Annotated in this window: 49 protein-coding genes and 14 pseudogenes (3 of these 63 running past the window's edge); 7 read left to right on the top strand and 56 right to left on the bottom strand. The window is 40.3% G+C overall.

Annotated features, from left to right (window positions below; translation table 11 throughout):
- Positions 1 to 24, bottom strand: the start of a protein-coding gene (locus tag JCM21531_RS19710) for a carbohydrate binding domain-containing protein (RefSeq protein WP_243466975.1). Its footprint begins 1,008 nt before the window's first position; 24 of the gene's 1,032 nt are visible here — the first part of the coding sequence; the start codon lies at positions 22 to 24; its stop codon lies beyond the left edge, outside the window.
- On the bottom strand, positions 1 to 1,178 hold the 5' portion of the coding sequence (locus JCM21531_RS19705; protein WP_243466966.1) for a carbohydrate binding domain-containing protein. Its footprint begins 19 nt before the window's first position; 1,178 of the gene's 1,197 nt are visible here — the first part of the coding sequence; it begins with the start codon at positions 1,176 to 1,178; the stop codon falls past the left edge of the window. Before JCM21531_RS19705 ends, JCM21531_RS19710 begins: the two co-directional genes overlap by 43 nt.
- Positions 1,139 to 2,719 carry an S-layer homology domain-containing protein gene (locus JCM21531_RS19700; RefSeq protein ID WP_243466965.1) on the bottom strand — a complete coding sequence of 527 codons (1,581 nt, stop codon included), beginning with the start codon at positions 2,717 to 2,719 and terminating at the stop codon, positions 1,139 to 1,141. Before JCM21531_RS19700 ends, JCM21531_RS19705 begins: the two co-directional genes overlap by 40 nt.
- A gap of 116 nt (positions 2,720 to 2,835) precedes the next feature.
- Complete coding sequence (locus JCM21531_RS00465) at positions 2,836 to 3,873, bottom strand: LacI family DNA-binding transcriptional regulator (RefSeq protein WP_038286560.1); 1,038 nt, start codon at positions 3,871 to 3,873, stop codon at positions 2,836 to 2,838.
- Between the two features lie 233 nt (positions 3,874 to 4,106).
- Entirely contained in the window at positions 4,107 to 5,138 is a 1,032-nt protein-coding gene (locus tag JCM21531_RS00460) for a glycoside hydrolase family 5 protein (RefSeq protein WP_038286559.1), read from the bottom strand.
- A gap of 354 nt (positions 5,139 to 5,492) precedes the next feature.
- On the opposite strand from JCM21531_RS00460, the gene JCM21531_RS19695 reads away from it, so the two are divergent.
- On the top strand, positions 5,493 to 6,212 hold the full coding sequence (locus JCM21531_RS19695) for a hypothetical protein (protein ID WP_243466964.1): 720 nt from the start codon (positions 5,493 to 5,495) through the stop codon (positions 6,210 to 6,212).
- Positions 6,213 to 6,370: 158 nt separating this feature from the next.
- Positions 6,371 to 7,657 carry a carbohydrate binding domain-containing protein gene (locus JCM21531_RS19690; RefSeq protein ID WP_243466963.1) on the top strand — a complete coding sequence of 429 codons (1,287 nt, stop codon included), beginning with the start codon at positions 6,371 to 6,373 and terminating at the stop codon, positions 7,655 to 7,657.
- 85 nt (positions 7,658 to 7,742) lie between these two features.
- On the opposite strand, the gene JCM21531_RS00450 is transcribed toward JCM21531_RS19690, so the two are convergent.
- From JCM21531_RS00450 to JCM21531_RS00260, 45 genes and pseudogenes are all read right to left on the bottom strand, one after another.
- The gene (locus JCM21531_RS00450) at positions 7,743 to 8,513 is read right to left on the bottom strand and encodes an ABC transporter ATP-binding protein (protein WP_038286557.1); all 771 of its coding nucleotides are present in this window, start codon (positions 8,511 to 8,513) and stop codon (positions 7,743 to 7,745) included.
- A 1-nt stretch (position 8,514) separates the two neighbouring features.
- Positions 8,515 to 9,294 (bottom strand): ABC transporter permease, encoded by a 780-nt coding sequence (locus JCM21531_RS00445; protein ID WP_094184691.1) that lies wholly within the window; start codon positions 9,292 to 9,294, stop codon positions 8,515 to 8,517.
- Positions 9,294 to 10,276 (bottom strand): annotated as a pseudogene (locus JCM21531_RS00440) (ABC transporter substrate-binding protein). Before JCM21531_RS00440 ends, JCM21531_RS00445 begins: the two are co-directional and overlap by 1 nt.
- 42 nt (positions 10,277 to 10,318) lie before the next feature.
- A pseudogene (cooS, locus tag JCM21531_RS00435) lies at positions 10,319 to 12,327 on the bottom strand (anaerobic carbon-monoxide dehydrogenase catalytic subunit).
- A 150-nt stretch (positions 12,328 to 12,477) separates the two neighbouring features.
- Positions 12,478 to 13,654, bottom strand: a pseudogene (locus JCM21531_RS00430) (MalY/PatB family protein).
- Between the two features lie 10 nt (positions 13,655 to 13,664).
- Positions 13,665 to 14,824, bottom strand: a pseudogene (locus tag JCM21531_RS00425) (trans-sulfuration enzyme family protein).
- A 7-nt stretch (positions 14,825 to 14,831) separates the two neighbouring features.
- Positions 14,832 to 15,212 (bottom strand): RidA family protein, encoded by a 381-nt coding sequence (locus JCM21531_RS00420; protein WP_038286552.1) that lies wholly within the window; start codon positions 15,210 to 15,212, stop codon positions 14,832 to 14,834.
- A gap of 126 nt (positions 15,213 to 15,338) precedes the next feature.
- Positions 15,339 to 15,554: a hypothetical protein gene (locus JCM21531_RS00415; RefSeq protein WP_038286550.1), complete on the bottom strand. Its 216-nt coding sequence runs from the start codon at positions 15,552 to 15,554 to the stop codon at positions 15,339 to 15,341.
- Positions 15,555 to 15,593: 39 nt separating this feature from the next.
- Positions 15,594 to 16,497 (bottom strand): annotated as a pseudogene (locus JCM21531_RS00410) (thiamine pyrophosphate-dependent enzyme).
- Positions 16,490 to 17,674 (bottom strand): annotated as a pseudogene (locus JCM21531_RS00405) (transketolase C-terminal domain-containing protein). The pseudogenes JCM21531_RS00410 and JCM21531_RS00405 overlap by 8 nt, the downstream one beginning before the upstream one ends.
- Entirely contained in the window at positions 17,664 to 17,975 is a 312-nt protein-coding gene (locus tag JCM21531_RS00400) for a 4Fe-4S dicluster domain-containing protein (RefSeq protein ID WP_038286548.1), read from the bottom strand. Before JCM21531_RS00400 ends, JCM21531_RS00405 begins: the two are co-directional and overlap by 11 nt.
- Positions 17,972 to 18,517, bottom strand: coding sequence for a 2-oxoacid:acceptor oxidoreductase family protein (locus JCM21531_RS00395; protein ID WP_038286545.1), 546 nt, complete (start codon positions 18,515 to 18,517; stop codon positions 17,972 to 17,974). Before JCM21531_RS00395 ends, JCM21531_RS00400 begins: the two co-directional genes overlap by 4 nt.
- Positions 18,514 to 19,684: pseudogene (locus JCM21531_RS00390) on the bottom strand (pyridoxal phosphate-dependent aminotransferase). Before JCM21531_RS00390 ends, JCM21531_RS00395 begins: the two are co-directional and overlap by 4 nt.
- Positions 19,677 to 21,005, bottom strand: coding sequence for a phenylacetate--CoA ligase family protein (locus JCM21531_RS00385; RefSeq protein ID WP_038286543.1), 1,329 nt, complete (start codon positions 21,003 to 21,005; stop codon positions 19,677 to 19,679). The pseudogene JCM21531_RS00390 and the gene JCM21531_RS00385 overlap by 8 nt, the downstream one beginning before the upstream one ends.
- A gap of 47 nt (positions 21,006 to 21,052) precedes the next feature.
- Positions 21,053 to 21,877: an ABC transporter permease gene (locus JCM21531_RS00380; RefSeq protein WP_243466961.1), complete on the bottom strand. Its 825-nt coding sequence runs from the start codon at positions 21,875 to 21,877 to the stop codon at positions 21,053 to 21,055.
- A 78-nt stretch (positions 21,878 to 21,955) separates the two neighbouring features.
- The gene (locus JCM21531_RS19680) at positions 21,956 to 22,246 is read right to left on the bottom strand and encodes a hypothetical protein (protein WP_243466960.1); all 291 of its coding nucleotides are present in this window, start codon (positions 22,244 to 22,246) and stop codon (positions 21,956 to 21,958) included.
- 14 nt (positions 22,247 to 22,260) lie between these two features.
- Positions 22,261 to 22,494, bottom strand: a complete 234-nt coding sequence (locus tag JCM21531_RS23345) for an ATP-binding cassette domain-containing protein (protein ID WP_279378937.1) — start codon at positions 22,492 to 22,494, stop codon at positions 22,261 to 22,263.
- Positions 22,470 to 22,736, bottom strand: coding sequence for an ATP-binding cassette domain-containing protein (locus JCM21531_RS23340; RefSeq protein ID WP_279378936.1), 267 nt, complete (start codon positions 22,734 to 22,736; stop codon positions 22,470 to 22,472). The genes JCM21531_RS23345 and JCM21531_RS23340 overlap by 25 nt, the downstream gene beginning before the upstream one ends.
- Before the next feature lie 38 nt (positions 22,737 to 22,774).
- Positions 22,775 to 23,629, bottom strand: a complete 855-nt coding sequence (locus tag JCM21531_RS00370) for an ABC transporter substrate-binding protein (RefSeq protein ID WP_243466959.1) — start codon at positions 23,627 to 23,629, stop codon at positions 22,775 to 22,777.
- Positions 23,584 to 23,838 (bottom strand): hypothetical protein, encoded by a 255-nt coding sequence (locus JCM21531_RS19670; RefSeq protein ID WP_243466958.1) that lies wholly within the window; start codon positions 23,836 to 23,838, stop codon positions 23,584 to 23,586. The genes JCM21531_RS00370 and JCM21531_RS19670 overlap by 46 nt, the downstream gene beginning before the upstream one ends.
- Before the next feature lie 29 nt (positions 23,839 to 23,867).
- On the bottom strand, positions 23,868 to 24,524 hold the full coding sequence (locus JCM21531_RS00365; RefSeq protein WP_038286541.1) for a DUF1847 domain-containing protein: 657 nt from the start codon (positions 24,522 to 24,524) through the stop codon (positions 23,868 to 23,870).
- Between the two features lie 12 nt (positions 24,525 to 24,536).
- Positions 24,537 to 26,211 (bottom strand): annotated as a pseudogene (locus JCM21531_RS00360) (ASKHA domain-containing protein).
- Positions 26,171 to 27,238, bottom strand: coding sequence for a methylcobamide:CoM methyltransferase MtbA (locus JCM21531_RS00355; RefSeq protein ID WP_038286539.1), 1,068 nt, complete (start codon positions 27,236 to 27,238; stop codon positions 26,171 to 26,173). Before JCM21531_RS00355 ends, JCM21531_RS00360 begins: the two are co-directional and overlap by 41 nt.
- Before the next feature lie 37 nt (positions 27,239 to 27,275).
- Positions 27,276 to 28,391, bottom strand: a pseudogene (locus JCM21531_RS00350) (uroporphyrinogen decarboxylase family protein).
- The gene (locus JCM21531_RS00345) at positions 28,381 to 29,046 is read right to left on the bottom strand and encodes a corrinoid protein (RefSeq protein WP_038286537.1); all 666 of its coding nucleotides are present in this window, start codon (positions 29,044 to 29,046) and stop codon (positions 28,381 to 28,383) included. The pseudogene JCM21531_RS00350 and the gene JCM21531_RS00345 overlap by 11 nt, the downstream one beginning before the upstream one ends.
- A gap of 180 nt (positions 29,047 to 29,226) precedes the next feature.
- Positions 29,227 to 30,161, bottom strand: a pseudogene (gene cysK, locus JCM21531_RS00340) (cysteine synthase A).
- Positions 30,162 to 30,385: 224 nt separating this feature from the next.
- Positions 30,386 to 31,264, bottom strand: a pseudogene (gene nifH / locus JCM21531_RS00335) (nitrogenase iron protein).
- Positions 31,265 to 31,282: 18 nt separating this feature from the next.
- Positions 31,283 to 31,618, bottom strand: coding sequence for a NifB/NifX family molybdenum-iron cluster-binding protein (locus JCM21531_RS00330; protein ID WP_038286536.1), 336 nt, complete (start codon positions 31,616 to 31,618; stop codon positions 31,283 to 31,285).
- A gap of 26 nt (positions 31,619 to 31,644) precedes the next feature.
- A complete protein-coding gene (locus JCM21531_RS00325) occupies positions 31,645 to 31,851 on the bottom strand; it encodes a hypothetical protein (RefSeq protein ID WP_038286534.1) in 207 nt (68 codons plus the stop codon).
- Positions 31,841 to 33,361, bottom strand: a complete 1,521-nt coding sequence (locus JCM21531_RS00320) for a nitrogenase component 1 (protein WP_038286532.1) — start codon at positions 33,359 to 33,361, stop codon at positions 31,841 to 31,843. Before JCM21531_RS00320 ends, JCM21531_RS00325 begins: the two co-directional genes overlap by 11 nt.
- A gap of 70 nt (positions 33,362 to 33,431) precedes the next feature.
- Positions 33,432 to 34,712 (bottom strand): nitrogenase component 1, encoded by a 1,281-nt coding sequence (locus tag JCM21531_RS00315; protein WP_243466954.1) that lies wholly within the window; start codon positions 34,710 to 34,712, stop codon positions 33,432 to 33,434.
- Between the two features lie 14 nt (positions 34,713 to 34,726).
- The gene (locus JCM21531_RS18150) at positions 34,727 to 34,888 is read right to left on the bottom strand and encodes a YezD family protein (RefSeq protein ID WP_094184690.1); all 162 of its coding nucleotides are present in this window, start codon (positions 34,886 to 34,888) and stop codon (positions 34,727 to 34,729) included.
- A gap of 63 nt (positions 34,889 to 34,951) precedes the next feature.
- Positions 34,952 to 35,749, bottom strand: a complete 798-nt coding sequence (locus JCM21531_RS00310; protein ID WP_038286530.1) for an ABC transporter ATP-binding protein — start codon at positions 35,747 to 35,749, stop codon at positions 34,952 to 34,954.
- A 55-nt stretch (positions 35,750 to 35,804) separates the two neighbouring features.
- Positions 35,805 to 36,203, bottom strand: coding sequence for an ABC transporter permease (locus JCM21531_RS18145; RefSeq protein ID WP_243466974.1), 399 nt, complete (start codon positions 36,201 to 36,203; stop codon positions 35,805 to 35,807).
- Between the two features lie 26 nt (positions 36,204 to 36,229).
- Entirely contained in the window at positions 36,230 to 36,616 is a 387-nt protein-coding gene (locus JCM21531_RS19655; protein ID WP_054846943.1) for an ABC transporter permease family protein, read from the bottom strand.
- A gap of 168 nt (positions 36,617 to 36,784) precedes the next feature.
- A complete protein-coding gene (locus tag JCM21531_RS00300) occupies positions 36,785 to 37,831 on the bottom strand; it encodes an ABC transporter substrate-binding protein (RefSeq protein ID WP_054846942.1) in 1,047 nt (348 codons plus the stop codon).
- Positions 37,832 to 38,013: 182 nt separating this feature from the next.
- Positions 38,014 to 39,305 (bottom strand): annotated as a pseudogene (locus JCM21531_RS00295) (O-acetylhomoserine aminocarboxypropyltransferase/cysteine synthase family protein).
- 266 nt (positions 39,306 to 39,571) lie between these two features.
- Positions 39,572 to 39,643 (bottom strand): annotated as a pseudogene (locus JCM21531_RS19650) (hypothetical protein); the annotation flags it as partial.
- Positions 39,644 to 39,748: 105 nt separating this feature from the next.
- On the bottom strand, positions 39,749 to 40,309 hold the full coding sequence (locus tag JCM21531_RS00290; RefSeq protein ID WP_243466953.1) for an N-acetylmuramoyl-L-alanine amidase: 561 nt from the start codon (positions 40,307 to 40,309) through the stop codon (positions 39,749 to 39,751).
- Between the two features lie 306 nt (positions 40,310 to 40,615).
- Positions 40,616 to 41,302, bottom strand: a complete 687-nt coding sequence (locus JCM21531_RS00285) for a hypothetical protein (protein ID WP_038286528.1) — start codon at positions 41,300 to 41,302, stop codon at positions 40,616 to 40,618.
- Between the two features lie 221 nt (positions 41,303 to 41,523).
- A complete protein-coding gene (gene nadR / locus JCM21531_RS00280; protein WP_038286526.1) occupies positions 41,524 to 42,540 on the bottom strand; it encodes a multifunctional transcriptional regulator/nicotinamide-nucleotide adenylyltransferase/ribosylnicotinamide kinase NadR in 1,017 nt (338 codons plus the stop codon).
- Complete coding sequence (gene pnuC, locus JCM21531_RS00275; protein WP_038286523.1) at positions 42,533 to 43,237, bottom strand: nicotinamide riboside transporter PnuC; 705 nt, start codon at positions 43,235 to 43,237, stop codon at positions 42,533 to 42,535. The genes nadR and pnuC overlap by 8 nt, the downstream gene beginning before the upstream one ends.
- A gap of 115 nt (positions 43,238 to 43,352) precedes the next feature.
- Positions 43,353 to 43,601, bottom strand: a complete 249-nt coding sequence (locus JCM21531_RS19645) for a hypothetical protein (protein WP_243466952.1) — start codon at positions 43,599 to 43,601, stop codon at positions 43,353 to 43,355.
- Positions 43,582 to 44,148: a hypothetical protein gene (locus JCM21531_RS00265; RefSeq protein WP_243466951.1), complete on the bottom strand. Its 567-nt coding sequence runs from the start codon at positions 44,146 to 44,148 to the stop codon at positions 43,582 to 43,584. The genes JCM21531_RS19645 and JCM21531_RS00265 overlap by 20 nt, the downstream gene beginning before the upstream one ends.
- Before the next feature lie 62 nt (positions 44,149 to 44,210).
- Complete coding sequence (locus tag JCM21531_RS00260; protein WP_054846941.1) at positions 44,211 to 44,534, bottom strand: NUDIX domain-containing protein; 324 nt, start codon at positions 44,532 to 44,534, stop codon at positions 44,211 to 44,213.
- A 466-nt stretch (positions 44,535 to 45,000) separates the two neighbouring features.
- Between JCM21531_RS00260 and JCM21531_RS00255 the strand changes: the two genes are divergently transcribed.
- The 5 genes and pseudogenes from JCM21531_RS00255 (at position 45,001) to ric (ending at position 49,856) form a co-directional block, all read left to right on the top strand.
- Positions 45,001 to 45,675: a Crp/Fnr family transcriptional regulator gene (locus tag JCM21531_RS00255; protein WP_243466950.1), complete on the top strand. Its 675-nt coding sequence runs from the start codon at positions 45,001 to 45,003 to the stop codon at positions 45,673 to 45,675.
- 263 nt (positions 45,676 to 45,938) lie between these two features.
- A complete protein-coding gene (locus JCM21531_RS00245; protein ID WP_054846940.1) occupies positions 45,939 to 46,481 on the top strand; it encodes an RNA polymerase sigma factor in 543 nt (180 codons plus the stop codon).
- Positions 46,482 to 46,489: 8 nt separating this feature from the next.
- The gene (locus JCM21531_RS00240; protein WP_038286519.1) at positions 46,490 to 47,614 is read left to right on the top strand and encodes a DUF5050 domain-containing protein; all 1,125 of its coding nucleotides are present in this window, start codon (positions 46,490 to 46,492) and stop codon (positions 47,612 to 47,614) included.
- A gap of 290 nt (positions 47,615 to 47,904) precedes the next feature.
- A pseudogene (locus tag JCM21531_RS00235) lies at positions 47,905 to 49,133 on the top strand (FprA family A-type flavoprotein).
- 21 nt (positions 49,134 to 49,154) lie between these two features.
- Positions 49,155 to 49,856, top strand: a complete 702-nt coding sequence (gene ric / locus JCM21531_RS00230; RefSeq protein WP_038286517.1) for an iron-sulfur cluster repair di-iron protein — start codon at positions 49,155 to 49,157, stop codon at positions 49,854 to 49,856.
- 211 nt (positions 49,857 to 50,067) lie between these two features.
- On the opposite strand, the gene JCM21531_RS00225 is transcribed toward ric, so the two are convergent.
- From JCM21531_RS00225 to JCM21531_RS00205, 6 genes are all read right to left on the bottom strand, one after another.
- On the bottom strand, positions 50,068 to 50,784 hold the full coding sequence (locus tag JCM21531_RS00225) for a hypothetical protein (RefSeq protein WP_038286516.1): 717 nt from the start codon (positions 50,782 to 50,784) through the stop codon (positions 50,068 to 50,070).
- Positions 50,747 to 53,365, bottom strand: a complete 2,619-nt coding sequence (locus JCM21531_RS00220) for a non-ribosomal peptide synthetase (RefSeq protein ID WP_054846939.1) — start codon at positions 53,363 to 53,365, stop codon at positions 50,747 to 50,749. Before JCM21531_RS00220 ends, JCM21531_RS00225 begins: the two co-directional genes overlap by 38 nt.
- Positions 53,353 to 53,811, bottom strand: a complete 459-nt coding sequence (locus JCM21531_RS17500; RefSeq protein WP_054846938.1) for a condensation domain-containing protein — start codon at positions 53,809 to 53,811, stop codon at positions 53,353 to 53,355. The genes JCM21531_RS00220 and JCM21531_RS17500 overlap by 13 nt, the downstream gene beginning before the upstream one ends.
- A gap of 112 nt (positions 53,812 to 53,923) precedes the next feature.
- Positions 53,924 to 54,715 carry a hypothetical protein gene (locus JCM21531_RS00215; protein ID WP_038286515.1) on the bottom strand — a complete coding sequence of 264 codons (792 nt, stop codon included), beginning with the start codon at positions 54,713 to 54,715 and terminating at the stop codon, positions 53,924 to 53,926.
- Positions 54,716 to 54,902: 187 nt separating this feature from the next.
- On the bottom strand, positions 54,903 to 56,585 hold the full coding sequence (locus JCM21531_RS00210; protein ID WP_131464339.1) for a hypothetical protein: 1,683 nt from the start codon (positions 56,583 to 56,585) through the stop codon (positions 54,903 to 54,905).
- 15 nt (positions 56,586 to 56,600) lie between these two features.
- Positions 56,601 to 57,671 carry the 3' portion of a macrolide family glycosyltransferase gene (locus tag JCM21531_RS00205; protein WP_038286511.1) on the bottom strand. It continues 135 nt past the right edge of the window, so 1,071 of the gene's 1,206 nt are visible here — the last part of the coding sequence; its start codon lies beyond the right edge, outside the window; its stop codon occupies positions 56,601 to 56,603.

Genomic DNA, 57,671 nt, shown 5'->3' with positions numbered 1-57,671 from the left:
GCGCTCATTAACATCGCTTCCAATATAGTATGTACCTTTGCAGTGCCATCCACAACAAAATTCCAGAATCCCATTCTGTTCGGACCTTGGTCAAAGGTACCGTTGTATATATAGTTGCCGGAAAGAAGCGGAGGTCTTGCTATTTCGGAAGGATCTATAACCGGCGCATTTTCTGTTTTAATCAGTTTAACATTGTCAATCCAGACATCATTATTGTTCAATCCCATATTAAACTCAAACCGTGCCTTAACATCGGTATCATCTTTCATGGTAAACTCAAACTCATAGTTGGTCATCTCTGTTGAGACATCAAACGGTGGAATAGCCGCGTAATCTTTCCATCCCCTGTCGCCGTCTCCGCCTATTTTCAGTTTTACCTGCCTTGGATTTTCAGCTTTCATGTCAAAAGATGCTTTGTATTTTGCGCCTTTTTCAAGATGAATCGGAGCTTGAAGCAATTGTACGCCGTAGTCGGTTGTCCCTCCGTTTTCTATCTGTACGTGCATAACACCTTCCTCTACATTGACTGTCGCAGCTCCACCGGATGCTGTTAAGAATGTCCAGTAAGACGTATATGGAACGCCTTCCACACCAACTGCTGCAGAATCATCCACATCAAAACCGCCGTTATAGATATAATTGCCGTCCCCAAGAGGCTCTCTTGGCTTCATTTCTTCCTTTGCCGGTTTTTCCCTGTGAGGATATTTGCTCTTTTGATATACTCTTACATAGTCCACAACCATTTGCTGCGGGAAAACTGTCGTTTCATCAGGATATCCCGGCCAGCCGCCACCAACGGATATATTGAGAATCAAGAAGAAATTCTGGTCAAAAGGTGCGGGATAAGTGTAATCATCAGCAAGGTACGGGTCTCTCGAATACCAGTCATTAGCGACATGATACAGCTTGCCGTCTATATACCAGCGTATTTCTCCCGGTTCCCATTCAATCGAATAAACATGGAAATCATCGGCAAAGGTCTGGCCTTCCGGCAAGGTATACGTTCCCTGGGACTCTTTATGAGGCTCTCCAAAATGGATCGTTCCATAAATTTTATCAGTCTCGTGGCCCAAAAGCTCCATAATATCTATTTCGCCACACTTTGGCCATGTTCCGTAGAAAGGTTCGTCTTCCGGCATCATCCAGATTGCAGGCCATATACCTTGTCCCTGTGGCATTTTTGCCTAATTTCAAATTTTCCGTACTTCCATGATTTTTTGCCTTTGGTAATCAGTTTTGACGACGAATAATGATAAGTCTCACCGCTTGGTTCCGTAATATCTTCTTTTCTGGCTTCAATAACCAACGCGCCGTCTTTGATATAGGCATTGTTTTGTGTGTAAGATTGTACTTCTCCGTTCCATCTTCCGTTGGTCGGGTCGTCATAGCTCCAATTAGCCATGTTTATTTCAGGACTGTCAAACTCATCGCTCCAAACCAGACGCCACTCTTCATTCGGATTCTTGGTTGGTGCAGGATTAGTCGATGAGCCCGGGCTACCTGTATTTTGATCGTTTTCCGCACCGGGTACGTCGGAAGGATCGGATTCTTCTTCAGTTGATATCAGTTCCCCGTCTACAATATAGTTCTTTGGCGATTTTTCTATTGTCTTTCCATTTATTTTAATCCTTTGGCCGGATATTCTCAGTTTCATTTTTGCCTCTTTGGTTTCCAGCAAGGCATCATCCGCCAAAACATCGACCTGTTCGAAATCGCCGACAAATATTATTTCATTGCGGGATGAAAGTTGGGAATCGACTGTAACCTTTTTAAAGCCGTCACCCGTCAATTCTTTTTCTTGAAGTTTTGCACCGGATTTAACAACAACACTTTCAACCGAGCTATTGCCGGAAGTTACAATTCTAACCCCTGTTTTATTGACAACAACCCTGTTTACTTTAGTATTTATTAAATGTATGCTGTCGCTTCCTCCGCCATTTACGAAAACCGTTCCTTTTACATCTACACCTTCAAGGACGACATCGCCGTTTTGAATTCCCTGAGCAAGATATAAATCACCATTTACTACGGTATCTTTTAAAGCAACTCCTTCGGTATTAATCAACGCGTTTCCGTTTATTTCTTCATCTTTATAGTCTCCTTTGCCATTATACAAAGAAGGAATAATTCGATTTAGAATTTTTATTGTTTCCGCACGGGTAATGTAGTTGTCCGGCCTGAAAGTGCCATCTTCATAACCTGCTATGTAGCCTTTTTCAATCAACGCACTAACTGAATCTTTTGCGTATTCCTTTACCAAACCCCCATCTTTAAACTTGCTTGTATAATTGCTACCGCTTTGTATTTCAAAAACTTTCGCGATTATTACAACGGCTTCTTGTCTTGTAATATAATTTTCAGGTTTGAAAACATTATTTCCATAGCCTGCAATATATCCCGCCGTCCTGGCCTTTAATATTTCGCCAGAATACCACTTTGAATTTTCGACATCCGAAAACTGTTCCTGGCTTAATTCATAAAATCCAAAAACCTTGTTAATTAATGTGACAAACTCGGCTCTTGTGATATTATTATCAGGTCTTATCGTTCCATCCTGGTAGCCCAGTAAAATACCTTTTTCCATCCATTTACTCAAGTCTTCTTCAGCCCAATGGCCTCTAATGTCATTAATTCCATCAGATGCTTGTATGGATATTGGCGACCAGGCTGATAATAACAGCATAATTATCAGTGCTGCCGACAATAATCTTTTATACATTTTTTACCCTCCTACAAATTTAATAAAATTATAATAAATACCCCCGGGGTAATTATTATTTATAAAAATGTACTCGCGTACATTTTTGGGTAATTATATGTGCTGAAAGCAATTAATTAAAATTCCAAAGCCCGCTTGGTTGAATCCCGGATTATCAAATTGGTCCTAACCCTGATTTCTTTTTGTTTAAAATGTTTGTGCTTGCAAAAGTATTTCAATGACTGAATACATTCTTCGGCGATATGTTCCAACGGCGCGTTCACAGTTGTCAATGTAGGAATGATATAGTTTCCGATTGCCGTATTATCAAACCCAATTACAGATATATCCTCAGGAACACTCAAGCCCGTTTCTTTTATGGCTTTAATTGCGCTAATGGCCATTACATCATTGGCACAGAAAATAGCCGTTACGTTCTCTTTTAATATATCATGCGCAAGTTTATAGCCGCTGTCATCAAGAAAGTTGCCTTCACGAACCAAATTTTTGTCAAAACCCAACCCTGCATCTTCCAATGCTTTCCTGTATCCTTCATAACGCTCTATGCCCGAAAGTTTTCTAAGGTCTCCGGATATATGCCCAATTCTGGTATGCCCCAATTTAATCAAAAACTGTGTCGCATTGTAAGCCCCCTCAAAGTTGTCCAGGTTTACAACCAACCGGTTTGGCCTTTTCACCACCCTTTCTGATTGACGGTCAATAATAATTGTAGGATATTGCAGTATAATATCATCATCAAGTTGGATCTCGTCATTGAATGCGCCGATAAAAATGCCGCTGAAAATGGTTCTGCTCATGAAAAGATTTCTAATTTCACTCAGCTGTTTCTGTGAAGTTATAATTGACACCAATACTTGAAAACCGAAATTGTTTGCCTGGTCTATTATCAGATTTATCAGCTGCGAAAAGTATGTACTTTCCGAAACCCTTGATTTTGAGTCAGATATATCAATATCCAAAACAAACAAGCCAATTATGTTGCTGTCTATCCCGGCCAAACGCCGGGCCGGCGCTATCGGAACATAATTTTTTTCTTTTATCACTGCCAGAATCTTTTGCCGTGTTTCCTCTTTCACGTTGGGACTGTTGTTAATAACCCTGGATACAGTAGCTCTGGAAACACCACATAATTTTGCTATTTCTTCGCTGGTCATCCTCCACCTCGCATAAAAAATTTGAATTAACAGTACCACTTCGAGACAAAAACTTCTTTTCAAACAGCTATTGCATTTTCAAAATCTCTCCATTACATTTTATCACAATATTTCAATACAAAGAAAATTTCCCGTTTACATCTTATATTGATTTTGCCTCATATTAACTTGCATATTAACAACTCATATACTACAATTCACAAACTTTTTTATAAAACATGTAATTTTAACAATCAAACTTTTCTTCTTGTCAGTATATTTATTAATTCTTTGGAAACAGGCTTTCTCTCATCATTATAAATTTCAAAATCCATCTGTTTGTAGTTCCATACCGCGCCGCCAATATCATACTCTTCCAAAAGGCTTATATAATCTTCATGCCATTTTATCCTGGACTCCAAGTCGGCAATGGCAATTACGCCAAACTCCCCGCAATATAGTTTGCATTTTTTCTTTTCTCTGAACTCAATTGCAGGCTTTAAATCTTTGCGCAAAAGCTCTTTGTTCAGCTTTAGATTATTCAATTCCATCATAAAACTGTACTTAGGATTATTTTTCACAAACTCTTCAATTCCTTCATACTGCCCCGGATACTTAACAGCCCTGTTGTATGCCATGGCACTTTCCGACCAGTGAGCTTTCTGATGAGTAAAGAAAAAAGGATTGTAAAAATGAAAGTTGTAAATTATGTACTCATCATCAATATCTGCAAGGTTTTTAAGCTCATCGGGACTGTTATAATTATTGCCCCCAATGTAAATCCACCTGGTAGGATCAATTTCTCTGATTGCCTTTACACACTCGAGCATCAACTTATTCCAACGGGTACTGTCAGGCTCAACAATTTCATTTAGCAGCTCAAAGGCAATATGCTCCCTTTCTTCTATATAACGCTTTGTCAAAAACCTCCATATGTCAACAAATCTCTTTTGCTGCTGGGGATTTTCAAATAATGTATTTGTCTTTAAGTCTTGAAAACGGTACCCCGGCGCATGATGCATATCCAAGAGAAGACCTAAGTTGTATTTTTTGCACCATTCAAGACAGCGGTCAATATAAAAGAGTCCCTCTTCTCTATATTCGCCCACATTGTCGTCAGACTCGATAATAGGATAATCAAAGGGTACTCTAACATGATCAAATCCCGATTCGGCAATAGTAGCAATATCCTTTTCCGTAATAAATGTATCGAAATGTGTTTTGCTAAAGACTTCGTACTGTGATATCCATCCGCCTAAATTTATACCGGCTTTAAAACTAACCATTTACTTCCTCCTAAACATTGTCTATTAATATTAAGTATTTTTTGATTTGAAATGCAAAACCCTTGGAAATACAAGTCCAAAGTATTTAACATATTTTTGTGTTATATAAAATGTACGCGCGTTCATCTAATTAAATTATACCACGCTTGGATAATCTTTGTCCAGCCTTTCTTTCCCTCTGTGCAATTGATGCCCTCTCTTTTTCATCAAAATTTCAATTTTTTCTCTTATTTTTCATCCATCTTTTCCTGGTAGTTTTTATAATAGTATTAATGAAAAGGATTTAGGCAACACGACTAGTATTGCTAAATCTTTTCAAAACAACATACCAATTATTCAAAAGGAGGATGTAAAATGCAAAAGAAAAAAGTTTTTGCAGTTGTTGCAAGCTGCTTGCTCCTAATCTCTGTTATCATGAGTATGCCAATACCGGCATATGCTGGAGCAACCGGAGTGCCGGGAGACCCAACTGTAAAAATGACAGACAGAAACGGCGTAATCACTTGCACCATGGTGCTTTTGTCCGGCGAAAACAATGCTACCCAATGGAGACTATATGAGAACGGTAAAATCATTCAATGCGGTACAGCAGTAGACAATACACCCAATGGACAGATGATTACAACAGAGCCGTTTACAAGGCCGGCAGGACAGTATAAATACAAATGCGAATTGATAAACAAGTACGGTTCAACTTTTAGTCGTGAGACAACTTTAACAGTAAACCACGGCTATATCGAGGAAGTTCCTCAGGCAATATTTACAGAAAAATTTGAAAACGGAGCAAACGAGTGGACCGTTGTAAGTTCCAACCCCGGTTCAAATGTTCAAATTGAAGAAGGTACCGGTGTTTACGGTTCAAAATGCGTAAAAATATCTTCACCTACAGTCGCCACCGATACTGCATATACAAAAACAATTAGCGGTCTTACAGTCGGTGAAAAATACAGATTGACTGCATATGTTAAATACCAAAATGTAGTCAGAGACCCCAATTCCAATTACTGGCCTGTCATAGGACTAATGTTTGCATATATCCCACATGGAATTATTCAAGCGAATGGGAAAACTTAGGCACCTTCTATCCTGGTTGGAAAAAAATATATGCGGAATTTACAGCATCAACAACCAGCGTTGATATTGCCGTACGTCTCGGTTACACAGGCAGCAAAGTAACCGGAACGGCCTGGTTTGACAATGTAACGTTGGAGCATTTGCCAAAGTATACATTTATGGAAAGTTTCGAAAATGGCCTTCCTTCCGGTTGGGAAAAAAGGTCATCAAAGCATGAGAATTCTTTAGCAACAGTAGAAATTGAAACAGGGACAGGCCTAAACAACGGTAAATGTCTTAAAATAAGTTCATTAGAACAAGACGAAGATGTTGGATACGCAAAAACTCTCCAGCTTGCTCCAAACAGCTATTATAAGCTCAGTGCCTATATGAAGTATGAGAATGTAACAAATCAATATATCGACTATAGCGGCGATACCCCAGAGATCCGCCGCAAAAGTGACGGAGCCAATATTTGTCTTTATAACGGTGAAGCGATATGGAATCGAACAGCCACGGCAACCGGAACAGATACTTCATGGAAAGAAGTAAGCCTGCTTTTCAAAACCCCGGAATCCGGCATAGTAATGATCGGTTTGCGGTTAGGGTTTTTCTTCAGTGAAACCAAAGGAACGGTATGGTTTGACAACGTCAAGGTAGAACCTGTACCTTCCGACTATATTTACGAATCCGAACATTTTGATGCTTGTTTTGACGCTTCCGATACGCAGTATACAACAAGAGAAGGCATTATCAACTGGTTGTCCGACTTAGACAAGGTATATGTTTTGATGAAAGAATTTTCCGGAAACAGAATACCTTTTAACGGCAACAAAATAGGAATATTGGCATCAGACGGTCATCCGAGCGGTTCTGCATCTTATGCGGGAAATCCAATAATGTGGTTTAAAAGCAGCAACGAAAATCCTGTGGCTAATCAGCTAAAAAGATCTTATGAAAACGGCGATTTGTCATTTGCAATTTTGCATGAAATAGGACATAACTTCAATCTCGGAAATACCAGCTGGAACTGGAATGACGAAATGTTTGCCAATTTCAGAGCATATTATGCCGTTGACCAATTGGAAAAGATGCATCTAAACAACATGGGGCCAATGCCCGTTGTTTATAATGACCCAAATATACGCCGCGAAGGTACTCAGCTCAAATATTACTATCTTTCAAGATATATTCAGACTATGTCTCGAGGAGAATTCCATCATGACGGATTAATGTATAGACTCATTGAAGTTCAAGAAGAAATAGGCTGGGAACCCTTTTTGAAAACCATACAATACTTATCCTCTAATGATTTCAGCGACAAAAATGACATGGAGAAATTTGATCTCTTCTATTCCAAACTGTCCGAATATTCACAACGGCCGGTAAGCGAATTAATATCCGATTACGATAAGTCAGTAGTTAAAGCATACTGGGATAAACACAAATCACTGTTTACACCATAAAAATTATAGGAAAGTTTGGAGCTTCAAAAATTTCCACTTTTAAAAGCACCGGAGCAAAAAATCTCCGGTGCTTTTTTAAAATTAGTTATAAATAGTATTCTGTCATGTCGCTGGGTTTTAGCTCAAATTCAGCAAAAACCCTGTCCCTGATTTTTAAGAAATCGCTTCCGGTTCTGTCTCTTTTCCTTGCCAGAGGCACTTCTATTATGCTCTTTACTTTTCCCGGGCTTGGAGTCATTATCACTATTCTGTCCGCTAAAAAAACTGCCTCCTCTATGTCATGGGTGACAAAAATTATTGTTTTTTTGTTTTCCTGCCAAAGCCTTTCTATCTCATCCTGCATGCTCATACGAGTCATTGCATCGAGGGCCCCAAGCGGCTCATCCATAAGAAGTATCTCAGGGTCCACAGCCAATGCCCTTGCCAGAGCCACTCTCTGCTGCATTCCTCCGGAAAGCTGGGATGGATGATGCTTTTTGTATGCCGAAAGCCCGACAAGTTCAATATATTCTTCCGCAATCTGCTGTCTTTTCTTTTTGTCTATATTCTTGCTTTCCAGTCCAAGCTCAACATTTCGAAGAACACTTCTCCAAGGAAGCAGCCCATAGTTCTGAAATATGGTAATTCTATCTACAGACGGTTTTGTAACGATTTCTCCGTTAACTTTAACAACGCCCGAGGTGGGTCTGTCAAAACCGGCAATCAAATTTAATAATGTTGTCTTTCCGCACCCGCTCGGTCCTAAAAGGCAAATAAATTCACCTTTCTTTATTTGCAAATTCACCTTTTCAAGAGATACCGTTCTTTTGCCTTTAAAAGTGTATTCTCTTGATGCTCCCTCTATCGAAATATACATATCAGTTCCTCCCCCTCCGGGATATTCCCCACTGCTTTTCAATGCCGGTTTCAAGGAGTTTTATAAGCCTGTCCAGCAAAAGTCCCAGGGCACCAATAAATATTATTCCTGCCAAAACCAAATCCGATCTCAAAGAATTTCTTGCATCTATAATAAGATATCCCAAACCGGACTGGGCACCTACCATTTCTCCAGCCACCAGGAATACCCAGGCTGATCCTAAAGCCAAATGCAGCCCGTTTGCAATCAACGGAAAAGCCGCCGGAAGAATAATTTTAAAAAGCATCTGCGGCTGCCGGATTCCAAAGTTGTCAGCCACTTTCAAATAAATTGCATCTACATTTCCCACTCCGGAAACGGTGGAAAGAAGAATCGGGAAAAACCCGGCTATGAAAATAATGACAACTGCAGGAGTATCTCCTATTCCAAACCACAGGACAATAAAAGGGAACCAGGCTATAGGTGAAACCGGCCTTAATACCTGCACCACCGGCTCAATAAAAGACCATACGCTTTTATTCCAGCCAAGCAAAAGTCCTAAAATTATTCCTGCAGCTATTGCCGCCAAATACCCGATAAAGAACCGGGTAAGGCTAACCCTAAAATGGGTAAATAGAGTTCCGTCCTTTATCAATTCCGCCATTCCTTCAAGAACTTTGGCCGGCGAAGGAAGAAGTGACGGCTCGTATCTTCCCGACAGCACCGCCAATTGCCAAATACCTATAAGCACAGATATGCTTACAACAACCTTCAATGTCTTTTTTAATATGTCCATTCTCATCACTTCACTTCACCTATAAATGTATTGTCAACAAACTCGCTGTACTTAGGAGGATTTTTTGAAAGTCCCATTTCCACCATGTATTTTGCAAGCTCATTATAGTCCTTTTCTTCGAGCTTAAGGTTATCATAGGAAATCCACTTAAGGGACAAATCCAGTACCAGTTCTTCTGCTTTTAAGTAGCTTGTAGCAATATCGCGGATTACCTCGTCTTTTGATTCGGCTTTTTCCCCTGCTTTTATGTATTCCCTGATGAATTCCTCAGCTATAGCCTCGTTATTCTTTATAAATTCATTTCTAAGAATCAACCCGCAGCACACAGAATCTTCCCATAAATCCTGGGATTCAAATAATGTCTTTCCTTTATCCACTGCCACCGATTTGGCTCCAAAGGGTTCTGCCACGCAATAACCGGATATTCTGCCTTCTGCCAGGCAGCAGCCATTTCCGGAGGCGGAAGTTCGACAACATTTACATCGCTGTATGAAAGACCATGGTTTTTCAGCATGATATGCAGAAGAATATTGTGGGTGGAAAGCTTGCTGGGTATGGCAAAACTCTTTCCCTTCAAGTCCTCAACCTTATTGATATCTTTAGAAACCACCACAACATTTCCGTCTCTGTGTCCTAAGGCAACTGCCTTTAAATCAATACCTTGTTCTTTTGCTTTCATTGCAAGCTCTACAAGCATGGACGCACCATCCACTTTTCCGGAGTTCAAAGCATCCACCAGTTCTGTCCACGAACCGAACTTTACAAGCTCCAGTTTAAAATTCTTAAAGTTCTCCTTTGCAAGTTCATTCTCCACATAAAGGGGAAGGGCATGGGTAATAGGCAAATAAGCAATCTTTATTGTTTTAACTTCCTTATTGTCATTTGACCCGTTATTTACTGTCCCGGCCGTCCTGTCTCCATTACTGCAACCTGCAAGGCTTAATATCATCAACACCAGCAGAGTGAAAATCACTGCTTTTCTTCTCATATTCATTACCTCCCTCTGAAAATCTGCCTTCTCAAATATGCTTTATTTCCACATCAAAGCCTTTCTCTTTTCATTAATATCTGAAATTATCCTGTCTGACAGCTTCAGCGGGTCTACTTCCACTACCATAACAGCTCCTAATGTTTTTTCCGTATCTTCAAACAAATATTTCATCACATTTTTAGAACCTTGCACAGGCGGATAAACCGAATGGTAAGAGTTTATACCTAAAAGTCTAAATCCAAGGGCTGCGCCCACTCCCTTTTCGTTGGACCATTCGGGACTTGCAAACGCAAAAGGCATATCTTTTATATCCTTTTTCAGGCTGTCGGCCAATGCTCTGAAAATGCAGATGCCCTTGCATTGTCAAGACATTCCCCCATATGCCATACAGGAGGCAAATCCGGTCCCAAAAATCCTCGGATTCCCTCACCGGCTTTTTCCAAGGCTTTGGCATTACAGTAGCCCAGCTTGAGAAGGGGAAAGGATGCACAACCGTTGGTAAGCACAAGGATATCGTTTTCAATCAGCTTTTGCGCTACATCTGCTATTGCTTTTTCGTACATAACCCTGGGGTTGTTGCAGCCAACAAGATTTACCACACCACGGATTTTACCTTCCTCCAAAGCCTTCGCAATTACATCTATGCTTCCGAAACGGACGGCAGCATACTCCACGGAAAAGCCAATTTCCGCATCCACCTCATACTTTGGAATAAAGACCGGAACATCTCTTCTTTCCTCAAAACTTTGAATGGCTCTCTTAACAATAGTTTTCGCCAAGGCCTCCGTTTCGTGCAAATTCGAATGGTCATGGTCGTAGCCATAATGCTCTGCCCCGGGAAGCCTTGCAGAATCACTGGTTGTAACCACTGTAGTTTTAAAGCATTTTGCAACATCCATAATTGACGGAAATACATCCTGAACATCCGCCACCCACAAATCAATGGCCCCGGTGCCGAGAACCAATTCCGCACCGATTGCATTGGATAGAGGAATAACACCTCCATAGCGGTACATTGCCGAAAGTCCCGAGCAACATATTCCATAGAACTGTATTCCCAAGGCTCCCTTTTCTTTAGCCAGTTGTATAAATTCCGGGCTTCTTCCCTGTTTTACTATTTCACTAACCAAAAGAGGAGAATGCCCGTGAACGGCAATGTTGACATAGCCTTCCATAAGAGCGCCTAAATTTGCTTTAACAGTGCTCCTTGCAGGCAAGCCAAACAAACTGTCCATTGCAATTGAAGAGCCCAAAACGCTGCTCCATGCAAAAGCCAGACCGCACCTTAAGAGCTGCTTCATAATATTCTCCCAATCTCCATCCGTTCCCGTAGTTGTGCGATGAAGGGCTTCAAATACTTCGTGATAAGCTCCTATAGGAAGAATATCTAAGTTTTTCCACTTTTCAATCCTTTCCTTTGTGGCAAAAGCCTTTAATGTCTTATGCTCTCCCGGAACTGTCCTTGACAAATCCTCAAGAAGAATTTCTGCAACTTCTACTGCCAGCTCTTCCTTGGACTTGCCTTCAACGGATATGCCCAATTGAACGGCAGATTTTCTAAGCTTTGCTTCTCCTGCAACAGGTATGTTAAGTACTCCTTCTCCGGCCGACTTTAGCGCCAGCATTATTTCGCGCCCTCTTGCTCCATGAGCTGCAACGCCTGCTGCTACCCACCTTAAAAGGTTTCTTGCAACAATAAGGTCTGCATCTGCTCCGCACACTCCTCGAGGACTCTTCTTCGTCACTCTGCATGGTCCCATATTGCAATTTTTACAGCAGACACCCGCAATCCCAAAGTTACAGTGGGGCTTTTGGCTGTCAAAGCGGTCAAAACACGTCTCACAGCCTTGCTTTTCCATATGTAAAAGCATTTCTCTTACTGCAGGATCCGGAGTATTCTCTATAACATTTGCCTTTGACGGAAAGCTCTTCTTGTATTCATTAACGGCATTATTGTAATCGTCAACAAAGGAATTTTGATGGTGGTGATGCCCCTGTGCATTATCAAAATGCCTGTGGTGGTATCTTATATCTTTATAAAAATTCATATCCGCACCTCACTCTATGTCTTACTATCCCTATATGTTTACTCATGTTTCAATTATACAGTATATAGGTATGAATAGTCAACAACTATTTCCCATTATTCCTATTTGTTTTGTTGTATTTATGGTAAAAAAATCAAAGTACGCCTTACCTCAACACGAAAGCCCGTCTACAGCCTTTTTGATTCTTTCCAGCCCTTCCAACAAAACCGTTCTCGGGCAAGCGAAATTGAGCCTCTGAAAACCAAGGCCTTCTTTGCCAAAGGCAAATCCGTCATTTAAGCCGACGCCGGCTTTGTTGACAAAAAAGTCCTTCAGTTGTCCCGCCGGAACTTTAAGCCCGTTGCAATCAAGCCATGCAAGATATGTTGCTTCCGGCCTTATAACTTTTATTTGAGGGATATTTTCTTTAAAATACTCCTCCAGCGTATTTAGATTTTCTTCAAGATATACAAGCAATTCATCCAGCCACTTCTCACAGCTTGAATATGCAGCCTCAGCTGCCACAAGTCCGAATATATTCAGCATATTGGCTCCGTTTTTGCTTAACGTGCTTCTAAATTTCGCCCTAAGCCCCGCTTCGGATATTATTACCGCAGACACCGAAAGTCCTGCAATATTGAAGGTTTTTGTCGGAGACACCAGTGTGATGCAGTTTTTAAAATCATCCTCTATCAATGACGCAATCGGAATATGCTTATGTCCTTTAAACACCAAATCCGAATGTATTTCGTCCGAAACAAGAATCACATTGTATTTTTTGCAGAGCCTCAATACTTCTTTTAGTTCATCAATCTTCCACACCCTCCCTATCGGGTTGTGGGGACTGCAAAAATCATCATTTTTACATTATCCGAAAGCTTTTTTTCAAGGTCTTCAAAATCAATCCCATAATGCCCGTTATTATCCCTTAAGGAATTTGTCACCAACTCCCTTTCATTATCTATGATACTGTTATAGAAAGGGTAGTATATGGGAGTCTGCATTAAAACCTTGTCCCCGGGTTTTGTGTATGCAAGTATTGCTGTATTTACCGAAGTAACAACCCCCGGACTGTAAGAAATCCACTTCTCGTCTATCTGCCAGCCGTGCCTTTTTTTCATCCAACCGGCCAAAGCTGCCGAAAGCCTCTCCGATGCCTCGGTATAACCGAATATTCCATGCTGGGCCTCTGTATTATGGCCTCAGAAATAATAGAAGGTGATTTAAAATCCATATCGGCAACCCACATGGGCAAAATGCCGGATTTGCCGAATCTTTGTTTGCAATAGTCCCATTTGAGACTATCGGTATTTTTTCTATTTACAACTTCATCAAATATACTGCTCATAAAATCCCCCCTATTCCAAGGCCTGTTCAAGGTCGGCAATTATATCCTCAGCCTCCTCAATTCCCACCGAAAGCCTTAAAAGTGTATCGGTAACTCCGATTCTTTGCCTCATTTCCTCCGGTATAGCTGCATGGGTCTGAACGGTAGGATAGGTAATCAAGCTTTCCACACCGCCAAGGCTCTCGGCAAACATTACAAGCTGTACCTTTGCCAAAACCCTCTCCACAGTTTCAACATCTTTTGCATTAAAAGAAATCATGGCACCAAAACCGGAAGCCTGAGATTTCGAAATTTCATAGCCTTCATGTTCGGGCAATCCCACGTAGTTGACCTTTGTGACATTTTTATGGGTACAAAGCCACTTTGCAATTTTCATGGCATTTTGCTGCTGCTTTTCAAGACGTACCCCCAAGGTCTTTATTCCTCTTAAAATCAGCCAGCTGTCAAAAGGTGCCAACACTGCCCCTTCCGATTTTTGAATGAGTTTAAGCTTTTCGGACAACTCTTCATCATTAACTACAATAAGACCTGCCAATGTATCGTTGTGCCCCCAAGATACTTTGTCCCGCTGTGAACCACAATATCCGCTCCCAGTTCCAAAGGCCTCTGAAAATATGGTGTAAGGAAAGTATTGTCCACAATCAAAAGTATTTTCCTGTCTTTTGAAAATTCCGATATTGCCCTTAAATCGGCCACCTTCATCATCGGATTTGTGGGAGTTTCTATAAAAAATGCTTTGGTATTGTCTTTCACAGAGTTTTCTATATCTTGAATCTTACTGGTATTAACGTAGGAAAACTCCAAACCGTATTTTTTATATATTTCCTCAAACAGTCTGTAAGTACCACCATAAAGGTCATCCGAAACAACGATATGATCTCCCGGTGTGAAGAGAGAAAGTATGGTGGATACTGCCGCCATACCGCTGGAAAAGGCAAATCCAAACTTCCCGTTCTCAATATTTGCAATGGTGTTTTCAAGCTCTTCCCTTGTAGGATTCTGCAAGCGCGAATAATCATAACCCGTAGTCTGATGCAGCGCCGGATGCCTGAAAGTAGCACTTTGATATATGGGAAAGCTAACCGCCCCCGTATGCGGGTCATAGCATTTTGAGCCATGTACCACCTTTGTACCTATACTATATTTCAACACATTCCCATCCCTCATCATCCTCTCTTTATTTTATTGCAACCGCTTCAATTTCTATTAATACTCCCTTCGGGAGCTTTGATACTTCAACACATGACCTTGCAGGATAAGGCTCTGAGAAATACTTAGCATAAATCTCATTTATTTTTGCAAAGCTGTCCATGTCCTTTATAAACACAGTAGTTTTTACCACTTTGTTCAAGCCGCTGCCGGCTGCTTCAAGAACATTTTTCAGGTTTTTTAGCACCTGCTCTGTCTGTTCCTCAATACCTCCGCCAACCACTTCTCCGGTTTGCGGATTAATGGGTATTTGTCCCGATGTGTAAACAAACGAGCCCGCAACAATCGCCTGTGAATACGGCCCGATTGCCTCAGGGGCTTTATCGGTTTTTATAACCTCAATAGACATTCTAACAATCACCGCCTTCATTTCCCGAGTATTCCAATATGTTTTATATTATAGTACTACATATACTCCCTTGTCAATAAACGCTTATAAATAATTTTTGACGGTTAATTTTCGATTTGTCAAGAATTATTGCTTTTCCGGGTCCTTCACAGCCTCTTCTCTGGAAAGCTTACAAAGATTGCATTTATGTATTTTGTAGAATCTGTAAAGAAGGGAATCCAGCTCCCTTTCGGCTTTCTCAAGCTCTTGCTTTTTAAGGCAGCAATTACTATGACATTGAGCTTTCAAAACAATATTTTTCAATTCAATTTCTTTAAGCAATTCTTCAACTCCTTTTGTCATGAGCAACACCCCTTTATAGAAATATTGATTATATATGAATCAGCAATTCCACTTAGCGCGCATTAGGTTCCACTTTTTATCCCTTTCTGTAATTATCCTCTCTATGTCCTCTTTTGTGAGATGTCTAAATCTTGACTGTTTTTTCAAATATTCCTCTACCGAAGTAAATTCCTTGGGATTTTTATTCAACGTAAACTCATTGTTTTCATACTCTGCAAGATACCAAAGGCCGCAATCCACCACTTCCTTGGCTATGTCAACGGCACTGTCGGAAGGAGCTCCCCACCGGTGGGACATGGGGCAAAAACATGAATATAAGAAGTCCCGTCCACCTGTGAAGCTTTTTGTATTTTATTTATAAAATCCTAAATATAGCCTATACTTGCTGTGGCAGCATAATCGATACCGTGAGCGGCAACAATTTCAAACATATTCTTTTTTTGCGTCAAAGTTCCGGGAATGTTGTCACCTGCCGGAGTGGTTGTAGTCCTTGCTCCATAAGGAGTAAGGCCGCTCTTTTGTATTCCTGTGTTCATGTACGCTTCATTATCGTAGCAGATGTAGATGATTTTATCTTTTCTGTCTATGGCTCCCGATAATGCTTGAATACCTATGTCCGCAGTTCCTCCGTCACCTGCAATTCCCACCACATGATAGTCCTTAAGCCCCAACGCCCTTGCTCCCGCCGCAATGCCCGAAAGCATGGAGCTGTTCCCGCAAAAGTGGAAATAATTGCGTTGTTTGTAAAGCAAAGCTGAGGGTAAACAAAACCTACAGCGGACATACAGCCTGCGGGAACTACCGTAAAGGTTCTTTCACCCAGCACCTTTAAAACAAGCCTTACCGCAATGCTTCCGCCGCATCCCGCACATGCTTTGTGACCGTAAAAAAACTCCTTGTCAGTGATATTCCTGACGTTTATCGTCCCTGTCACATTACTCATCTATAGATACCCCCAGACTTAAAAACTTAACCCGATTTTTTGAAATACCCAAAGATGCTTCTCTTAAATCATAGAATGTATCCCTTATGCTTTCTTTGGAAATATCCCGTCCGCCAAGGCCGGCTATAAAGTTCAAACTCCGTATATTCGCACCGGCTTTTGAGAGGGCAGAATTGACATTGGTAAATACCGTCCCCTCATATCCAAAAGATATATCCCTGTCTATTACTCCCACAGCCTTTGCATTCTTAGTTATTTCTATTATCTCTTCTTCGGGAAACGGCCTCATAAAACGTATTTTTAACACCCCTGCTTTAAAGCCTTCTTGTCTTAGCTCATCCGCTACAGCTCTGCACGTTCCGGTAGTACTGCCAAGGCTTATCATAATAAAATCGGCATCTTCGCACAGATATGCGTCAACAAGTCCTCCATAGCCTCTGCCGAAAGCCTTTTTGAAAGACTCATCCACTTCTTTTATTACCTCCTTTGCATCCAATACAGCCTTGTGCTGCTGGTATTTAAACTCCGTGTTGTCCGCCGGTGAAGAACTAAATCCCATGTTCTTCGGATTTTCCAAATCCATTTTGTAAGGTGTTTCAAAAGGCGGCAAAAACTTATCCACTTCTTCTTTTGAGGGAATATAAACCCGCTCATAGGTATGAGTAAGCACAAAACCGTCGAGATTCAACATAACAGGGGTAAGAACCTTTAAGTTCTCCGCTATTGCATAAGACTGAATCACCATGTCCAAACTTTCCTGGGCATCCTCCACATATATCTGTATCCAGCCGCAATCAAGCTGAGACAAGGAATCTCTGTGGTCCCCGTATATGCTCCACGGCAGCGCAAGGGAGCGGTTGGCATTCATCATTACAATGGGGAACCTTCCTCCACTGGCATAATGAAGCACTCTGCCATATACAAAAGGCCTTGGGATGAAGTTGCCGTAAAAGTTCTTGCTCCAATACTGCTGGCTCCCATACAAGCAGACAGGCCGAGTGCTCGGATTCCACATGAAGAAATTCAGCTTTCAGGCTCCATCTTCCACCATTTCAGCCAAGCGCTCCACCACTACTGTCTGGGGAGTAATCGGATAAGCGGCAATTACATGGGGGCTTGCCAATCTTACCCCTTCTGCCACTGCTTCATTTTCCGAAAGGAATGCTTTATCTCCCATGGTTTTTCTCCTTCCTTATCATTTTAACCGCTTTCTTGGGACAAACCCTGGCACATATGCCGCACCCTTTACAAAAGGCATAGTCAATGTCCACTGCCTTCCCTTCCTTGTATATTACTCCCTCCGGACAGCAGAGATAGCAATAAAAGCATCCGGTACACTTGGTGCTTTCCACAACAGGCTTTTCCGTTCTCCAATCTGCATTTTCCGTTACAAGATGTCCGGCGGTATAGCAGGGGCCGACAGGATAATCTTTAATATGCTTAGGCTTAACATATTCCCTAAGCTTGGGCCTATTCATGATGCCACCTCCTTGCATTGAAGGAAAGTCCTTTCAACCACCTCGATATTTTTCGCAAGAAGCTCCCCTTTTAGGAAACCTTCCATTCCTTTTAGTACGGCATTTAAGTCAATAATATCCGACACAGCCACAAGTGCACCAAGCATGGCTGTGTTTGTTATGGGTTTTCCCAACACTTTTAGAGCAATAGAGGAAGCATCTACCACGGTTATTTTCCCGGAATCATACTTTGCATAAGTCTCTTGGTTTGCCGAATTTATAATGATTTTACCGTTATATTTCAGGTCATCGAAAAAGTTTTCACTAAAGAGGGTTTCATCCAAAACCACGATAAAATCACATTTTCTGATTTCGCTGCGGTCGCAAATCTTCTTACTGTCAATTTTGGTAAAGGCTAGGACAGGAGCGCCTCTTCTCTCCGGACCGAAAGAGGGAAAGGAGAGGGCATGCTTTCCGCCATATAAAACAACTGACGCCCCAAGAAGTTTTGAGGCTGTAAATCCCCCCTGCCCCCCTCTTCCATGCCATCTTATTTCTATCATTTCCATCGCTCCCTTGCTTTGTCTTTTAGTTTTTCAAGCCTTTTTAGGGCTTCTTCAAGGGTTTCTCTCTTCTTTGCAAAGTGGAAGCGAATCAGATGATTTACATTGTCCCTAAAAAAGCTTGAACCTGGAACTGCTGCAACCCCCACTTCCTTTGCCATCCACTCACAGAACTCCAAGTCGCTTGCAAAACCAAACTCCGAAATGTCCACCATTACATAATAAGCTCCCTGAGGTACAGTGTATGTAAGTCCCAATCTATCCAATCCCGACAGAAATAAGTCTCTCTTTTCGGTATAAATTCTTTTTAACTCTTCATAATAATCATCCCCAAAATTTAGGGCAACCACCGCCGCCTCCTGCAAAGGTGCGGCAGCGCCCACTGTTAGAAAGTCATGAACCTTCCTGGCCCCGTCAATAATGTGGGACGGCGCAATGAGGTATCCCAGTCTCCATCCGGTGATAGAATAAGTTTTTGACAGGGAACTGCAGGATATGGTTCTTTCAAACATCCCGGGAAGGGATGCAAAATATGTATGCTTATAAGGGGAATACACAATATGCTCATATACCTCGTCGGTAATTACAAACGCATCATACTTTTTAGCAAAGCGGGCTATGGTTTCTAGCTCCTCCAATGTAAACACCTTTCCCGAGGGATTCGACGGATTACACAAAATCAATGCTTTGGGTTTCTGTTTAAAAGCTTCTTCCAGCTCATTCACATCAAAATTGAATTCCGGGGGCCTTAAATGTACATATATCGGCTCTGCCCCGAGAGTATGGCATCTGCAGCATAATTTTCGTAAAACGGGGAAAAGACTATTACTTTATCCCCCGGATTGCAAACTGTCATCATAGCTGCCATCATGCTTCCGTACTGCCGCAGGTCACCACGATTTGAGTCTCGGGGTCAATGGGAATTCCCATAAACTTGGACTGTTTTTTTGCCAGCGCCTCTCTGAAATTCTTGGCTCCCCATGTCACTGCATATTGATGTATGCTGCCGGCTGCCACTTCGCAAAGTGCATTTTTTAATTCAATAGGAGGGTCAAAATCCGGAAATCCCTGGGAAAGGTTTATTGCCCCAAAGCTATTCGCAATACGGGTCATTCTCCTTATAACCGAATCGGTAAAATTCTCAATTCTTCTACTTAGCTTAGGCATAAGATCCCCCATTTCTCTCATCAATCAATCTCTTGGCTTTGTGGGTGGCCCTGGGGAGCTCACCATTATCCAGAATAATAACTTCCTTTGGCTTTACACCTATGCGCGTCTTTATTTTGGCGGATACTTTCTCGGCAAGTACATCTTTAGGTTCGTGATTTCCCAAAGCCCTCTCAACCTCAAGCTTGAATTTGGTTGTAAAGTTTTCTGAAATGGCAGTAATCCTGTATTCTCCCGAAAGTTCTTCCATATTGCGCACAACATACTCAATATCACTGGGGAATACATTTACTCCCGATACAATAAGCATGTCATCCAAGCGCCCTGTAATGTTTATCCGGACATGGGTACGTCCGCAAGCGCATTTCTCCTTATTTACCGTTCCGATGTCTCCCGTCCGGAACCGAATCATGGGCCTTGCAGTTTTTCTCAAAGTGGTAAATACCAGTTCCCCTCTTTCTCCTTCCGCCACCGGCTCTAAAGTATCGGGATTGATTACTTCCACCAAGATATGGTCCTCCGCCAAATGAAGACCGTTTCTCTCGCTGCACATTCCCGCGCATGCTCCGAAAATATCCGAAATTCCATAGAAATCGTAGACTTTTGCCTCCCAAAGCTCTTCAATGGCTTGCCTTGTGGCCTCAATAGAGCCTCCCGGTTCTCCTGCTACAATGATTTTGTTGATGGAAAGGTCCTTTGCAGGGTCAATTCCCTGTTTTCTGGCAGTTTCACCTAAGTACCATGCATAGGAAGGTGTCGTCCATATAACGGTAGGTTGAAACTCTTTAAGGATAAAAAGCAGCCTGTCGGAAGGAATAGCACCAGCCCAAATGCACAAAGCCCCAAGGTTTTGTGCACCTATAACGTCCGGCCCTCCCACAAATAATGTAAAATTGAGGGCATGAACATAACGGTCATTAGGTCTCATCCCAGCCGCCCAAAACAACCTGCTTTGAACATCCTGAAATTCTTCAAAATCCTTCTTTGTAAATGGGCTAAGTGTTGGAACGCCTGTTGAACCGCTGGAGGCAGATACAAACACCACTTCCTCTTCCGCCACAGCCGTCATATCTCCAAGCAAAGGTTTACTTTGCTGTCTTTCCCGCTCTATATGTTTATTCACAAAAGGAAATTTGCTAATGTCAGAAAGTTTTCTAAAATTCGACGGTTTTACCCCCGCCTTGTCAAAGGATTCCCTGTAATATTGAGATTTTTCATATGCCAGGGTAAGATGCTCCAAAAGCATATGATATTGATAATTCTCCAAATCCTTTCTTGAAATCGTCTCTATCTCTTCATTCCAAAATTTTCTGGTACTCACAAAAACACACCCCTTGTATCATTTTCTCCACCTTAGAAGATGGCGTTCTATTTTATCTGATAAAAAGTAACACCCGTTACAACAACTCCTATGAAAATAATCCCTACAATAACCCTCGGATAGTCCGCAAAATCGGAAAAATACTTTACATACCAACCCAAGCCTGAAGTTGCCCCAATCATTTCTGCAGCAGTCAAAAGAATAAAGGACATTACAAGTCCGACAGTAGCACCGCTTATAATGGAAGGCAGAGTTGCCGGCAATATCACCTGGAAAAGCATCGAACCTTCACTTACGCTCAGGGCTTTTGCCGAATCAATAATTCTTTTGTCCACATTAAACACACCATTTAGCGTGTTAATAAACACCGGCCAGAAAGCTCCGATAAAAATGATGAATATGGATGCCGCTTTAAATGTGGGAAGTATGGCAATGGCATAAGGAATATACACTATTGGAGGTATCGGTCCCAATACTTTTGTAAGCGGATTTACAGCCTTGTAAAGTCTTTTCTTCCATCCAATAACCAAGGCCAATGGAATGGCCAAAGCCAAAGCCAAAAAATATCCTGCAAACAGCAATTGAAACGAGCTTACGGTTCCTTTCAAAAGCTCCGGTAATTCCGATATCAACAGCGAAAGAATATACGAAGGGGAAGGGAAAAGCAGTTTGTCGGCCAAATCCGTTTTCGTTGTAAATATCTCCCATATTATTAAAATCCCATACACGATGGCAATAACATCGCCGATGGTCTGAAGCTTCTCATCATCCTTCTTTAATACCGCATTCAGTATATAGAAAATTTCCAGTATCAACACCAATCCAATATAATACCAGGCATTTACCCCCTCTTCGGGACGGGATAAGTTCAACCACCAATGCCGCCAAAAGCAAAGCATTTGTTAGATTGATTACTCTCCTCACAAAGAATCCCCCCTTTCCAAAACCACTTATAGAACAACCTCATCTCCGCCTATTTTTTCTATCAAGTCGTCATAGAAAAGGCTAACAAGCTTGTTTCTAAGGTTGGTATACTCTTCTGATCTTATAAGAGATGTCCTGTCCCTGGGTCTTTTAAAATCCACATTTATTTGCTTCTTAATAGTACCCGGTCCGGCTGACATTACTATAATCTTGTCTGATAAAAGTATTGCTTCGTCTATGTCATGGGTAACCAGTATTACCGTTTTTCTTTCATTTCCATTATCCCAAAGGTTTAGAAGGAGTTCTTGCAAAACCACCCTGTTTTTGGCATCTATAGCTCCAAAGGCTCATCCATCAGAAGAATTCCGGGATTCATTGCAAAGGCTCTGGCAATGGCAACTCTCTGCTGCATACCCCCTGACAATTGGGAAGGATATTTGTTCTTAAAGTTACCCAGTCCCACCAAATCCAAGTATTTGTCAGCAATCTCTTCTATCTCTTTTTTGCTTTTTTTCTTATAAACCTGCTTTAAGCCAAAAATCAGATTTTTCGGGCACTCATCCATGGAAATAAGGAATAGTGCTGAAAAACAACCCCTCTTTCTGTGCCGGTCCCCTGAATCTGCTTTCCATCCAGCAAAATATATCCGTCGGTAGGGAAGTTTAGGCCCGTCAGCAAGCTCAGCAGCGTACTTTTGCCGCAGCCGCTCGGCCCAATGATACTTACAAATTCCCCTTCGTTTATAGACATACTGATATCCTTTATGGCACAAAATCTACTATTATGGTCTTCATATTCCAAGGACACATTTGCAAGCAAATTTTACTCATAATTTTACTTCCCCTTTACTCCTTAAAATCCGCTTTTAGCTTTTTATAAACGGCATCGTCTGGGTACTCCTTAAGAACATCTTCAAGGGCAAGCTTATAGATTGAGGTGTCTATAAAATCTTCAATATTAAGGTCAGAATTGATATAACCGGACTTGTTTATTAATTCCCAGAATCTTACAACCCCATTCTTGTCGGGGTCAGGTATGCTGTGTATATGACCGCCGTATGTTTCTTGCTTTATAATGTCTTTGTCCACTTTGGCATATTTTGCAATAATATCCACTGTTTCATCCTGATTTTCCACATAGAATTTGTATGCCTTTATCAAAGCCGCGGTAAATCTTACAAAGTCCTCTTTATTTTCCTTTATTTTAGTAGAGAGAGCAACCTGGCGGCAGCAAGTATGCATTTTAACCAGTTCTCCCGAATATTTTACTATTTCAAGTCCCTGCTTTTCTCCCAGCTTTATAAAAGGAGTCCATACAATACCTGCATCAACGCTTCCTTTCTTAACAGCCTCAAGTACCGCTGCCGGTGAATCCAACTCATTAATTGTCAATTCATTCTTCCAGTCGATGCCTGCTTCCGACAATGCGGCCCTGAAAATAACATCTCCCGTAGCAAGCCTCACAGTGGCTACCGTTTTACCTTTAAAGCTGTTTAAATCCGTAAGCTCCTTAGCTTTTTCCGGAAGGGCCACAATCCCGTGTCCTTCGGTTTGCTGTCCGCCAAAAATGACAAAATCAGTTCCTTTTGAAATGAAAGTCAATGGTGCGGCCGTACCGAAGGAACCGACGTCTACTTTTCCGGAACTTATTGCATTTAAGCCTTCACCGGAATTCGTAAACAAAAACAGTTCGGCATCCAAGCTTCTTCTTCAAAATATCCTTTTTCTTTTGCTACAAAGTAAAGCACATGTCCCGGGGATGCTAGATATCCAATGTTAAATTTCTTCAATTCCTTTTTTCCATCCGGGTTTGCCGGACCGGCCTTTTGTGCACCTTGACCACCGCAACCGCTTAGAATCATGCTTGCGACCAGTAATAATACAATACTTATCGAAATTCTTTTTTTCATTTTCATCCCTCCGTAAAAATAGTGATTCTCTAAATATCGCCTTCATCCAAAAGCCTTTTATAATAGAAACCGCTATTATACAAAGCTGCCGCCGGATTGTGCCCTAGTACCCTGTCCTTGGTTATCAAGGTCGTTACAGGAGCTTTGGAGTATTTTATAAACAAGGAATCGTGTCCTACGCAAAGCCCCACAATTACATTGAGGTCCGTCTTCTCCTTGTTTAGCAGCTTTGCCTGCAAAACCGGGTTGCACAGTGCCTCGTGGCACCCTTTCTGGATTTTAAGCTCTTCTAAAATCCCAATTTCTGTTTTATCTATTGACCCAACCTTGCAAATAACACTGTAGCTTTCAAGTCCCTTTGCTTTTAATATCTTGGTAAAAATCTTTGTTTCATTCATAAGACCGATGCAGGTGGCAATTCCTATTTTCTTTGCACCTATCCTTTTGGCAAATGCAATAATCTCTTCCACTCTTGTGAGTTTCCCATAATAAGTGCCTTCAATTTCTGCCGCCGCATGGGATATTTTAGAGACCAGGCTGTCATTTCTGTAAAGCACGTTAACTTTCTCAATTTCTTTCTCCGATATGTTGGTAGTCAGGCAAAAGTCCGGAAAATTCTTTTGTCGTCTGTAGCAGTTTAAAACGCCGCAATCGGAGCAGCTAATTTTATTATCTCTATCTTTCATAACATCTTCCTCCTAGAAACTTAGGCATTTGACAAAAACCTTGTCAAAATCCTTGTAATTTGCCAACTCCAACACCTCGACGCTTTTTACAACTTCTTTCATTCCGTCTCTGTAAGTTTCATTCAAAAGAAATGCTTTGGCGCCGGACAATGAAGTGTTGCCGATAAACTCAATTTTTCCGTCAAACTCTTTGGGAAGAAGGCCTATGTTAATAAGGCTCTTTCCCCGAAGATGATATCCGAAAGAACCGGCAATAAGCACTCTATCCACATCAGTGGCCTTCACACCCTTGTTTTCCAGCAAAAATTCAATTCCTGCCCTTATAGCTCCCTTTGCAAGCTGGACCTGCCTTATATCTTTTTGGGAAAGGAAAACCTTGTCGGTAATTTTAAAAATCAATTTTCCGTCCTGCTTTACCAGTCTCCGAGCCAAATCCGGGTGTAAACTGTTTGAGCTTTCCGGATCAATAAATTGACCGTTCTTTTTAATAACTCCGTGGGCTACAAGCTCGCCCACTATATCTAAAAGCCCGCTTCCGCAGATTCCTGCCGCTTCCGTTTCACCGATAACTTTTATATTAATACTCCCCTGATCCTCAACTTCAAAAAACTCTATTGCGCCCTCACCTGCCTCATGCCGCAAGCTATGTTCATTCCTTCAAAGGCAGGTCCCGCCGCTGTGGAAGTGGCCGAAAGATTTCCATGGGAAGCTATTACCATTTCCCCGTTGGTACCTATGTCAACAAACAAAGTGATGCCCTCTTTCTTATGAAGCTGCGATGCCAAAACTCCGGAAACGATGTCAGCCCCTACATATGCCGATATAATTGGGGGCAGATATATAACTGCAAACGGTGAAATATCAATATTGTGTTGCAAAGCATTAAGATATACAGAACCATTTATTTTAGGGGTATACGGATACTTTCCCAAAGCTGCGGGATTTGCATTCGAAGCCAAATGAAGCATGCAGGTGTTGCCGCTAAAGACAATCTCATATATGTTTTTCCGCTTAACACCAGCACCTACGGCAATTTTGCCAATCATACGGTTAATCTCATGTATCAATTCAGAATACATAATCTTAAGCCCTTCTTCATCGGATGAAAACTTGATTCTTGACAATACATCCTGGGCATGGACAGCTTGGGGATTTAAGGTCGAAGAAGTGCCAACTTCCATTCCGTCGTTTAAGTTTACAAGGGAAACCACCAAGGTTGTAGTCCCTATGTCGACAACCGCCCCGTAATTTTCCTCCCTTGTATCTCCAACTTCAACTCCCAGTTCTTTTTTTCCGGCAAACACCCTGGTCATGTTTTCATAAGCAAAATATTCCTTTTTTATCAAAGGCCTTAAGCTATATCAAAGCTCTGTCCCTTGCTCAATATTTTCAGCGTGGTGTTTTGCTTGTTTTCGCTTAAATCAACCTTGATATCTCCGGTTATTTGCGCCTCGCAGGCAAGTACATACCCCAGTTTTTCTTCCTCTTCTAAAAGGCAGTGCTTGCCTTTTGCCAAAACATTCTGCAAAAATTCCCTCTCGAGCCTTACTTTACACTTTCCGCAAGTCCCCGCACCGTTGCACGGGGACTCTATTATTACCCCTGCACTTCGCGCCGCCTCAAGAATGGTGGTACCTTCTTTGACATTAATGGACTTGTTGTGCGGGTAAAAAACTACTTCTGCCATATTCTCTATGCTCCTTTACCGTTTTGGTCAGGGCTCTTATATTTTGAATTGAGGAGGAGGTACTCAAGCCACAAGCCGGAGATATTATATCTATTCCATCCTTTAGCAGGCGTTCTGTCTGTTCCCCCACTTTTTCAGGGGTTCCGAATTGAAGAAGAAAAGTGCTTAGATTACCCATTGTTGTAATAGAGGGAAACTCATCCTTTAGCGCCCGAAGATTTATTATTGCATCCGTGCTTATTGCATCAGACCTTATATAAGGAATAAACTGTTTTACCGTGTTTATATTTCCGCAAATATGTACAATTACCGGAGCATTAAGAGAATGTATTCCGTCAATCAGCTTGTTTAGATACCTTAGGGCATATTCTTCAAACATTTTAGGACCTAAAATCTCGCCCGTTGCAGTGGGATCACCTATAGATATCAAGTCTGCACCGTTGTCTATCATAAGCTTTGCATATTCAATCAGAAAGTCCGTAACATAATTTATTACCTTGTGGGCATTTTCTTTGTCTTTTCTAAGCTCCTTTAAAAACGACACAGGATTTACAATAGATGCCGAAGTGCTCAAAGGCCCTGTCAAATTCCCCACCACAGGTACATCGGTATTTTTTCGGGACAGGTGGTAAGCCGCTTGGACAACAGATTCTATCCTGCCTTTTTTAAGCATCTGTCCAATATCTTGATACACCACTTCCGATACCGAATCAAATACTTCTTTCTCTATTTTTGGCTCACAGGCCAGTGTTCCAAAGTTTATTTCGCTTCCTAAGACCTCTGCCTCCACAGTCATGCAAAAAGGAATACCGAAGTTCTCAAAGCCGGTGTACTTATGGACATCACGGGCAAGTTCCGCCATAAGCCTGTCGTCATGGTGTGCTTCCGGAAGGGTATGCCCGGTACTTTTCATGACATCCACAATCGCAGCGTTCATCATACCTCCGGGGCAAATTACAGGCGGCCGGTCAACCTTTTTTTTGTTTAAAACTCTTAATATTCGTTCCTTGGGACTTATATTGCTCATTTCTTTCTCCTTTCACCATAAATACTTTCATCAACCCCTAAACGTAATCAGAACAATAAGAGTCGTATTGCGATGGAAAATGCCCCTTGTAAATCATGTAGTTAAAAAAATCTTCGCTGGGAGATATCCGATTTCTCTTACTGCATCCATCATTGCATGAATATTTCTAAAGGGCGTCTCAGTAGGAAGGCTGCATCCCGAAGCCACAATATAGCCTTTTGGATTGTCATAAGCCTGGCGCACGCACTCAAAAACCGCTTTTTTCACATCGGAGACTGTCCCTTGAAGCATGGTCTCAGAGGGCTTTATATTTCCCATGAGTCTTACTCTATGGCCTACTTTTTGCTTTGCCTCAAGAAGACTTGCATCATTGTCAATGCTTATACAGTCGGCCCCGGCTTCAGCCATCAGGTCCCATATTTTATTTGTCTTTCCGCAAATGTGTAAAGTTACGCTTTTGCCCCGGGAATGAATATAGTCAATCAATCTTTTCAAGTACGGGAACGAAAATTCTTTAAATTGCTTGGGGCTTATTACAGTATTTGAAGACATTGCATCGGTGAGACTCGGTGTGCATCCCGCATCAATAATTGCCTTTGCATATCTCAAATTGGTTTCCAAAGATATCTCGCATAGTTTATGTACTTTTTCAGGGTCTTTGAGAGTTAATCTTACAAGGTTTTCAGCACCTATCAGGAAAGATGCGTTGGTGAAAGGACATGTGACAGGTCCTGTTACCGTTACTTCATCGCCTACTTCTTCCGCTACTATTTTCATTGCTTCAAGATGATGGGGTAAATTTCCGTCTTTGTATGGATCTGCAGGTTCCAATGTATCAATCTCCGAGACATCATTTATTGCAGGAGCTTCAAGATATGCCGTTTGGTCATAGGGATAATGTACTTTTGCACCCATTGCCTCAGCCTGAACGTACAAGTCCGTAAAAACCTTATGACGTCGTATCCAAACATCTTGTAAGAAGCAATATGGCTTTTGCAAGCAATTTGCCGTTGCCTTTGAACTCCGATACCTTGGCATTTATTACCCCCGCTGCGGTGTTGCCTACAATCGGCACACAGGGGAGCCTATCTATCTGCTGTCCTTTGTTGTATGCTTCCATTCTTTCTTTGGGAGTCATTTGGTCACAAAGCATCAGGCAGCACCCCCACCAGCTTTCTTGCCAATCTCACAGCCTCTGCCGCATTGACCGAGTATCCGTCCGCGCCGATTTTATCCGCAAATCTTTGAGAAATTGGCCCTCCGCCCACCATCACTTTATATTGGTCTCTTATTTTCTGCTCATTTAAAATATTTATTACTTCAGCCATTCCATCCATGGTGGTAGTCATCAGAGTGGACAGAGCAATAATTTTTGCGTTGACTTCCTTTGCTTTTTCAACAAACCGTATGGGAGGAATGTCTCTTCCAAGGTCAAAGACCTCAAAGCCTGCGGATTCCAACATTATTTTTACCAGGTTCTTGCCGATGTCATGAGTGTCTCCTTCTACGACTCCTATTACAATCCTATGTTTTTCAACCTTGTCGTTTATTCTTATATGGGGCTTTAATATATCCAGACCTGCATACATTGCATCGGAGCACATTAACAGCTCGGGAATGAAATATTCCTCTTCCTCAAACAACTTTCCCGCCCTATCCATACCGTCGGCAAGACCTTTGTCAATCGCTTCATAGGCATCATATCGGTCAACAACCACCTTTTTCGAAAGCAGGACTGTCTCGTCTTCATCCATGTTAACCACTGCATCCGACAGCTTTTTAAACAGCTCCTCTTTACCTACTGACATTTTGAAACCTCCTACATTAGTAAACATATCATTTTAGTCGTGTTTAATTTATTATTTTTGGAGGTTACCCTCCCACCAACACAATCTATTCTCTTGTATAAAATAAATATTCACTCTTTTGTTCAATTAACCGTCATTAAATAAACGTCCGTCTTTTCTTTACAGGTTAATCCCTGCAAATTAATCTTCCTGGAACAAAGCTGTAGAAAGATATCTTTCACCGGTATCGGGAAGCACGACAACTATGTTTTTGCCTTTATTTTCGGGCCTTTTGGCAATTTGCGTTGCCGCAAAAGCAGCAGCTCCTGAAGAAATTCCTACAACGAGTCCTTCGGTTCTTGCAAGTTTCCTGGAAGTTTCAAAAGCTTCTTCATTTTTAACCTTAAAGATTTCATCAACCACTTCCCTGTTAAATATGTCCGGAACAAATCCCGCACCTATTCCCTGAATTTTATGCGGTCCTTTCGTACCTCCCGACAAAACCGGTGAGTCAAAGGCTCTACTGCGACAACTTTAATATTGGGGTTTCTGGATTTTAAAACTTCACCCACACCGGTAACAGTTCCCCCTGTACCGACTCCACCTACAAAAATGTCCACTTTTCCGTCGGTATCCCGCCATATTTCTTCGGCAGTGGTCCTTCTGTGAATTTCAGGATTTGCCGGGTTCTTGAATTGTTGCGGTATGAAAGAATTGGGAATTTGTGCTGCCAGTTCCTCTGCCTTCTTTATTGCTCCCGGCATTCCTTCACTTCCGGGAGTGAGGACCAATTCGGCTCCTAAGGCCTTTAAAAGATTCCTCCTCTCAATACTGAAGGTCTCAGGCAACGCAATTATTAATTTATATCCCTTCGCGGCTGCCACAAATGCAAGGGCAATTCCTGTGTTTCCGCTTGTAGGCTCGATAATTACCGTATCTTTGTTGATAAGCCCCTTTTCTTCCGCATCCTTGATCATTGCATAACCGATTCTGTCTTTGACACTGCTTGCGGGATTAAAAGACTCAAGCTTTGCAATAACCTTTGCTTCCAAACCGTTTTCCCTGTTGTAATTTGATAATTCGAGCAAAGGCGTGTTGCCTATAAGTTCCGTTAAATTCTTTGCTATCTTTGACATAAAATCTCCTCCTAACATCTTATTTGTTTTCCTCTCCCAACTTCTCCCGTTTTAACTGTCCTGCATATTCCATACTAATCTTATATGTTTTGTATGTTTTTATTTTATTGCATAAATTCTCCTTTGTCAATACTATCCACAAAAATATTTTTATTTCTATCGGTTTAGTCGTGTTTAAGGTCTATTTCATATAAATTTACTCTCATAGAAATTCTCCACTCCTCTCAAATGCCAGACGCTTTGCTGGTAACTTCACCCGTCTCCAGAGCCAGCAAATGATCCGCCCATTTTGAAGCCCATTCCCGAAGTTCATGGACATCCAAAGGTTCGGGTACTTTTGATTCGGTATGCTCTGCAATTTTTAATGCAAGTCTTGTATATATCTTTGCCTACTCGGAATTTGGAGCCGCCTCAATTGTGGTTTTACCCTGAAGCTCGCTTTGCGTAACAGTAACCGATCTTGGAACGTATTCTACTACCTGGGTTTTTGTTTGCTTCACAAAATCATCTATTATCTCTCTTGCATAAGGGGCGTTTATTGAATTGGCTATGACCCCTCCCAGCAAGGCGCCTCCGGCATTTGAATACTTGTGTATTCCTCTGAAAAGATTGTTTGCCGCATAAATAGCCATAAAATCTGCCGAGGACACTGTAAATACATGCTCCGCAATACCCTCCCTGATGGGAACGGCAAATCCTCCGCAAACCACGTCTCCCAAGACATCATATATTACAAAATCCAGATCCAGCTCTTCAAAAACCCTTTGCTGTTTGAATAGTTGGACAGCTGTTATTATACCTCTTCCGGCACAGCCCACTCCGGGAGCCGGTCCTCCTGCTTCAACGCAGTACACCCCTCCGAAGCCCTCATGAATAACGTCATTGGCGTTGACGGAAGTCTTCTCCCTCAATGTGTCCAAGACTGTAGGTATATATTTTCCGCCCCTTAAAGTATTGGTCGAATCACTTTTAGGGTCACACCCAAACTGCATTACTTTAAAACCCTGCTTTGCCAAAGCCGCACTTATATTGGATGTGGTGGTGGATTTTCCGATTCCACCCTTCCCGTAAATAGCAATTTGCTTAATCTTTTTATTTGCCAATTTCAACACTCCCAACCTTTAGATTTTTATTTTTTGATTTGTCAATCTATCCAGCAGCTCGTCAATGTACCCAGCCAAGGAAAAAGCTTTTATTCCTTTCTGCTCCAACACTTGTGCCGCACCGGGGCCAATCATAGCCACAAGAACAACTTTGCAATCTGAAAGCAATTGGGCTGTATACAACAACCCGTCTTCACTATGGTCACCATTTAGGCATGCAGGACGGTTTTCTCTGGATTCTACAAACTCCCACCCACTATCATCAACCTCAAAAATCATAAAATTCAACGCTCTTCCAAAGTGGGTGTTTACTACTTTTCCGTCACTGCTTGCAACAGCTACTTTATAACCCATACAAAAACCTTCTTTCATAAATTCCTTTATCCGTGGGAAAATGTTTCTACCCTTTGCTCATAAAGCATATCTGCCAAATCCTCATTGCTTCCGGGTATTCCGCATGCATCTGCCCTGCAGTGCTTGCAGTGCCTGAACACCTCAATATATTGCTCTGCATCCTCTCTTTCTTTATTCAGCATCACACAGTCAGGAGCCTCAATATCTGCCTTTTCAAGCTCTTTATCCCCCATGATTTTCTATATATTTAAACGGATCCTCCTCGTACCAGCTGTTGTAATATGGAAGCCTTGTATATCTTGAGATGTTTTTGTTAAAGGAATTGTTCTTAAGTATCCTATTTAGTCTCCTTGCAACCTCAAAAGCCCCTGAGTATCCCATATAGTTTACTGCCTGGGAGAAAATCGGAAATATCGGAAAGCCTTGCTTTGCGGCCCATACATTTCCGCCCACATGCCCTACATATACATCAGGCTTGAGCTTATTTAAGAGATTGGATTGTTCAAAGGGCTGCCCCGTGGCTATGTTAAAGACCAAGTTGTCGTTGTTTTTTACCGTGGAGATAAGCTTTTCACCAAATTCATCAAAGTGATAGCCTTTCATTCCCAAAACCTCAAGCCCCAAATCCTGAAGGAGCTGTGCAGTCGCAAGCACCCTTATTTCTCCTCCCGCCAAGAATACGCTTTTTCCGGCAAAGGCTTTTTTATACGGTTCCAGTGCTTTATTAAGCTCCTTGGTTTCACGCTCAACCAGCCTCTCTGCCTGCTCCCTTATTCCAAAATGCCCCGCAATATCCAGCACCCATTTGTTCGTATTTTCAATTCCTATGGGTATCGTTTCAAGGACATAGGGTATGTTGTAATGCTCTTTCAAATGTCCGACGAAATAGTCATCATGGGTTGAACAGATACTTACATTCAAAGCTGCCTCATGAACCTCTTCAAAGTCTTTGGGAGTTGAATAACAAGGAAGAATTCTCACCTTTAGCCCCAAAGCCTCAAGTATGCGTTTAAGCTCCAATTCATCACCGTAGCTCATTGAAGAGACATTTAAAAGATTTACCGTTTTGCTTTTTGCAAGCTCAGCTCTGTATCTCTCTTCGTCGTCGATATAATCTTTTTGAGGTTTTTCATTGCCGACTACCAGATTTCTAAGTATTCCATGGTAAACCGAGTCGTATGCCGTTGCCATGATTTTGCTTCTAAAGCCCTCACAATGTACTGTCACTATTTTCGCCGCCACACTTTTTTGAAGGTCCCTAACCACACTTTCCACATCATCCCCGATAATGGCAGGGACGCAGCTGTTTACCACTATAATTGCTTCCGGCCGGAACTCTTTTTCTGCGAACAATATGGCATCTTTAAGCTTTGTTTCTCCGCCGGATATGCTGTCCGCCTCGTCAAGATTGGTGTTAATCCAAATCAGTCCGTCGGCTTTTGGGTCTCTTAGCTGCTTAAACGCCTTTGAAATTCCGGCGAAGAAAATATTACCTCCACCGCACCCAATAGGACCGTGTACAACAATAACCGCATTGCGTACGGTATTTAGGATTGCCAGGCTCAAAACAAGGGTACATCCCTGGGTCTGCGAGAACTGCCTTCTTGTTCCGTTCAGGCACCCTTTTCTAATTCCTTCGGAAAGGACACAGCAGCTTCCGCCAAACGCGCTGCAGGCCTTGAGTCTATCCTCCCTCACCGGAGGAGCTTTTTCATTGAGGTAATTGTATACTCTGTTTTCCATTGATAAATCCCCCCATTATCTGCTTTCCAAAAGCACACTTAGAATATCTTCCGTTAATGTAAGTGCTCCGTCAAATCCTGCATATGCTATCCAAAACAACACGGTTGGAAACGGGATACATTACACTTAGGTGCTGGGCATTAATCTTTTGAGCAGTTTCCTTTTCGATGCTGCTCCCGATGACAAAAGCCGGAGTCATGGAGTTGTAATACCTTGAACCCCTGTTTTCCTCCCAATGCCGGTTTATATGTTTTAATACACCGGAGGCATCCGTATCAAACACCAGTTCAGGCTTTATTCCTGATTCATAGTCGGTAAATTTTCTTGCTACAATTTCCTTTTGCTCTTCCTTTATCAAATCATTTATGACAACCAATTCGGGAAGCCAACCCAAATCATCGGCAAGAAACCTCGTGATTCCCTGGGTGTAATTCACATCCCCCACAACAACTGCGTATCTTTGAAGATCAAAATCGCTGTAGGCATCGACAACCCTCTCTAAATACCCGTAATACCTTCTTCTCTCCTTTTCAATAAGCTCATTGATAAGTTCACCGCTCACCCCAAGGGCTGTTCCCACTTTTTCGATAAATCTTGTGGTCCCATGATCTCCAATGGGAAAATCCACAGTGATATAATCGGTACCGTGCACTTCTTTAAATGTTTTAGCCGCATCAACCCCGTATGTATCGGAAACCACAATATTTAAAACTGCTTTTGAAGAGTTTTTTAGATTCTCAAGGGTTTCATCTTCTCCAAAGAACGTGTTGACCTTATATCCCAGACCTTCAACAAGCCTTTTTAAAACTCTTAGGTTTCCCTTCCAGTAAACATCCTGCACAGGTACGACACCCCAGAGGTTAACCAGCCTTTCATCCTTTTTATGATTTGCTTCAACATACTCAGTGAACAGTTTTGACAGGACAATATCATAGCCTTTGTAAGAGTTGCCCCTAAAACCTCCGGTATCGGCGGCAAAAAGCCTTTTTCCTTTATCGAGACTTTTAACGACAGATTCGGCATCATCCCCTATCATTTCTACCATGCAGCCTGTAATGACAAAGTAAATATCCGCCTCGACAATTTCCATTGTGCTTAAAATCTGCTGCTTTAGCCTTCCCTCACCGCCAAAAACAATTTCCCTTTCAAAAACATTGGAGCTTGGCAGCGACTGGCCTCCGCAGTATCCGCTTCCCACATAGCCGCCGCCCCCGTTAATTGCATTGGATATATTAAATCCGCACCCGGCTGCCGCATGAAGTATGGGCACAACACCGGGCAGGGCATTGAGAGTGGCAACAGCACCGCCCATTGCGCAAATATATTTAGGACGATCAACAAACTTTCCCATTTACAACCCCACCTTTAAACAAGCCTTATTTTTTCGTTTTTTTCAATCTGAATCACCTTGCCGTCCTGAATAATAATTGTGACGGTTCCGAATTTTATATCATTGATGATTTTTATTAACCTCTTTGTATCTTCCTCAGTAAGCGCTTTTTTGTCGTTTTTATTTATTTCTGCCATAGATACTTCCCCCAAACCTTTTTAGATTTTGAAACGGTTAAAAATCAAAGGTTATTTTTACAATCAGAGATAATAGCTTAGCTGTTCTTCTTTTGCGAAATGTAAGATTTCAAGGATTTTTGACCTTATTTTGAAGAAGTCGGGATCGTTTCTTCGTCTCGGCCTTCCAATCTCGACTTTTATTGTCTCCTGAATCTTTCCCGGTCTTGGTGTCATAATTACAATTCTGTCGCTCATGTAGATTGCCTCATCTATATCATGGGTTACCAAAACAACAGTGGTTTGGCGCTCCTGCCATATTCTTAAAATCTCATCTTGCATTTGCATACGGGTAAAAGCATCCAAAGCTCCCAGCGGTTCATCCAAGAGTAGTACCTTCGGATGGTTCACCAGTGCCCTGGCAAGGGCCACCCTTTGGGCCATTCCCCCCGACAATTGGTGAGGATACGAGTTTTCAAAACCGGTAAGGCCCACAAGATTGATATAATCCTGCACTTCATTTTCCTTTTTGTTATAAACCTTTCTTGCAACCAATCCCGAGGCCACATTATTTTTCACATTGAGCCACGGGAAAAGGGTTGGGTCTTGAAACACTAGCCCCCTTTCATAACCCGGGCCCGAAATCGGTGTCCCGTCAAGCAACACTTCTCCAAGGCTTGGAGTATCAAGTCCTGCGATGAGTCTTAGTAAAGTGGATTTACCGCATCCACTGGGACCTACAAGGGAGACAAATTCCCCTTCATTTACGATAAGGCTTGCATCCTTTAGTGCTACGATTTCATTACCCTTTACATCTAGAAAAGTGCGTCCTACATTTTTAATCTCAAGCTTTCCTGAATCTACTTTCCGGGAATTTACCATTTTATCAGCCCCTTTTGCCAGATTAGAACTCTGTCCTTAAACTTGAACAGCAAGGTCAAAAGCTTGAGAACATTACCGCCATTAAAATAAGACTTGCATACACCTTGTGAAGCTCTGCCCAACCTTGCGCCCAGTTGATATACCATCCGAGCCCGGCTTTTACACCCAACATTTCGCCCACAATCAAGGTCAGGAATGAAGAGCCCATTCCCATGAACAGCCCAATAAATATGTTGGGGTAAGCTGCCGGTATGGCAACTTTAAATATCAGATATTTTCTATCCGCTCCCAATGTCTTTGCCACTTCAAAGAAGGAGTTTCTCACATTTGCTATGCCGGAGCTGGTCATAACCGTCACCGGGAACCAAACTGCAAGGACAATCAAGAACACACTTGCGGAGAAAGTATTGGGGAAAACCACCATTGCTACCGGAATCCATGCGGTGGCAGGAATGGGACCTATTATTCTAAGGAACGGTGTTAGCCAGTAGTTGACCTTTTTGCTCCAGCCATTGTTATACCCGTAACCAGTCCAAGGGATACTCCAATCAAATAGGCGATGAACATAAGCCTTATTGAATGCAATGTGCTTATAAGAAGGAGCTGCCAATCATCCCTGAAGACCGAGAGAACTTTGTCGGGCCCGGGAAAGTAGGGAAGTTCAAGCAGTGCAAACTTCAGTGTTGCCAGGTCCCATAGCTCCAATAACAGGACTGCCACCGTAACAAGGGGTACAAAATGTTTAAGCTTGCGGGATAGTGTTTCAATCTTCAGTGAAAGCAGGCACAGTACCAGATACAAAACCGCCGCTGTCGCCAGAACTGCTGCATATGTATAACGGATATTGAATTCCTGGTTGTTTGGCAAGGTTAGATGAAGATGCAGAGCTAATACAAAAGCAAAAAGCGGTAAAACTATTACGGGGAAAATATTTTTCTTGTTTTGGAGTTTATGCCCACATTACTATGTATGCTGATGTTTTCTGAGTAGTTTAACGGATTTACGGCCATTGATTTATCCCCCATTTAAAGTTTCTTAATTTCCATTAAAGTCAGGTATGACTTCTGCAAATATCTTGTTAAATAATTCTGTTTCATCGGTAGAAGCTTCAAGTATACCTTGCTCTTTCTGTTCATGAATAAAGAATTTGATGTTTTCTTTTGCGCTTTTTACCCCCGGTCTCCAAACGTAGCCTCTAAGAAATTCTGCATTCTGTTCAACACTCACAGATACATACTTGTTGTCAACCTCAATTTTAGAGGCCTCATCAATATTTTCACCCACCCACTCGGTGGCTCTCAAAACTGCTCTGGTATATCTGGCTGCAGCATCCGGGTCTTCTTTTACCAGCTTTTCACTTACAACCACATAGCAGCAGTATCCTGATCTATATGGCTCATCTTTTGCTATATCAACCAAGGCAACATAGTTCTTTTCCTTGACAAGTTTTGTTCCGAACGGGTCCCAAGTGATAAAGGCATCAATCTCCTTTTTGTCAATCGCTGTTTCAAGCTGCGCAGAAGGAAATGCCTTCCACTGAACATCCTTTTTAGGGTCGAGCCCGGCTTTTTGAAGCTCAAAGGACAGAATAATCATTGGCCCTCCGCCTATTGATTCCACACCTATGGTTTTGCCTTTTAGGTCTGTAACACTTTTTATACCGGAGTCGGGCGGCGCCACAGCTACAATACATCCGGCGTGAATTCCTGCGGTAAGCTTAACCTTCAAGCCTTGTTCAATCGCTTTAAACCATGCGAAGTTACCCACAGATGCGTCAATTTTTCCTGAAGCTATTCCGGTTTTTAGCTTTTCGAAATCTGCTTTTACGAACTCAACCTCTAGGCCCTCATCCTCGAAAAAGCCTTTATGGTATGCCGCAAACAATGGCGCTTCGCACGTTCCTCCGGCATAGGATACGGTTATCTTCTTTTTCTGTTGCTTTGAGCCATTGCCGGGACTTACTACTGTTGTTCCCGTTTCATTTAAGTTGCCTGCCGGTGTGCTTTCCTCTTTTCTGCATCCCGGCAACACCAAAGTAAAGAGCAGTATCATGGCAATTACCGAAAAAAGCTTTCTTTTCATTTTAAATCCTCCCCCCTAATCTGTTATATTTGCTTAATTTTCTCTGCTTTTTAAGTATTTCAGCCGTTTTCATTAGTATTCATACTTGTTTAGTCGTGTTTTTGTTATTTTAAAATTCCTAAACCCTTTAGGAACTTCTTTAGAACAGAATTTATTCGACTTTTATTGGAAAGCCTTGCACTTTAGACGTCGGTTGCCTTTCTTAACGCCTGATCCAAATCGAAAATCAAATCCTCTGCGTCCTCTATACCAATGGAAAGACGAATCATGTCGGGTGCAACCCCTGCAGCCCTCTGTTCATCTTCCGAAAGCTGGGCGTGAGTTGAGCTTGTAGGATGGATTACCAATGATTTTGCATCTGCAACATTTGCCAGAAGCGAGAAAATTTCAAGATTATCAATAAACCTCTTTGCAGCATCAACTCCACCTTTTATGCCAAAGGTAAAAATAGAACCCGGCCCTTTGGGAAAATACTTTTTAGCCAGCTCATAATATTTATTGCACGGAAGACCCGGATAATTAACCCATGAAACAGCTGGATGTTCCTTTAAAAACTCCGCTATTTTTTGCGCGTTGGATACGTGTTTTTGCACCCTCAAGGAAAGGGTCTCCAAGCCTTGAAGAAGCAAAAAAGAGTTAAAGGGACTTATAGCTGCACCGGTATCGCGCAATAACTTTACTCTGGCCCTTACTATGTAAGCAATTTGTTTAAAGCGCTCATAAAACCTAAGGCCTCCGTAGCTTGTGTCCGGTTCTGTAAATCCCGGAAATTTTTCGCTTTCGGACCAGTCAAACTTTCCCCCGTCAACTATAAGTCCACCTATGGAAGTACCGTGGCCACCAATAAATTTTGTGGCCGAATGAACTACAATATCAGCTCCGTATTCAAAGGGTTTTATAAGATAAGGAGTACCAAAAGTGTTATCAACAATTAGAGGAATTCCGTTTTGATGGGCAATGCGGCTACCTTCTCAATGTCAATGATATTAATACCGGGATTGCCTATCGACTCAATATAAAGTGCCTTCGTTTTCTCTGTGATGGCCTTTCTGAAGTTTTCAGGATCATCAGGGTCTACAAAAACAGTTTTTATTCCAAGGTCAGGCAATGTAACGGAAAATAGATTGTACGTCCCCCCATACAAGGTACTTGCAGCAACAATTTCATCTCCCGCTTTGGCAATATTCAATATTGAATATGTAACTGCTGCCGAGCCGGATGCAAGAGCCAAAGCTCCGGAACCTCCCTCAAGCGCCGCTATTCTCTGCTCCAGCACATCATTTGTAGGGTTTACTATCCTTGTATATGTATATCCGAATTCCTTTAGTGAGAACAATATTTCTGCACGTTCCTGGCTTTCTATTGAATATGATGCCGTTTGATAAATCGGAACAGCCCTGGAACCTGTCGTAGGGTCCGGCACCTGACCTGCATGAACCTGCAAAGTATCGAATCCAAGCTCTCTTTCACTCAATCGCCCTCATCTCCTTGTAAAAAATAAGAGGCATTGTTTTTCACTTTATAGTGAATTGCCCAAGCCTCCAGTTTTCTGGTCAACCCTAATCCTTAGTTATCATATATGTTTTATTGTATTTTATTTTAAATGATAATTATTCCATTGTCAATAGTTTATTTATTATTTCTGATATAGATTTAGTCATGATTTAAAAAAGAAAAGCCCCAATTAGATTACAATGAGGCCAATTAGAATTATTATTTGAAGATTTACTTCTTATAGATTTATTCCTTAAGCTTTTTCAGTATTGACATGGCAAGAGCTGTTCCTTCAGCTCTGCTCAACGGCGCATCGGGCCTAAAGGTTCCGTCTTGATAGCTTTTATAATGCCCTGCTCATACGCATCAACTATCAGTTCTTGTGCCCAGTGGCCTTTTATGTCTTTAAAAGGTAAGCCTTCATTAATTAAAAAGTCTATTATCTCCCGAAACGGGAACAGTTCCCCAGCAGTTGGGTCTTTGGGTTTTGTCTATCTCAGAATGACCTATTATAGTTTCTCGTGACGGCTCAATTTTGTGGCCGTATTTATCTTTTACATATTCTATTATATATTTGTGAAGCATCTTTGTTGCCTTTAGCTGTTCCGGAGTTAATACTCCTTTTGTCTCTGCCCAAACACCTTCATGTTCAATGCTTACCGAATACCAGTTGGGATTTTCGGACTTACCTTTCTTTAGCACCAGTTCAGCTGTGGCATTTTCAATTCCTGACGTCAGCCCATTCGCCCATGCACAATCCTCTATTGCAACAAATTGATATATCTTACCTGCTTTGCTCACCCCAAAATGAGCACTGGAAACTTTGTTGTCCTGGGATGTAAACCAGCTTATCATACTGGACATAGTGCCTTCGGATATATGGTCGACTATTATTTCGGGAATTCGCCCTTGCCGGCTTGACTTGTTGGTGTTGGAGTTTCCCACAAATTCAATGTTTTCTTTTGCCCACTCCTGTAAATCCATTTTCATCGCCCCCCTGTCGAATGCTGTGTTGTTATGTCATCCAAAATTATGTATCTTATTTAAAATATGCAGAAAATAAGCTTAGGGTGTAAATAAACCGGAATAATCAATTCCGGTACAATTTGAAGTCGTCCATTATGCCGGACCGTCTTGTTTCAGTAAAAATTATCCGGTGCTTTTCCAATATATCCGTGTCATATACTTTGAATATAAAAAGAAGGGAGGATCATTAAATGCATGATAAACCAAACGGCGAAACACGGTCCGGAACACCGATTAATCCGCCGCCATCTCCACCACCCAAACCTAAGGATTAGCATTTTCTCTTTCAATTTTCTCTTTCAACCATTCTTTATATTTGGTGGTATCGTAATCCTTGATTACGATATTTTTTTCAAAATTTATAAAAATTCGATTTACATCTTGGAATAACGGCCGTATCTCTTCTTCAGGATAATAATTCAAGTTTTTTATCGGATGCAGTATTAGCTCCTTTTGCTCATCATTCAAAGAAAATTGAGTATGAAAGCCAAAATAAGATTTACCGTCTTTAATCACTTCAAGATACATAGAGTCTCTGCTGAAAAAGAATGATTCCCAGCACGTATCTTCGCTGGTCAAAATATTTTTTCTGAATATTTTTTTCTGTACAAATGCCCTTATGGGATTTTGATATTTTCTAATAAACCAAGCTACAACAATACCAAAAATAATTGAAGTAGCAACCGACATTGCCATGAATACCGCTAAAAAACGGATAGAACTTAAAGAATCAAATATTTCGGTTATGTTGTCAAATCCCCAAAGCCAATCCGCCACAAACCCCACAAAAATCACAATCGGCAAGCTATATAATATACCGTTTATAGTAGTCATAAAATCGCTATGCTTTTTTTCTTTATTGACACTCCCGCAAAAGCGGACTATTTTTTCGGTTAAAACCCCCGGCAATATCATTAACAGAATCGCAAAAAACTCATTTATTTTTATCATGTTCCCACCTGCGGATAAATTAGTTATATTTTATTATAGTGCGTATATAGTAGGTGGGAGACTATAATTTTGATTATAAAATATGATCTCTATACAGCTTAATTCTAACAGCTCTATCTTCGTTGTCCTCCTTCTTCTTTTCCCAAATAGAATTGTAATCTTTCTATGACATCGCAATTATTTTGATAATGATTGAGCCTGTAAAGGCTCATAATGTTATTCTATCTATTAATACCAAGCATCTTATCAACCTCCGATGTCACGCGGAGGAAGCGCTCATGATAATTTCCGCCGACACATATATACTTAATGCCCCGCTCATCAAATAATTTCTTTATCTGATTTCCGTACTTTTCCCGGTTGGCAGCTATTATTTCACTTCTATCGCCATCCTGTACAAACTCCACATCAGGCTCCAAATAAAACACCAAATCATAATGGTTTAAATCTGAAATTGCGTCAGCCAACGCCTTATTCCTATCCTTATCATTTTGCGGATCATCCAGAAAATCAATATAGAACCGGGTAATCAAACAATCCGTGTCAATGAACAAAACTTTGTTGCTGTGTTTAATTGCCTCCAATTCTTTCATCTTATGTGTCAGCAAAATATCGGTAAAATCACTGGGTATCATAAGAATATCTGTTCCGGAACGCATAGAAATTTCTCTTCCGACTTCTTCCACATAATTTGTATTATAATAATTTGCCAAATTTATCGTAAGCGTTGATTTCCCTGTGCTTTCTCCACCAATTAGCAATACTTTTTTGACAAAGTATTCTCTCACCACATTCGGTATGCTGTCCCAATTGGCGTAAGGATTCTTTCGTACCTCTGTAGAGCTGATTCCATCCCGTTTTATGATATAAAGCTCACTTTCCGGATAGCACTGCTTCCAAAAACTATTTTCATCATAGTCACTTCCGCAAAAAACCACATCAATCGGTTTTCCTACCATGTCTTTTACCTTTTGTGCATCTTTTCGCCAATACTCTTTTGAATAAGCACTTTTATCAACTGCATCATCCTCAAGAAAGTGTATTTTTACATTGCCAATATGCTTGGTCACTTGATAAATCCAGCGATATCGTATTCTTGGCGGTATCTCATCCCGATTTACGCCGCAACTGATAATAATGTGTAGTTCCTTACACTGATTTGCCGCTTCAATTATACATCTGATATGTCCCAAGTGCAGAGGATTAAAAGACCCCCCATATATACCAACGTTATACATTTGCCTCATTCCTCCTGCTTTCACTGTACCATTTGACAAACATGAAAATGGCATTTAACAAGTAAATACTCCACATAATTAATGTTGCAATGCTCTCTCCTCCGTTTACAAAAGCCATTGCCCACATATACACCGAAACCACGTCAATAATAATCCAAAGAATCCACTGCTCCATATATCTTTTTACGCAAAGAATCTGTGCGACAACAGAAAGCACTGTGGTTAAAGCATCGACAAAGGGAAGACTTCCTCCGATTCTCTTTAAAATCAGACCGTATAAGAAAATTCCTATGGCAGAGCCTAAAAATACAACAATACTCTCAAAGCCCTTCATCCTTTTCTTTTCTACTTCCTTTGTCTCTGCGCTTATATGCTTATTCCACATCACCCACCCAACCACATTCATGGGGGCATAATATAGAAGATTTAGCATTACCTCGCCGTAATACTTTGCACCATAAGCAACATATGCATACAGTATAGTATTAACCATTCCAAACACATAAGACGAAATTTTGCCCTTTCCGGTCAATACAACACATATCACCCCGGTTATAGCCATGATAATCCCAATCAGGCTTTCGTTCAAATATATGGAAAGCGCCAAAATTGTTATGCTAGCTACGGTAATCCATAAAATTTCCCACGGTTTCCAGCCTGACAGTTCATCCCTTATAAAAGCTGCTATTTTATCCATGATCCGCCTTACTCTCCTATTTTAATCAATATTATAATGATCCGTAAGCATACTCTTTACTGAAATAGACTTGTTCTCTTAAGCAAAATAAGTCATGTAAAATTTTACCTCAAAATTACTCAACTTTATAAATTTTAATAGAATTCAATATCTTATCACTTTTATAATCATACGCTGGAATATCCCCATTAGTCAACACAATGAATATTTCTGCCTCTGAATTTTCATCAAACTTATTTTTACGTACCACAAAGTAAAATTTATAATTGTTAAAATTTTTCTCAGTCATTTCACCGTCTTCAAAATAAGAACTATTAGCAATCCATTCTCTAATATACTTTGCATCAAAAAAAATTGTCTCCATACCTCTCTTCCAGATAGGGACCATAGCTTAATTCTTTTCCGTCTTTCTTGATAATTATACTTTTTGTCAAATCCTTCGGTTCAAAACAAGTAATTTTTATCGATGTGGCTTCCGGAGGAGTAATTTCCTTCCCAATTAAAGTAATATCTTCAACTTCTATTTGACAAGCTAATACGGCTTTACTTAAGTCATCAAAATATCTTATCGCATAGAAAACTCGGGGTCTGCAAACAGTAATAGTAGCCACAAGATAAAGTTCTCCTAAAAAAACTGATGTGAAAACTAGAAAGATAATCGATACTATATATTTCACCAAACCTTTGAGTGTATTATTTTTGAAGCAGAATATAGTCCTCATGCAAAATAACACAACAATACATATTGAAACAACATGAGAGATAATTACGATTGCAAGATTAATAATATCAGCGATACCTGTCCAACCAAGCGAATATACAGAGTATAAAACCAATATCCCTTCAAATATTATCACAGCAATTACAAATAGGCATAAAATTATGCAAACTCCTAATTTTCGTTCTTTCAAACCAACCCCTTTTCACTCCTCTCTATTCTTAACTATTTAATCAACTTTCGAACCAAAGCAACTTACACCCTACATATTAACCATCTTAGAAAGTTGTTTACTTTGATATCCATTTGATATATCAACGTTAGAAATCCCCTCTCCTTCCGTTGATCATACTGGTACATGTCATATAAAATATTTCCGGGAACCGCAGTACAGTTTGTTTCTTCCTTTACTTCACGTACCACTGCCTTACACAGTTCCTCATTCATCTCCACAGTCCCTCCGGGAATATCCCAACGTTCTGCGTTGAAATTGGGTTTGCCCCTTTTTATTCTGCTTCTCTTAATCAACAATACTTTACCCTCTTTAACAATTAATCCATGCACTATCAAATTAACCATGATTGCACCCCTTGGCATGCAAATTATTATTTAGTCCCTATCGGAACAATCTCTGCCACAGTATTGGAGTTCATTCGATTTGCTTTTTGTCCTGTTGAAAGAGATTTGATAAGCATAACAAAATTTCATCATACTTTCCGACAAAATTTAATAAAGCAGTAAACAATTCTTATTGTTGGAAACTATAATTCCGGCAAAACGGATGCAGATAATTGTATTCAGAAAAGATATTAAGCAATACCCCGAATTGCAGACACCGGCAAGTTGGGGTAAAATAAATCTGTAGGTAAAATGAAAATGCATTTTTATCGCCATAAATGTAAAACGCTCTGCAATAATTAATACTCTGCTCGCAAAATTCAAGCTTTATAACGAATTACAGGCTGCTACATTGTAAACAATCAATATATAACTCCGTATTTGACTAAAAAGGAGAGTAATCAAATGAATAACCATAGTTGCAACTGTGAAAGATGTCAGCATAAAATTGCGCAAAAGAGTCCCGATATTTTCCACCTTGAACGCAGAGGAAATTAACAGGGTTGTAAACCTGATAATAAGAAAGCAATATTCCCGGGGAGAGATGATTATTCTTGAAGGCTCACCCCTAAACAGCCTAATTATAATTAACAGCGGAAAAGTGAAAGCTTTTAGGGATACCTTTGAAGGAAAAGAGCAGATTCTATATATCTTTTCTCAAGGGGACTTTTTCGGTGAAAAGAACCTTCTTATAAACCAAAACGCTCAATACAGTGTTGAAGCATTGGAGGAAACCCATGCCTGTACAATTAAAAAAGATGATTTCAAAAAACTCCTCCGAGAATACTCTGAAATCGGTTTGAAAATCATTGAGGAGCTATGCAACAGGTTGGAACGGCTGGAAAACGCAGTGGAGAGCATGGGGACAAAAAATGCAGAAGAGAGGGTAAACGCAGTTCTCATAGAATTTGCAAAAAAATACGGTAAAGAAAGTCAAAACGGAATCATTGTCGAACTGCCGTTAAGCCGTGAAGGAATTGCAAATTATATCGGTGTTGCGCGGGAGACCGTCAGTCGGAAAATGAATCTTTTGCAGGAAGAAGGAATTATCGAAATGGTCGGAAACAAGAAAGTTATTATTCGAAATATTGATGCTCTATAGCATGAAAGCCAAGCGGAAACGGAATTTTGCGCTTGGTTTTTTATAGAAATATGCATCATCTTTTTTTAGAAGGATTCTTCCCGAGCTTAGTGAACTTTCAACAAAGATATTAAAATAATGGTTCAAACGCTTTTTCACAGCCTCAAAACAGAATTGGAGGAGCAAATGTTGCATTTAATATTGAAATTTTGCCCAAAAATATGATTTTCTCCAACAAAATGATTGCTTAAATTGTTTATATTTATGAGGGAGGTGAAAAATACTTGAATAATGAAATTGACATATTACTTAGTTCATTAAAAAGCGCCAACGATTCTTCATTTGAGATACTATTTAAAAAAATGCATAAACCGGTCTTTGCTTTTGCTTTCTCAATCCTTGGAGATAAATCATTGGCTGAAGATGTAGTACAAGAAACATTTATCCGAATTAAAACCAAGTCAAATTTATATTTGGAAGGAACCAATGGAGTTGCATGGATATTCCAAATTGCACGCAATTTATCTTTGAATCTGTTAAAGAAAAGAAAATATGAAGTTACTTTTGAAGATAATGAATTATTAGAAGAATTATTTTTTAAAGATTTTGATTTAAGCTTAGAAAAGTTTCTGTTAAAAGAAGCACTTACGAAACTTAACAAAAACGAACGTCAAATTATAATACTTTACGCTGTTTCCGGATTGAAACACAGAGAAATAGCCAAATTACTAAATATTCCACAATCCACCGAAAGGTGGTATTACATCAGAGCCTTAGGAAAGCTAAGAAAAGCATTATCGTCTAAAACAATTTATGAAAAGGGGTGATTTAGCCAATGAAAAAATCAATTACTGAGAAAAAGATACTTTCTATGATATCAACTGCAGTTGACAACCTGGAAGTTGATGTTTGGGATAAAATAGTAAATTCCAAAGCAAGTAACTTGGAAGAAATTAATTTTTCCCCTGCCGAATTACCTAAGCAAACCAGAATGTTTGTTCCGGGAAGAATTGCTTCAATTGTTGCTGCTTTCATATTTATGATTATTGGAATATATGCATTTTTGCGCATAAGTGGAATAATATCCGGTATAAACCTTAATCCGAATATGCATGCCAGTCCCTTTTTGGCTGTTGCCGAATATGACAATAAATTATTTTTTCAGAATTTCAAAGATGAAAGCAAGCTTTATTGTATGGACTTAGATGAAAATAAGATTAAAAAAATAAGCGATGACAGCGTAGCAAATTTTACAATCGACAATGGTGATATTTATTATATTGATATGGCTGACGGGAAAATTGTTATGTTAAAAACTGACGGTACAAATAGAAAGGTTCTGGAAAAAACCAATGCAACGTGGAATATAGCAGTTTTCGAAGATTGGATATATTATAGTTCAAATGACGGAATCTTTCGTATTAAAAATGACGGCTCCAATATGGAGAAGATTTCAAACGTTTACGCTCATACACTTCATGTATATAATGGAAATGTTTACTTTTCATCAAGCAATGAAAATGACGAAGGTCTTTATAAAGCCGAGTTAGATGGGAAAAATACTGTAAAAATATACGATAGAACCGTCTACTACTTTGATATATACAAAAACAATATTTATTTTTATAATACTGACGATAACTGTTTCCTATACAAAATAACAACAGACGGCAATAATATTGAGAAAGTTAGAAGCAATGGCAGGGATATTTGGATTTCAACAGGAGAATTTGATATATTTAATGGTGAAATTTATTTCACACATGAAAGATTATTAGAAAATCAAAACTATTTATATAAAATGTCCCTTGATAACGGCGACTTGGTAAAATTAGTCCAAATAGAAGCAACAACAATAAAAGTCTTCGGCCAACACATATATTTATATCATCCATCCTACAACGGCCGATTATATAGACTAAATGTTTCTGAAAATACTTTGGAAAAAATAATTTTCTAACCCAAAATTCTTCGCAGCTGAAAAATAGCGTCTGAACCTTGAAAAATCAATTATAATGATACCAGAAATCAAGACAGAAAAAACCGTCAAAATAAAAGAGAGAGCACCGGATAATCATTCGAAATATTGCTGCTCTATGGAATGAAAGCCAAGCGAAAACAAAATTTAACGCTTGGTTTTTTATTTGTCCAAAATTATGACACAGGTCACAGTTTTAAAATTCAAAACGTTGTATGATTTAATCATAGCGAAGGAAACGAAAATATTAAATAATCAAGGAGGTCTTAATTATGGATACAATTAAACTTGCGAATAATATATTTTGGGTAGGAAAAGTGGATGACCGTAAAGTGCCGTTCCATCGTCTGATTCTGGAGAGGGGAACAACATACAACAGTTATCTTTTAACAACAGAAAAGCCGACTGTAATTGATACGGTGGATATCGAATTTGGAAAGGAATATGTTGACAACCTCAGTAAAATTATTGACCCGGAAAGTATCGAATACATCGTAATCAACCATGTGGAACCGGATCATGCAGGGGCATTGCCCGCTTTGGCTGCCAAAGCAAAAAAGGCAAAAATCGTGACCACTAGATTGGCCGCAGAACTGCTAAAGGATATGTTTAAGCTGCATCATAGAGAATTTGTCATTATTAAAGACAAAGATACATTGGATATAGGCGGGAAAACACTGCGATTTTTTGAAACCCCTTACCTGCACACTGAGGAAACAATGATTACCTACGTGGAAGAGAATAAAATCCTTTTCCCTTGCGATATCTTCAGCACCCATATAGCAAACTACGAGCTGTTTAACGATTTGGCAAAAGGTGAATATATTGAAGACTTTAAAGTCTACTACAAACTCATCATGGCACCTCACAGACCTTATGTAAGGGATATGCTGGAAAAGATTAAAAAACTCGATATAGAGGTAATTGCTCCTTCCCACGGATATATTCTGCGTGATAATGCTGCAAAGTTTATTCAAATGTATGATGAAATGAGCACAATTCCGGAACAGCAACATCCTAAGAAAGTTACAATTGTATATTCCACTATGACAGGGAATACTTCAAAAATAGCTCAAAAGCTTGCCCAAGGACTTGAAAAAACAGGAGTGGAAACATCCGTATTCAACCTTAAAAATGCCGATTTGGATGAAGTTAAGAAACGAATTTTGGAAAGTGACGGTATTTTGGTGGGAAGTTCCACAAAGTACGCGGATATGGTTGGAAATGTTGAAGAACTCCTTAAATCGTTGGAAGGAGAAGAAGTCAAGAGTAAATTTGCAGCGGCTTTCGGCTCCTACGGTTGGAGCGGAGAAGCATCATGCACATTGAAAACTATCTTGATAAAATTGGCTTTAACGTGATTAATCAAAAATATCTCATCGGCAGTACAGGTGTTGATATCCCGTTATTCCCTCTGCGCATTAAGTTTGCCCGTGAGGAAGGCCTTGAAGCTGCCGAGGAAGCTGGCAGAGTTTTTGGAGAGCAAGTATTAACCCATTGATAGAGAGAAAGGAGAATATTTATGAACACATTTAACAGGTCACAGAGCATTGGCGAAATTGTTTCTATTATGCCAAAAGCAAGCGAGGTTTTCAAAGAATTTAATATTGATTTTTGCTGCGGAGGACATAGATCCCTTTCTGAAGTGATAAAGGCTGAGAATATAGATGAACAGCAATTATTAAGAAGATTGGAGGCTGCTTATGAAGAGTCCAAAAACATCTCAAATCAAACTAATTTTATGGAAATGCCATCAACTAAGTTGATTGATTATATAGTAAGCACGCACCATGTTCTCTTGAGAAGGATTCTTCCCGAACTTAGTGAACTTACAACAAAAATATTGAGAGTTCACGGTTCAAACCATCCCAATCTTTTTAGGGTTCACAAGCTGTTTCACAGTCTTAAGACAGAATTGGAGCAGCATTTGATTAAGGAAGAAGAAATTCTTTTTCCGGTCATCAAGGAATTTGACTCTAAACCTTCAAACGAGCTCTTAAACAGGATTTCTGCCGTCATGAAGGAAACAGAAGATGAACACGATGCGGCAGGCGATATTCTAAAGGAGCTAAGAAAAACAACAAATGATTACAGTGTGCCTAATGATGGCTGCAATACCTATTGCAGAGCATTTGACAAGCTTCAGGAGCTTGAAGCAGACTTGTTTCAGCATATACACCTTGAGAACAACATCCTGTTTAGGCGGTTTAACACGATACAATAGCCACCCATCACAAGTTATTAGAGGATAGGCAAAACATCCATCTAAAATTCATACAAAAGACATCGAATCCCTTTGACCTCTTTCATTTCACTCCAAGAAGACAAAGCAATAGGCTTTCTATGAGTTTATTTCACCATAGAAAGCCTATTATTGCTGCCTAATTTGCAAACGTTGTTTCACACTCTTCACAAATACATATTAATACTAAGACTTACGAATTCATGGCTGAAAGAAAACTTGCAATCTGCTTTAACACCCCATGCTCTTCACTTTTTATCAATCGAATCTCGTCGATAAAATTCTCCATTATAGGCTTTATATACTCATACGGCAATTTTTGCATCGGACTAACATGCTCGGGATTTTCAGCAACACAATCCATTTCAAAGGCTTTAAGCCTGATTGCATTTGCCCTGGCCAGTATCTTGGAGTATTCATCAATAAGCCCTTTTAATTCTTCAGTTCCGCCATATGTTTCAAATATATATTGAAGCCTGTCTAGTATCCCCTTTTTATGCTCGTAAAGCAGGTGGAAGCAATTATAATAGACGGTAAAGTTTCCATTTAACACATTTTGAATATGATGTATTAAAGCATCATGATAATCAATGCCGAACCTGACAGGGTCGCATTTCTTTAGCTCTTCAGAAGACGCAAAATCATATACAATTTCACTGTCCGCGTCTGAAGAAATTAAATATTTTTCCAACTGCTCTCCAAAATACTTGGGCTCAAAATGATACTCATCTCTTATATCCTTTGGTCTTAGCGTCTGCACAGCCCTTTCATCAACCCATGTAATAAATTCACTGCAATTTACTTTTCCCTTTTCATAGGCTTTAGCAAAATCATTATAATCAAATTCTATATGCGTAAATAATCGTTCACTGTCAAAGCCTATTGCCATTATCTTTTCTACTGTTATCATATCCGTAAATTAGCTGCTGGTGCACAAAGTGTTCCTTCAAATACCTGCTTTTCTGAGGCAAATAGTACTCATCCACGTTGATTATAATGTAATGTCCCGAGTCTATTTTATCAATTATGAACTTTATAATATCCTCAACATCCTCCAAATCTTTATACCCATAGCAGACCTCATCGTATATATCCGAATAGAAGTTCATCCTTTCGAGATATTCGAGTCTTATTGTACCGTAGGTATGGGTGGTTGAAAAAACTTGTATGAAGTGCCTGTAAAACCAAGAATAATTTCTTTCATCGCTTAAGATGGCGCATAAAGGCAATGACCTGTGAAGGTATGTTGTAACATCGTTTTGCAGCTTTATCGGGAGTATCCTCCGGTTTTCATTTTCAAATTCCTTTCCGGAGTTGGCTTTTAAGAGTTTGCCCAATTCAGTTTCCCCTGTTTCGCTGTTAGAAATCGACTTTTCCTTCGTTCCGTTTCTTTTAACGTTTTCAGCAATTTTAGATATTGTCCCAAACCTGAATATATCGCTTACCTTTATGTTTATGCCCGATTTTTCAGCTTCTGCTGCTATTTTTATAGCCTTTATCGAGTCTCCTCCCAATTCAAGAAATCTTTTTGTTGTACTTACTTTGTCAATTCCAAGAACCCGCTGCCATACTTCTGCCAGTTTCTCTTCAATGTCATTTTCCGGAGCGGAATAATCGGTATCTTCATTTGCACACCTTGCAGGTTCCGGCAAAGCTTTTCTGTTTACCTTACCGTTTGATGTAAGAGGAAGCTTATCCATTTGTACAAAAAATGAGGGTATCATGTAGTCAGGCAAGGTTCGGGAAAGATGTTCCATCAGTTGCTTTGGTGCGACTTTTTTGTCGCTTGTAAAATATGCACACAAGTATTTGGCACCGTCTTCTGCCACCCTGTCGATTACCACTGTTTCCTTTACTTCCTCATATGTCATAAGCTGTTTCTCAATCTCTTCCAATTCAATTCGAAAACCTCTTATTTTAACCTGATAATCAATTCTTCCCAAAAACTCTATATTCCCGTCAGGCAACCATCTTGCAAGATCTCCGGTTTTGTACATGACATTGGGAGAAAAATGAGGGTTGAAATCCGATAATTCTTTCTCGAAGGGATTCGGTACAAACTTCTCTCTTGTAAGCTTTGGATTGTTCAAATACCCCAATGCCAATCCCTGCCCTGAAATACACAGTTCTCCGGGAACTCCTACGGGCTGTAAACAGTTATTTTTCCCCACAATATACACCTGGGTATTTGAAATTGGCCTGCCTATAGGAATTGTCACAGCATCCGAAGAGATTTCATCCACAGGATAATATGTTGCATAAACTGTACTCTCGGTTGGGCCGTAAACATGGATTATCCTGCCTGGGCCCATATACTCCAAAGCTTTTCTCACATGGGGAACCGATACTCTTTCTCCTCCAAACAGCACTTTCCTTATATGATCAAAGCAGCCTATATTTATGTCTACTAAAGTGTTAAACAATGCGGTGGTTAGAAAGAATACCGTTATTTTCTGATTTTTTATAAGTCTTGAAAGCGAAGGCATGTCAAGAATGGTTCCCTTATCTACAAGAACAAGCTTTGCTCCGTTCAGCAACGCCCCATAAATATCAAATACCGAGCCGTCAAAAGCATAATTTGAAAGTTGAAGCAAGGTGTCATTGCTGTTAATATCAATATAATTGGTATTTTTTACGACTCTACTGATATTGTAATGGGTAATAAGATTGCCTTTCGGTTTTCCCGTTGAACCGGATGTGTACATTATGTAGGCAAGGTCCGTACTCTTATTGTTTTTCGGCAGATTCAAGCAATCACCTTTGTATATAAGGTCATCTTTAATATTGACAACCTTTATACCCAAGCCCTTCCAAACATTAAAAAGTCCCTCTTCTGTGAGAAGAAATAAAGCTTTACTGTCTTCAAGCATATATCGTATCCTGTCCGCCGGGTGTTCTGGGTCTATCGGCAAATATGCCGCTCCTGATTTCAAAATGCCCAGTATTCCTATAATCATTTCCATGGAACGTTCCATCATTATGCCTATTACTGGATTTGGCGAAGTTTCGCCCATTTCTTCTCTCAACAGCCGGGCAAGCTGGTTGGACTTTGTATTAAGCCCCCTGTAGGTCATGGTTTCGTCTCCAAATACCAAGGCAATATTTTCAGGAACTTTTTCAGCCTGTTCTTCAAACAACTCACATATTGTTTTATCCCACGGATACTGTGTGGTGGTTTTATTAAATTCCGTAAGTATAAGTTCTCTCTCATCCTCAGTGATAAGCTCAATATCGGCAATTTTCATATTCTTGTCTTTCAGAACCTGACTCAATACATGGGAGTACTTCTTGGAAAATCTCTCTATTGTATCCTCACTGTAAACTTTTGAGTTGTAGACAATATTCCCCGAAATCTCAGCACCCTCTTTTTTGAAGGAAATAAAAACTGCCTGTATATTCTCTTCCTCAATACGGAGTTCTTTCCCATGAATGCTCTCATATGCCAAAACCGTACCGGCAAAGGAATTCTTGTTATCTTTTATGCCCAACATATAACTACGTCGGAAATAGGATAGCATTGATTCTCGTATGCCTCATTCACTGTGTTGGCAACCCTGCCCAACAGTTGGTCAAAGGTTATTTCGTCTTCAATAAAGTCCCTTAAAGGTATAATCCGGTTGGCTTTGCAATTCTCCCCAATCACCGGAGACGCAACAGTTATATCCTCCTGGCCTGTATATTTAAAAAGCAAAACCTTGTATACCGTCAAAAGAAAAGTGTATAAATCGAGCTCGTTGTCGCCATAAACCTCCAATAGTTTATCCAAGCTCTTTTTGTCAAAGTTTATTTTGCACTCTGCCCTTTTGTATTTATCAGTCCTTGCAAAATCAACGGGAAGGCTTGCGCAGCTCATTTCGGAAGACAGTTTTTCAAGCCAGTACTTTTTAGCCTCTTCGGGTCTTTTCTCCAACAGCACAGCATTTTTCTTTTCTATCATCGATTCACACCCCCATCTAAAATTCAAGCCTGCCGCACCTAAAATAAAAAAGATGTAAACGACAGGCTTAAAATATTGGTTTTTCTATGTACTTTCGAAGTTTCTAACTTTGTTACTGCCTGTAAGAATAATAATTCCCGTTGTTATATACGATTGCTTCGCTGTAGAACAAAGAGTTGATGTCAAAAGTGTTTAAAAAGCTTATCAATTCTTCTGCAGCCCTGTCACTGTTATAAACAACAAATAAAGCATGTTTGCCCTTGCTAAAGGGATTTTCACATTTTACCATGGCAAAGTAATCTCCAGTAAATTTGTTATTCTTATAATTTATATGGCTTTTTCCAAATTCAAATCCTATCTCCTTCCATAAAGGCTCAAATTCACTATAGGTCTTGTTTAAATCCACAACATATATGAAGTTTCCCTGACCAAGCAACGTCTTGTCAGCTTCACTTTCATAAACCCCATTGTATACGTAATTCAAGTTCTTCTCCTTGATGGGGTTTTGCAAAACAGCCGGAAGCTTTTTCGCCAAAGCGTTTTTGCTGTCTTTAAACACATCGGGCTTTACAACAGTACACTTGTTAAAGTAAAGCTGCTTAATCCCCATCAGATTTTCATCCACACCGATATAGTTGTATTCCTTTGCAAAGCAATCTTCAGAAAGGGTGACGGTTTCACACTTTGGTTTTCCGTCCTCTTTCACAACAATTATCCTTGAAAATTCATCTAAACAGAGCTCCAATTCCTCTCCGTCGACATACATTCTTACTTCTCTTTCAAGTCCCATGGCTTTCCTGTTTATCAGAATGCTAAAGATTCTTATATTATCGGTTTTAATCTCGACAGTGTTTTCATTCTTGATTTGGGCTTCTATAGAGGCTGTCCTGCTCAGGTCTTCCATATAATCAATTCTAACCCAATATGCTTTATTGTATATTGCTCATAAGTCTTATATCGTATGCTCCTGGGATAGTCGATTCGCTTTTCTTTGATTACTTCTTTCATCAGTTTTTCGGAGCTGAGCAAGTCCTGATACTCGTTATGGGCCAAATTGTAAAAAATCCAGTTCTTGTGATTTTTAAAATGCTTTAAAGTATATAAAATCCTTGCACTGTTGAAGGTAAAGTCATCAACATTGCAGAATGAGTACAACATGGTATTGTCAAGGTTTTTATATATTCGTAATCAGGATTCTTCACATCCAGCCTTGCAGTACCTCCAAAGGAACCCACTGCAGAGAACAGGTCGGGAAATCTCATTGCAAGATTTATGCTCCTGATGGCACCGTTGCATATACCTGTTACAAATATATTTTTTCTGTCTATATCAAACCTGTCTGCCACTTCAGCTATGATTTTTACTACGTTAACTTCGTGGATATAGTCGTTGTTCAAAGTACCCCTGGCGCTGATACACAATGCTATTGCATCGCTAAAGTCCCCCTGATTTACAAATATCGGCGGGTCGTCATAGGTTGAACCTCCATAGCCAAACATCAGGTACACCATCAGCGGATAATCCTTATCCTTGGAATATCCTTTGGGTAAATAAATGCTGTAGGGTATAAAGATACCGTCAATACCCAAATCTTTAAACATCATGACCCTCGAATCAAACACGTCAAATATCTGTTTCTTTTCGTTTCCTTTAGGAAGATGAAGGAATCTTTCAAACTCATAATAGTTTTGCAAAATGAGCTGAAACATTACGTCGTTTATAAATTCAACATAACCTTTAATAAGGTTTGTACCTACGTCCGGTATTGCCCTCAATCCCTTTAGTGTACGTATAACATCTTCGCTCAAATCGTCTCTTTCCTCTGCAAGCCTTACCAAACTTTCAGTCTCTTCCTCAAAGTTTCCGCGGTAAACATAAATTTCGGAATTTTTGCTTTCACAGATTCCTTCAACTTTCAGAAGAAAAGTACCTTTTATATCCTTGTCCAACCTAAAACTTATTTTCTTTGAAGTTGTTGTATTGCAGGACGAAACCACTTCGCCTTTTGAATTGATTACACTTACGCATATTTCTTCCGTATTTCCATCCTTAAAGTACTTTGGCAATACCAAAAGACTTATATCCTGTTCATTATCAAACACCGTTCTGTCGGGAACAATACGATATGTATTGTAAAGGTCCCAAGAAAACTTATCGTCTAAAAAGCCGTTGTTAAACTCTTTGTCCACTACAAGACTGTATGGCTTCAAATCTATTGCAAAAGTATCCAAGCCCATGGGAGGCATTGTATCTTTTGACCAGGACAATCTTTCTACAAGGATTATATTCTGCCCTTCGTTAAAATGATACATAAAGAAGGCTTTCTCTATAACATAGTTGGGATTGCTTGTAAATACCAGATTGCCATTAATCCATATTCTAATAGGAGTTGGCTGCAATGTGTGAAAATGTACTACGATGTCTTGCGGTTTTGTGCAGTACACACTGTTTACAAAATACAAGTACTTGTTTTTATCATTGGAAAACAGCTTGTTGTGGGCATTGTACTTGTAAAAAGCGTACAATTCTCCGGATATATAATACCTCCAATTACTCTCGGGCTTTTCTTTTGAGCTCCCTCCGAATTCATGGGGCAACAGCAGTTCTCCTTCGGGATTAAGGTGGGGTTCAATGCCTCTATCGGTAAAATCATCTGCAAGTTCGCTTTTTACAAGCCATCGGTTTAAAACACAAGCCTTATCTCCCAAAAACTCAACAGGCAATATGGATTTTCCGACCAAATCCCTTAAATAATCAAACAATTCTGTCATCACATCCTACCCCTTTCCCTATTCTTCGCGGCAGCTTTGTACAAACTCCAATATCTCATCGGCACCCCTTTTAATTCCTCCCGCTTCCTTTAGGGAATCTCCAATTTTTTTGCTGCTTACTCTAAAGCTCTCATCCGACATAATCTTGGTTGCAGCTTGCTTGAGGAGTCCTGCATTAAGCTTATCCTTGTCTATAATAATTCCTGCGCCAAGTTCTTCCACCCTTTGGGCAACAATAAACTGGTCTGCATACTGAGGTACCAAAATCATGGGAACTCCGTTGTAAACAGCTTCATTTACACTGTTAGGGCCTCCGTGGGTTATAAAAAGATCCGTCTTTTCCAATACTTCAAGCTGCGGAACATACGGAAGTACGATAAAGTTATCGGGAATAGAACTAAAAACCCCGGTATCTATCCTGTTGCCTATGGATAAAACAACCTTGACATCCATATCCTTAAAGGCTTCAAAGCATGACTCATAAAACTCTACACTGTCATTAAATATAGTTCCTAATGAAATATAAATTGTCTTTTTGCCTTCGATTTTTTCAAAAGGAAAATCTACTTTCTCATTTCTGTCCGCTATAGATGCGCCGATAAATTTGTAGGTGTCATCGATTCCTTTAACATCCGGGTGAAAATACCTGGAAGTATAAACCAAATTGAGCATTCCCTCAGCCATAGGATACCCGGAAATAATATCCGGGAACTTTATTCCATAGGTTCTCTCCAGCTCCGCTATGCTGTCAAAGATATGCCTGAATTCTTCCATATATAGAGGCATCTCCCCAGGATTGGACGGTTCCTCAAAGGCTTTTACAAATGTAGTATGAGAGCAGATAGTAGGAAGACTCAAAGATTTTCCGATTTCACTGCCTATGATAAACATGGAATCATAAATCAGATAATCATATTTCTCCTCGTCATTAAATACCGCATCGAATACCGATTTGCACGTTTTCACTACTCTTTGCAACATTTTAATTGCTTCTCTTACCTCATAAGGCAAATCACTTCTCAAATTGTCCTCATCATCATCTTTGTCGTCCAGATAAAACTTAAAACTTTTAAATTTGGCTCCCGTTTT

The organism is Acetivibrio straminisolvens JCM 21531 (assembly GCF_000521465.1).
Taxonomy (GTDB): Bacteria; Bacillota; Clostridia; order Acetivibrionales; family Acetivibrionaceae; genus Hungateiclostridium; species Hungateiclostridium straminisolvens.
This window is presented reverse-complemented; position numbering and strand designations above follow the sequence as displayed.

What these genes read in the sequence shown, in the direction of transcription:
- JCM21531_RS00420 (WP_038286552.1), bottom strand. Translation starts at nt 15,212, where the DNA reads ATGTCTATTGAGGTTATAAAAACCGATAAAGCCCCTGAGGCAATCGGG.
- JCM21531_RS00320 (WP_038286532.1), bottom strand. Translation starts at nt 33,361, where the DNA reads ATGGAAAACAGAGTATACAATTACCTCAATGAAAAAGCTCCTCCGGTG.
- JCM21531_RS00460 (WP_038286559.1), bottom strand. Translation starts at nt 5,138, where the DNA reads ATGGTTAGTTTTAAAGCCGGTATAAATTTAGGCGGATGGATATCACAG.
- JCM21531_RS00260 (WP_054846941.1), bottom strand. Translation starts at nt 44,534, where the DNA reads ATGGTTAATTTGATAGTGCATGGATTAATTGTTAAAGAGGGTAAAGTA.
- JCM21531_RS00330 (WP_038286536.1), bottom strand. Translation starts at nt 31,618, where the DNA reads ATGGGTTATAAAGTAGCTGTTGCAAGCAGTGACGGAAAAGTAGTAAAC.
- JCM21531_RS00325 (WP_038286534.1), bottom strand. Translation starts at nt 31,851, where the DNA reads ATGGGGGATAAAGAGCTTGAAAAGGCAGATATTGAGGCTCCTGACTGT.
- JCM21531_RS18150 (WP_094184690.1), bottom strand. Translation starts at nt 34,888, where the DNA reads ATGGCAGAAATAAATAAAAACGACAAAAAAGCGCTTACTGAGGAAGAT.
- JCM21531_RS00415 (WP_038286550.1), bottom strand. Translation starts at nt 15,554, where the DNA reads ATGACAAAAGGAGTTGAAGAATTGCTTAAAGAAATTGAATTGAAAAAT.
- JCM21531_RS00400 (WP_038286548.1), bottom strand. Translation starts at nt 17,975, where the DNA reads ATGAATAGGCCCAAGCTTAGGGAATATGTTAAGCCTAAGCATATTAAA.
- JCM21531_RS00300 (WP_054846942.1), bottom strand. Translation starts at nt 37,831, where the DNA reads ATGAAAAGAAAGCTTTTTTCGGTAATTGCCATGATACTGCTCTTTACT.
- JCM21531_RS00285 (WP_038286528.1), bottom strand. Translation starts at nt 41,302, where the DNA reads ATGATAAAAATAAATGAGTTTTTTGCGATTCTGTTAATGATATTGCCG.
- JCM21531_RS19690 (WP_243466963.1), top strand. Translation starts at nt 6,371, where the DNA reads ATGGAAAGTTTCGAAAATGGCCTTCCTTCCGGTTGGGAAAAAAGGTCA.
- JCM21531_RS00290 (WP_243466953.1), bottom strand. Translation starts at nt 40,309, where the DNA reads ATGGATTTACAGGAGTGGGCAAAAGAAAACATTGAATTTGTGGGAAAC.
- JCM21531_RS00365 (WP_038286541.1), bottom strand. Translation starts at nt 24,524, where the DNA reads ATGAAAGATAGAGATAATAAAATTAGCTGCTCCGATTGCGGCGTTTTA.
- JCM21531_RS19700 (WP_243466965.1), bottom strand. Translation starts at nt 2,719, where the DNA reads ATGTATAAAAGATTATTGTCGGCAGCACTGATAATTATGCTGTTATTA.
- JCM21531_RS17500 (WP_054846938.1), bottom strand. Translation starts at nt 53,811, where the DNA reads ATGATAGAAAAGAAAAATGCTGTGCTGTTGGAGAAAAGACCCGAAGAG.
- JCM21531_RS00215 (WP_038286515.1), bottom strand. Translation starts at nt 54,715, where the DNA reads ATGGAAGACCTGAGCAGGACAGCCTCTATAGAAGCCCAAATCAAGAAT.
- JCM21531_RS00345 (WP_038286537.1), bottom strand. Translation starts at nt 29,046, where the DNA reads ATGTCAGTAGGTAAAGAGGAGCTGTTTAAAAAGCTGTCGGATGCAGTG.
- JCM21531_RS00445 (WP_094184691.1), bottom strand. Translation starts at nt 9,294, where the DNA reads ATGAGAATGGACATATTAAAAAAGACATTGAAGGTTGTTGTAAGCATA.
- JCM21531_RS00315 (WP_243466954.1), bottom strand. Translation starts at nt 34,712, where the DNA reads ATGGGAAAGTTTGTTGATCGTCCTAAATATATTTGCGCAATGGGCGGT.
- JCM21531_RS23345 (WP_279378937.1), bottom strand. Translation starts at nt 22,494, where the DNA reads ATGGATGAGTGCCCGAAAAATCTGATTTTTGGCTTAAAGCAGGTTTAT.
- nadR (WP_038286526.1), bottom strand. Translation starts at nt 42,540, where the DNA reads ATGTATAACGTTGGTATATATGGGGGGTCTTTTAATCCTCTGCACTTG.
- JCM21531_RS19645 (WP_243466952.1), bottom strand. Translation starts at nt 43,601, where the DNA reads ATGGAGACAATTTTTTTTGATGCAAAGTATATTAGAGAATGGATTGCT.
- ric (WP_038286517.1), top strand. Translation starts at nt 49,155, where the DNA reads ATGAACACATTTAACAGGTCACAGAGCATTGGCGAAATTGTTTCTATT.
- pnuC (WP_038286523.1), bottom strand. Translation starts at nt 43,237, where the DNA reads ATGGATAAAATAGCAGCTTTTATAAGGGATGAACTGTCAGGCTGGAAA.
- JCM21531_RS00310 (WP_038286530.1), bottom strand. Translation starts at nt 35,749, where the DNA reads ATGGTAAATTCCCGGAAAGTAGATTCAGGAAAGCTTGAGATTAAAAAT.
- JCM21531_RS00395 (WP_038286545.1), bottom strand. Translation starts at nt 18,517, where the DNA reads ATGATAGAAATAAGATGGCATGGAAGAGGGGGGCAGGGGGGATTTACA.
- JCM21531_RS19695 (WP_243466964.1), top strand. Translation starts at nt 5,493, where the DNA reads ATGCAAAAGAAAAAAGTTTTTGCAGTTGTTGCAAGCTGCTTGCTCCTA.
- JCM21531_RS00220 (WP_054846939.1), bottom strand. Translation starts at nt 53,365, where the DNA reads ATGTTGGGCATAAAAGATAACAAGAATTCCTTTGCCGGTACGGTTTTG.
- JCM21531_RS00225 (WP_038286516.1), bottom strand. Translation starts at nt 50,784, where the DNA reads ATGATAACAGTAGAAAAGATAATGGCAATAGGCTTTGACAGTGAACGA.
- JCM21531_RS00450 (WP_038286557.1), bottom strand. Translation starts at nt 8,513, where the DNA reads ATGTATATTTCGATAGAGGGAGCATCAAGAGAATACACTTTTAAAGGC.
- JCM21531_RS00355 (WP_038286539.1), bottom strand. Translation starts at nt 27,238, where the DNA reads ATGAGCAATATAAGTCCCAAGGAACGAATATTAAGAGTTTTAAACAAA.
- JCM21531_RS00465 (WP_038286560.1), bottom strand. Translation starts at nt 3,873, where the DNA reads ATGACCAGCGAAGAAATAGCAAAATTATGTGGTGTTTCCAGAGCTACT.
- JCM21531_RS19670 (WP_243466958.1), bottom strand. Translation starts at nt 23,838, where the DNA reads ATGAAAAAAAGAATTTCGATAAGTATTGTATTATTACTGGTCGCAAGC.
- JCM21531_RS00240 (WP_038286519.1), top strand. Translation starts at nt 46,490, where the DNA reads ATGAAAAAATCAATTACTGAGAAAAAGATACTTTCTATGATATCAACT.